Source organism: Brevibacterium yomogidense (assembly GCF_900163715.1).
In the GTDB taxonomy this organism is placed as follows: domain Bacteria; phylum Actinomycetota; class Actinomycetes; order Actinomycetales; family Brevibacteriaceae; genus Brevibacterium; species Brevibacterium yomogidense_A.
Window position 1 is genome coordinate 57,672 of sequence record NZ_FWFF01000014.1, and the last position, 57,671, is coordinate 115,342.

General features: G+C 70.2%; 52 protein-coding genes and 4 tRNA genes (2 of these 56 cut by a window edge). 46 read left to right on the top strand and 10 right to left on the bottom strand.

Annotated elements, in window-relative coordinates; genetic code table 11:
* Positions 1-603, top strand: the 3' portion of a protein-coding gene (gene nadE, locus FM105_RS08185; RefSeq protein ID WP_087007160.1) for an ammonia-dependent NAD(+) synthetase. The gene continues 219 nt to the left of window position 1, outside the view; 603 of the gene's 822 nt are visible here — the last part of the coding sequence; its start codon lies beyond the left edge, outside the window; it ends in the stop codon at positions 601-603.
* A gap of 87 nt (positions 604-690) precedes the next feature.
* Here nadE and FM105_RS08190 read toward each other — a convergent pair whose 3' ends face one another.
* Entirely contained in the window at positions 691-1,380 is a 690-nt protein-coding gene (locus FM105_RS08190) for a hypothetical protein (protein WP_087007162.1), read from the bottom strand.
* A gap of 92 nt (positions 1,381-1,472) precedes the next feature.
* Here FM105_RS08190 and FM105_RS08195 point away from each other — a divergent pair, with 92 nt between their 5' ends.
* The 5 genes from FM105_RS08195 (at position 1,473) to holA (ending at position 8,164) form a co-directional block, all read left to right on the top strand.
* Positions 1,473-2,783 (top strand): UDP-glucose dehydrogenase family protein, encoded by a 1,311-nt coding sequence (locus FM105_RS08195; protein ID WP_087007164.1) that lies wholly within the window; start codon positions 1,473-1,475, stop codon positions 2,781-2,783.
* Positions 2,780-3,724, top strand: coding sequence for a DegV family protein (locus FM105_RS08200; RefSeq protein ID WP_179207123.1), 945 nt, complete (start codon positions 2,780-2,782; stop codon positions 3,722-3,724). Before FM105_RS08195 ends, FM105_RS08200 begins: the two co-directional genes overlap by 4 nt.
* 131 nt (positions 3,725-3,855) lie before the next feature.
* A complete protein-coding gene (locus tag FM105_RS08205; RefSeq protein WP_087007168.1) occupies positions 3,856-4,806 on the top strand; it encodes a helix-hairpin-helix domain-containing protein in 951 nt (316 codons plus the stop codon).
* Complete coding sequence (locus FM105_RS08210) at positions 4,784-7,165, top strand: ComEC/Rec2 family competence protein (RefSeq protein WP_143275850.1); 2,382 nt, start codon at positions 4,784-4,786, stop codon at positions 7,163-7,165. Before FM105_RS08205 ends, FM105_RS08210 begins: the two co-directional genes overlap by 23 nt.
* Before the next feature lie 9 nt (positions 7,166-7,174).
* Entirely contained in the window at positions 7,175-8,164 is a 990-nt protein-coding gene (gene holA, locus FM105_RS08215) for a DNA polymerase III subunit delta (protein WP_087007172.1), read from the top strand.
* A 144-nt stretch (positions 8,165-8,308) separates the two neighbouring features.
* On the opposite strand, the gene rpsT is transcribed toward holA, so the two are convergent.
* The 3 genes from rpsT to FM105_RS08230 all read right to left on the bottom strand — a co-directional run bounded on the left by rpsT (position 8,309) and on the right by FM105_RS08230 (position 10,318).
* Complete coding sequence (gene rpsT, locus FM105_RS08220) at positions 8,309-8,569, bottom strand: 30S ribosomal protein S20 (RefSeq protein WP_087007174.1); 261 nt, start codon at positions 8,567-8,569, stop codon at positions 8,309-8,311.
* Positions 8,570-8,767: 198 nt separating this feature from the next.
* Positions 8,768-9,490, bottom strand: coding sequence for a hypothetical protein (locus FM105_RS08225; protein WP_087007175.1), 723 nt, complete (start codon positions 9,488-9,490; stop codon positions 8,768-8,770).
* A 9-nt stretch (positions 9,491-9,499) separates the two neighbouring features.
* Entirely contained in the window at positions 9,500-10,318 is an 819-nt protein-coding gene (locus FM105_RS08230) for an endonuclease/exonuclease/phosphatase family protein (protein ID WP_087007177.1), read from the bottom strand.
* 131 nt (positions 10,319-10,449) lie between these two features.
* Between FM105_RS08230 and lepA the strand changes: the two genes are divergently transcribed.
* Entirely contained in the window at positions 10,450-12,324 is a 1,875-nt protein-coding gene (lepA, locus tag FM105_RS08235) for a translation elongation factor 4 (protein WP_087007178.1), read from the top strand.
* A gap of 2 nt (positions 12,325-12,326) precedes the next feature.
* On the top strand, positions 12,327-13,562 hold the full coding sequence (gene hemW / locus FM105_RS08240) for a radical SAM family heme chaperone HemW (RefSeq protein WP_087007180.1): 1,236 nt from the start codon (positions 12,327-12,329) through the stop codon (positions 13,560-13,562).
* On the opposite strand, the gene FM105_RS08245 is transcribed toward hemW, so the two are convergent.
* Together FM105_RS08245 and FM105_RS08250 are read right to left on the bottom strand one after the other, a co-directional pair.
* Complete coding sequence (locus tag FM105_RS08245; protein WP_179207124.1) at positions 13,555-14,094, bottom strand: DUF4870 domain-containing protein; 540 nt, start codon at positions 14,092-14,094, stop codon at positions 13,555-13,557. The genes hemW and FM105_RS08245 overlap by 8 nt on opposite strands.
* Before the next feature lie 74 nt (positions 14,095-14,168).
* Complete coding sequence (locus FM105_RS08250) at positions 14,169-15,083, bottom strand: DUF3097 family protein (RefSeq protein ID WP_087007184.1); 915 nt, start codon at positions 15,081-15,083, stop codon at positions 14,169-14,171.
* A 188-nt stretch (positions 15,084-15,271) separates the two neighbouring features.
* Between FM105_RS08250 and hrcA the strand changes: the two genes are divergently transcribed.
* The 9 genes from hrcA to FM105_RS08295 all read left to right on the top strand — a co-directional run bounded on the left by hrcA (position 15,272) and on the right by FM105_RS08295 (position 24,205).
* Positions 15,272-16,282, top strand: coding sequence for a heat-inducible transcriptional repressor HrcA (gene hrcA / locus FM105_RS08255; protein ID WP_087007186.1), 1,011 nt, complete (start codon positions 15,272-15,274; stop codon positions 16,280-16,282).
* A gap of 55 nt (positions 16,283-16,337) precedes the next feature.
* The gene (dnaJ, locus tag FM105_RS08260; protein ID WP_087007188.1) at positions 16,338-17,453 is read left to right on the top strand and encodes a molecular chaperone DnaJ; all 1,116 of its coding nucleotides are present in this window, start codon (positions 16,338-16,340) and stop codon (positions 17,451-17,453) included.
* Entirely contained in the window at positions 17,450-18,310 is an 861-nt protein-coding gene (locus tag FM105_RS08265) for a 16S rRNA (uracil(1498)-N(3))-methyltransferase (RefSeq protein WP_087007190.1), read from the top strand. Before dnaJ ends, FM105_RS08265 begins: the two co-directional genes overlap by 4 nt.
* Positions 18,311-18,389: 79 nt before the next feature.
* On the top strand, positions 18,390-19,412 hold the full coding sequence (locus tag FM105_RS08270; RefSeq protein ID WP_179207125.1) for a PhoH family protein: 1,023 nt from the start codon (positions 18,390-18,392) through the stop codon (positions 19,410-19,412).
* The gene (ybeY, locus tag FM105_RS08275; protein ID WP_087007192.1) at positions 19,409-19,891 is read left to right on the top strand and encodes an rRNA maturation RNase YbeY; all 483 of its coding nucleotides are present in this window, start codon (positions 19,409-19,411) and stop codon (positions 19,889-19,891) included. Before FM105_RS08270 ends, ybeY begins: the two co-directional genes overlap by 4 nt.
* A gap of 1 nt (position 19,892) precedes the next feature.
* Positions 19,893-21,167: a hemolysin family protein gene (locus FM105_RS08280; protein ID WP_256970305.1), complete on the top strand. Its 1,275-nt coding sequence runs from the start codon at positions 19,893-19,895 to the stop codon at positions 21,165-21,167.
* 2 nt (positions 21,168-21,169) lie between these two features.
* Positions 21,170-22,177 (top strand): GTPase Era, encoded by a 1,008-nt coding sequence (era, locus tag FM105_RS08285; RefSeq protein ID WP_087007194.1) that lies wholly within the window; start codon positions 21,170-21,172, stop codon positions 22,175-22,177.
* 109 nt (positions 22,178-22,286) lie between these two features.
* Positions 22,287-23,309 carry a cell division protein ZapE gene (gene zapE / locus FM105_RS08290; protein ID WP_087007422.1) on the top strand — a complete coding sequence of 341 codons (1,023 nt, stop codon included), beginning with the start codon at positions 22,287-22,289 and terminating at the stop codon, positions 23,307-23,309.
* On the top strand, positions 23,306-24,205 hold the full coding sequence (locus tag FM105_RS08295; RefSeq protein WP_087007196.1) for a PPK2 family polyphosphate kinase: 900 nt from the start codon (positions 23,306-23,308) through the stop codon (positions 24,203-24,205). Before zapE ends, FM105_RS08295 begins: the two co-directional genes overlap by 4 nt.
* 19 nt (positions 24,206-24,224) lie before the next feature.
* On the opposite strand, the gene FM105_RS08300 is transcribed toward FM105_RS08295, so the two are convergent.
* Positions 24,225-24,698, bottom strand: a complete 474-nt coding sequence (locus FM105_RS08300) for a TIGR02611 family protein (protein ID WP_256970306.1) — start codon at positions 24,696-24,698, stop codon at positions 24,225-24,227.
* Positions 24,699-24,826: 128 nt separating this feature from the next.
* Here FM105_RS08300 and FM105_RS08305 point away from each other — a divergent pair.
* From FM105_RS08305 to FM105_RS08380, 16 genes are all read left to right on the top strand, one after another.
* A tRNA-Gly gene (locus FM105_RS08305) sits at positions 24,827-24,899 on the top strand.
* Positions 24,900-24,922: 23 nt separating this feature from the next.
* Positions 24,923-24,993 (top strand) — tRNA-Cys (locus FM105_RS08310).
* A 24-nt stretch (positions 24,994-25,017) separates the two neighbouring features.
* Positions 25,018-25,089 (top strand) — tRNA-Val (locus FM105_RS08315).
* 60 nt (positions 25,090-25,149) lie between these two features.
* Positions 25,150-25,221: transfer RNA gene (locus FM105_RS08320), tRNA-Val, on the top strand.
* A 172-nt stretch (positions 25,222-25,393) separates the two neighbouring features.
* Positions 25,394-27,400: a threonine--tRNA ligase gene (gene thrS / locus FM105_RS08325; RefSeq protein WP_087007200.1), complete on the top strand. Its 2,007-nt coding sequence runs from the start codon at positions 25,394-25,396 to the stop codon at positions 27,398-27,400.
* Positions 27,397-28,005, top strand: a complete 609-nt coding sequence (locus FM105_RS08330; RefSeq protein WP_087007202.1) for an HIT family protein — start codon at positions 27,397-27,399, stop codon at positions 28,003-28,005. The genes thrS and FM105_RS08330 overlap by 4 nt, the downstream gene beginning before the upstream one ends.
* Entirely contained in the window at positions 27,998-29,974 is a 1,977-nt protein-coding gene (locus FM105_RS08335) for a S9 family peptidase (RefSeq protein ID WP_087007204.1), read from the top strand. The genes FM105_RS08330 and FM105_RS08335 overlap by 8 nt, the downstream gene beginning before the upstream one ends.
* Positions 29,974-30,594: a phosphatidylinositol phosphate synthase gene (pgsA, locus tag FM105_RS08340; RefSeq protein ID WP_087007206.1), complete on the top strand. Its 621-nt coding sequence runs from the start codon at positions 29,974-29,976 to the stop codon at positions 30,592-30,594. Before FM105_RS08335 ends, pgsA begins: the two co-directional genes overlap by 1 nt.
* A gap of 52 nt (positions 30,595-30,646) precedes the next feature.
* Positions 30,647-31,402, top strand: a complete 756-nt coding sequence (locus FM105_RS08345; RefSeq protein ID WP_087007208.1) for a YebC/PmpR family DNA-binding transcriptional regulator — start codon at positions 30,647-30,649, stop codon at positions 31,400-31,402.
* 3 nt (positions 31,403-31,405) lie between these two features.
* Positions 31,406-32,005, top strand: a complete 600-nt coding sequence (gene ruvC / locus FM105_RS08350) for a crossover junction endodeoxyribonuclease RuvC (RefSeq protein WP_087007210.1) — start codon at positions 31,406-31,408, stop codon at positions 32,003-32,005.
* An 85-nt stretch (positions 32,006-32,090) separates the two neighbouring features.
* On the top strand, positions 32,091-32,687 hold the full coding sequence (gene ruvA, locus FM105_RS08355) for a Holliday junction branch migration protein RuvA (RefSeq protein ID WP_087007212.1): 597 nt from the start codon (positions 32,091-32,093) through the stop codon (positions 32,685-32,687).
* On the top strand, positions 32,684-33,763 hold the full coding sequence (gene ruvB / locus FM105_RS08360; protein ID WP_087007213.1) for a Holliday junction branch migration DNA helicase RuvB: 1,080 nt from the start codon (positions 32,684-32,686) through the stop codon (positions 33,761-33,763). The genes ruvA and ruvB overlap by 4 nt, the downstream gene beginning before the upstream one ends.
* Before the next feature lie 77 nt (positions 33,764-33,840).
* A complete protein-coding gene (gene yajC / locus FM105_RS08365; protein WP_256970307.1) occupies positions 33,841-34,419 on the top strand; it encodes a preprotein translocase subunit YajC in 579 nt (192 codons plus the stop codon).
* A gap of 33 nt (positions 34,420-34,452) precedes the next feature.
* Positions 34,453-36,483, top strand: a complete 2,031-nt coding sequence (gene secD, locus FM105_RS08370; RefSeq protein ID WP_087007217.1) for a protein translocase subunit SecD — start codon at positions 34,453-34,455, stop codon at positions 36,481-36,483.
* Complete coding sequence (gene secF / locus FM105_RS08375; RefSeq protein ID WP_087007219.1) at positions 36,480-37,514, top strand: protein translocase subunit SecF; 1,035 nt, start codon at positions 36,480-36,482, stop codon at positions 37,512-37,514. Before secD ends, secF begins: the two co-directional genes overlap by 4 nt.
* Before the next feature lie 139 nt (positions 37,515-37,653).
* Positions 37,654-39,936, top strand: a complete 2,283-nt coding sequence (locus tag FM105_RS08380) for a RelA/SpoT family protein (RefSeq protein ID WP_087007221.1) — start codon at positions 37,654-37,656, stop codon at positions 39,934-39,936.
* Here the strand turns inward: FM105_RS08380 and FM105_RS08385 are convergent.
* Together FM105_RS08385 and FM105_RS08390 are read right to left on the bottom strand one after the other, a co-directional pair.
* The gene (locus FM105_RS08385) at positions 39,918-40,499 is read right to left on the bottom strand and encodes a hypothetical protein (protein WP_087007223.1); all 582 of its coding nucleotides are present in this window, start codon (positions 40,497-40,499) and stop codon (positions 39,918-39,920) included. The two genes, FM105_RS08380 and FM105_RS08385, sit on opposite strands and share 19 nt — an antisense overlap.
* Positions 40,500-40,668: 169 nt before the next feature.
* Positions 40,669-42,054 carry a DUF349 domain-containing protein gene (locus tag FM105_RS08390; RefSeq protein WP_087007225.1) on the bottom strand — a complete coding sequence of 462 codons (1,386 nt, stop codon included), beginning with the start codon at positions 42,052-42,054 and terminating at the stop codon, positions 40,669-40,671.
* Positions 42,055-42,187: 133 nt separating this feature from the next.
* Here FM105_RS08390 and FM105_RS08395 point away from each other — a divergent pair, with 133 nt between their 5' ends.
* Both FM105_RS08395 and hisS read left to right on the top strand, forming a co-directional pair.
* Positions 42,188-42,859, top strand: coding sequence for an MBL fold metallo-hydrolase (locus tag FM105_RS08395; RefSeq protein ID WP_087007227.1), 672 nt, complete (start codon positions 42,188-42,190; stop codon positions 42,857-42,859).
* A gap of 79 nt (positions 42,860-42,938) precedes the next feature.
* On the top strand, positions 42,939-44,285 hold the full coding sequence (hisS, locus tag FM105_RS08400; protein WP_087007228.1) for a histidine--tRNA ligase: 1,347 nt from the start codon (positions 42,939-42,941) through the stop codon (positions 44,283-44,285).
* 41 nt (positions 44,286-44,326) lie between these two features.
* On the opposite strand, the gene FM105_RS08405 is transcribed toward hisS, so the two are convergent.
* Positions 44,327-44,698: an ArsR/SmtB family transcription factor gene (locus FM105_RS08405; RefSeq protein ID WP_087007230.1), complete on the bottom strand. Its 372-nt coding sequence runs from the start codon at positions 44,696-44,698 to the stop codon at positions 44,327-44,329.
* A gap of 89 nt (positions 44,699-44,787) precedes the next feature.
* Here FM105_RS08405 and aspS point away from each other — a divergent pair, with 89 nt between their 5' ends.
* From aspS to aroB, 11 genes are all read left to right on the top strand, one after another.
* Positions 44,788-46,566 carry an aspartate--tRNA ligase gene (aspS, locus tag FM105_RS08410; RefSeq protein WP_087007232.1) on the top strand — a complete coding sequence of 593 codons (1,779 nt, stop codon included), beginning with the start codon at positions 44,788-44,790 and terminating at the stop codon, positions 46,564-46,566.
* A gap of 67 nt (positions 46,567-46,633) precedes the next feature.
* Complete coding sequence (locus tag FM105_RS08415) at positions 46,634-47,950, top strand: replication-associated recombination protein A (protein WP_256970308.1); 1,317 nt, start codon at positions 46,634-46,636, stop codon at positions 47,948-47,950.
* 208 nt (positions 47,951-48,158) lie between these two features.
* Positions 48,159-48,785, top strand: a complete 627-nt coding sequence (rpsD, locus tag FM105_RS08420; protein WP_087007236.1) for a 30S ribosomal protein S4 — start codon at positions 48,159-48,161, stop codon at positions 48,783-48,785.
* 142 nt (positions 48,786-48,927) lie between these two features.
* A complete protein-coding gene (alaS, locus tag FM105_RS08425; RefSeq protein WP_087007239.1) occupies positions 48,928-51,582 on the top strand; it encodes an alanine--tRNA ligase in 2,655 nt (884 codons plus the stop codon).
* Positions 51,579-52,043 carry a Holliday junction resolvase RuvX gene (gene ruvX, locus FM105_RS08430; RefSeq protein WP_087007241.1) on the top strand — a complete coding sequence of 155 codons (465 nt, stop codon included), beginning with the start codon at positions 51,579-51,581 and terminating at the stop codon, positions 52,041-52,043. Before alaS ends, ruvX begins: the two co-directional genes overlap by 4 nt.
* A 12-nt stretch (positions 52,044-52,055) precedes the next feature.
* On the top strand, positions 52,056-53,198 hold the full coding sequence (gene mltG, locus FM105_RS08435) for an endolytic transglycosylase MltG (protein ID WP_087007243.1): 1,143 nt from the start codon (positions 52,056-52,058) through the stop codon (positions 53,196-53,198).
* The gene (locus FM105_RS08440) at positions 53,191-54,060 is read left to right on the top strand and encodes a shikimate dehydrogenase family protein (protein ID WP_179207126.1); all 870 of its coding nucleotides are present in this window, start codon (positions 53,191-53,193) and stop codon (positions 54,058-54,060) included. The genes mltG and FM105_RS08440 overlap by 8 nt, the downstream gene beginning before the upstream one ends.
* Positions 54,060-54,809: a prepilin peptidase gene (locus FM105_RS08445; RefSeq protein ID WP_087007247.1), complete on the top strand. Its 750-nt coding sequence runs from the start codon at positions 54,060-54,062 to the stop codon at positions 54,807-54,809. Before FM105_RS08440 ends, FM105_RS08445 begins: the two co-directional genes overlap by 1 nt.
* A 10-nt stretch (positions 54,810-54,819) precedes the next feature.
* Positions 54,820-56,004, top strand: coding sequence for a chorismate synthase (aroC, locus tag FM105_RS08450; protein ID WP_087007249.1), 1,185 nt, complete (start codon positions 54,820-54,822; stop codon positions 56,002-56,004).
* A gap of 13 nt (positions 56,005-56,017) precedes the next feature.
* Positions 56,018-56,692 carry a shikimate kinase gene (locus FM105_RS08455; RefSeq protein ID WP_087007251.1) on the top strand — a complete coding sequence of 225 codons (675 nt, stop codon included), beginning with the start codon at positions 56,018-56,020 and terminating at the stop codon, positions 56,690-56,692.
* Positions 56,689-57,671, top strand: the 5' portion of a protein-coding gene (gene aroB, locus FM105_RS08460; protein WP_087007254.1) for a 3-dehydroquinate synthase. The gene runs 136 nt beyond the window's last position; the window shows 983 of its 1,119 coding nt (coding positions 1-983); the start codon lies at positions 56,689-56,691; its stop codon lies beyond the right edge, outside the window. Before FM105_RS08455 ends, aroB begins: the two co-directional genes overlap by 4 nt.

The window sequence follows — 57,671 nt, forward strand, 5'->3', positions numbered from 1 at the left end:
CGGGCACGCTTCTGTGCGCTGCGCCTGCCGTACGGATCACAGCAGGACGCCGCCGACGCGTCGCTCGCACTCGATTTCATCCGGCCGGACGAGATCGTCGACTTCGACGTGCAGCCCGCGACCGACGCCCTGGTCAGGACTCATGACGAGGCCACCGGGCGTCCTCTTGCGGACTTCCACCGCGGCAACGTGAAGGCACGGATGCGCATGATCGCGCAGTACGCGGTCGCGGGCGCGCGAGGGTCCCTGGTGGTGGGCACCGACCACGCGGCCGAGGCGCTGACCGGGTTCTTCACGAAGTTCGGCGACGGTGCCGCGGACCTCGTCCCCCTCGCCGGGCTGACGAAGCGGCAGGGGGCCGCGATGCTGCGTGCTCTCGGCAGCCCCGACCGCCTGTGGGAGAAGGTGCCCACGGCTGATCTGCTCGATGAGTCGCCGGGGGAGACCGACGAGAGCTCACTGGGTGTGAGCTACGCGGAGATCGATGATTTCCTGGAGGGCCGTGACGTGCCCGCGACCGTCACGCGGACTCTCACAGAGAAGTTCTCCGTGTCCGAGCACAAGCGCCGCACCCCTCCGGGACCCGACGACGACTGGTGGTGAGCGACGACCGGTGGCGGGCCTCGACCGGTGGTGGGGCTCGACCGGTGGTGGACCTCGGGAGCGGTCAGTCGTCGGTGATGATCCGGGTCAGTCCTCGAGGAGGCTGCTCACGAGGACGACGCGGGAGAACTCCGACCGCGCCGTGAGGAATGCGTCCGCGTGCTCCTCCCCGGAGCGCTTGGCATCGGCGAAGGACTGCCAGCCGCCCTCACGGGTGTCGCCCGGGACCAGCACGCGCTGACCGTCGAACTGAGCGGTCTCCGTGCGGATCCACTGATCGAGCGCACGAGCTGCGCGATAGAGGGACATGAAGGCGCGATGGACCTGGGGCTCGTCGAACCGCGTGTGCGAATTGTCGGCGAGGAACGCGGTCAGGGGCGCCGTGAGCTCCTCGGGGAAGTCGGTGACCTCCGCCTCGATCCGGAGTCTGCGGACGATCCCGTCGTCCTCCGGGAACGTCGCCTCGATGTCCGCGGCGATCTTCGCGTCCGCCCGTGCGAGCTCCTCCTGCGGGGTCTGGCTCAGCTCGACCGGGATATAGTCGTCGTGAGCGCTGGCGGCCTCGGACACGAGCGCGTCAATGCGATCCTGGAGATGCGTCCACGTGCGCGACCACCCGATGACAGCCCCGAGCACGAGCAGCACGGCGAGCAGGAGCAGCACCCACGCGATCCCGTGGAGCGGCGGGATGAGTGCGCAGACGAGCAGGATCGCCCCCGCGGCGGCCACGACGACGGCGGACGGGGTGTTGACGAGGAAGTCACCGATACGCTTCACTCCCTCAGAGTACCTGCGCGGCCGGTGTCGCCTAAGCTGATGCGCGTACCGCGCGTCGCCTGGATGCGAGCACGACGATGAGAAGGAGCGCCATGACGACTGTGTCCGTGGTGGGTGTGGGATACCTCGGAGCCGTGCACGCGGCATCCATGGCATCGATCGGTCACACGGTGATCGGTGTGGACGTCGATGAGCGGAAGCTCGCGGAGCTGTCGGCGGCGCGCGCGCCGTTCTTCGAGCCCGGACTGCCGGAGCTGCTGGAGCAGACCCAGGACGGCGACCGGCTGTCGTTCACCTCGGACCCGTCCGCAGTCGCGCCGGCCACGGTCCACTTCGTCTGCGTGGGGACACCGCAGCGTGCGGACGGCCTGCACGCGGACCTCACGTACGTGCACGCGGCGGTCGATTCGATCCTCCCGCACATCGGCCCGGGCCATCTGGTCGTCGGCAAGTCGACGGTGCCGGTCGGCACGGCGGCGGAACTCGCGGGGAAGGTGCGCGCGACTGGCGCTGAGCTCGCGTGGAACCCCGAGTTCCTCCGCGAGGGCAAGGCGGTGCAGGACACGCTGCGTCCCGACCGACTGGTGTACGGAGTGCCGGACGGCGAGCCCGGCGAGCGCGCGACGCAGCAGCTCGACGAGGTGTATGCGACGGTCCTGGACCGCGGGACACCTCGCATCGTCGCCGACTACCCGACAGCGGAGCTCGTCAAGACCGCGGCGAATTCGTTCCTGGCGACGAAGATCTCGTTCATCAACGCGATGGCGGAGCTGTGCGAATCCGCCGGAGGCGACGTCACCGTGCTGGCGGACGCGATCGGCATCGACGACCGGATCGGCCGCAAGTTCCTCAACGCGGGCCTGGGCTTCGGCGGCGGCTGCCTGCCGAAGGACATCCGCGCCTTCATCGCCCGGGCCGACGATCTGGGCGCAGGGGAGGCTGTGAGCTTCCTCAAGGAGATCGATGCGATCAACCTCCGTCGTCGTGAGCGGATGGTCGAGCTGGCGCTCGGCGTCTGCGACGGTGACATCGAGGGCGTCCGCATCACGGTGCTCGGCGCCGCCTTCAAGCCCGACAGCGACGACACGCGCGATTCGCCCGCACTGGCCGTCGCCGCGGCGCTGCACGCACAGGGTGCGATCGTCACGGTCACGGATCCGCAGGGGCTTGAGAACGCGCGTCGCCGCGAGCCGGAGCTCACCTACGAGGAGGACCTCACCACCGCGCTCACCGGAGCGGACCTCGTCCTCCTGCTCACCGAGTGGTCGCAGTACCGGGACCTCGACCCCGTCGCCCTGAAGGAGCTCGTGGCGCAGCCGCGTCTGCTCGACGGCCGCAACGTGCTCGATCCCGCCGCATGGCGCGGCGCAGGCTGGACGTACCGCGCACTCGGCCGACCATGAGCGCGGCGGGCGCAGCACCGCACGGACGGCGCCGGCGTCCCGGCGAGGATGACGGCGCGTCGGGAATCGGCCTGATCGTCGATTCGACGGTGCTGCTCACCCCCGACGAGCGCGCGCGCATCTCACACGTGCTCGAGGGGAGGTTCGCGGTCGTGCCGCTGTCCGTGATCGTCGACGACGTCGAGCACGTGGATGGGGAGCTCGCAGCGTCCGCACTCTGCGAGGCGATGGTGGGCGGTGCCCGCGTCAGCACCTCGATGCCGACGGTCCACGCGTTCACGGAAGCGTTCCACCGCCTGCGTGAGCTGGGGTCCGACCACATCATCGTGCTCACCCTGTCGGCGGCGCTGTCGGGCACCCACGGATCCGCGGAGGCGGCCGGAGCGCAGCTCGACGTGCCCGTCACCGTGATCGACACCCGCACGACGTCCGCCGCGGCCGGGGGCGCCGCCCTCGTCATCGTCGACGGCGTCTCCGAGGGCCGGGGCCCGGCCGCGCTGCGCTCCGCGGCGGAGGACTACCTCCGTGACGAGACCTTCGTGGTGTTCTGCCCCGCGACGCTGGAGCATCTGGAGCGCGGCGGTCGGATCGGTCGTGCCGCGTCCCTGCTGGGTCGTGCACTCTCGATCGTCCCCGTGCTCGGCCTGCGCGACGGGCTGGTCGACGCCACCGCGCGGGTGCGGACCGTGCGCAAGGCACACGCACGCATGATCACAGACGCGCTGGCCGCCGCCCGTGCGATGGGGTCCGCCGACGTGACGGTCCTCGTCTCGGAGGGATCGCTGGACGACGCGGACGACGCTGCGCGGGAGGTGCACGCCCGGATGGAGGAGGCCGCGCGTGCAGAGGGCTGGGGAATCAGCGCGGACGTGCTGTCGCCGGTGCTCACCGCGCACGTGGGGCCCGGCGCAGTGGGGATCGTCGTCCGAGGTCGCAGCTGATCCACTGGCGGTCACAGGACACTGACGGCGAGGCGCAACCACGCGTCACACGTGCCGGGGATGTGCGGACCGTCGTCCACCGGTGAGGGAGTGGACTTCCGGGGCACGGTCACGGAGGCGATCGTGGGCGCATGAGCCCATCACCCGCAGAGAGGTTCTCGTCGCTGCTGGCCCGCAGCGGCGAACGGGGCTGGTCACCCGCGGACGACCTCGGCGAGGGCGTGGCTGACCCCGATGACGACTTCGATGGCGATCTCGGTGACGACTGTGAGGAGGACGAACCGGCTGTGACGGGCACCCGCCCGTGGCTGTCGAAGACGGTTCTGCTCTGCCTACTGGGAGCTGTGCTCACGGGCGTCCTGGTGCTCGTCCTGGCTCCGTCGCTGCTGCGAGGTGCCGATCCTCTTGCCTCTGAGGAGTCCGCTGGCTCGTGGGAAGCCGCCCAGGCCGATGCCTCGGAGGCCGATGCGTCGGAGGCAGACGCGTCGGGCGGAGCTCAGACGACCGGGGACGGGACCGCGGCGGCCGCAGGGAGCGGTGCTGAGAGCGATGGCGCGGGTGAGGCCGCATCTGCCGGGCCGATCGTCGTCCACGTCGTCGGTGCGGTGGCCGCTCCCGGTGTCGTCGAGCTGCCACCCGGCGCACGGGTGTCGGACGCCCTCGACGCCGCCGGCGGCGCGTCGGAGCACGCCGATGTGGACGTGCTGAACCTCGCACGCGTGCTCGTCGACGGTGAGCAGATCCGCGTCCCCCGACCGGGGGAGGAGATCGCCCCGGGCGATGCGGGAGGCGCGGACCCCGGCGGTGCCGGGTCCGGGACGGATGCTGCCGGTGCAGGATCGGGCGGTGCTGGGCCTGGTGGAGCTGGGCCTGGTGGTGCAGGCGGGGTCCTGGTCGACCTCAACAGCGCTGACCTCGCGGCACTCGAGACGCTGCCGGGGGTCGGTCCGGTGACAGCGCAGTCGATCCTCGACCACAGGGACGCGATCGGTCGCTTCACCACGGTCGACGAACTGCTCGACGTCAGCGGGATCGGCGACGCCACCCTCAGCAGGATCCGTGACAGCGTCACGGTCGGATGAGGAGCGCTCGACGGCACCGTCCGGACCAGCACGCATGACGACGGCACTGCGCACGTGGGGTTCGTGGTGCGGCAGGATCGTCTTCGAGAGGATCGGGACGGCGCGCGCCATCGCGGCCGCGGCGGGCGCATGGGCGGCGATCGCCGCGGCCGGGCTCCCCATCGTGATCGCGGGCCTGTGCTGCGCTCTGCTGGGCGCTGTGCTCGTGCTCGTGCACCACCCGGCCACCGCCCGGCGCTCCTCACACAGGCGGCGTGCGTCGCGGATGATCGGACCGGTCGTCGGCGGGCTCCTCGCAGCGCTGGGGCTGTCCGTGCTCGTCGCGGGTGCGCACGCGCTCATGCTCGAGGACGCTCCACGTCCGGAGGCCGCGCTCGTCACCGTCGTGACGGACCCGCAGGAGACCCAGTCGGGTCGCTTCCGCAGCGTGGCGACCGGGGAGACGGGCAGGGTGACGGTCGTCTCCGAGCAGCCGCCCCCACCGGCGGGGTCCGTTCTCCGCGTGGAGCTGGACTGGTGGGACGACGACTTGGCGGGGCTCGTGAGTGCCGAGGTGCGCGAAGACCCCGGTGCCCGGTGGCGGATCCGCGCCGATCTGCGCGCGGGACTCGCCGAGGTCTCCGGAGTCGGCACACATGCGGGCGGTGATCTGCTGCCAGGCCTCGTGGTGGGCGACGTCGCGCACATCCACCCAGCGCTCGCAGAAGCGATGCGCACGGTGTCGCTGACCCACCTCACGGCGGTGTCCGGGTCGAACATCCTCATCGTCGCGGGTGTCGTGGTGGCGCTGTGTGCTCGCCTGCGCACTCCCTGGTGGGTCCGCATCCTGCCGGCGGCGGCCGTGACGGCGGGGTACGTGTTCATCGTCGGGCCGGAGCCCAGCGTCATGCGCGCGACCGCGATGGCCTCTCTCGTGGCGGTGGGCATCCTGCGGCCCGCAGGGACACCCACGCTCGCGGTGCTCGCCACTGCGGTGACCGTGCTGCTCATCGGGCGCCCGCATCTGGCGACGGAGATCGGGTTCGGGCTGTCCGTGTGCGCGACAGCGGCTCTCGTCGTCCTGTCGCCGCCGCTCACCCGTGCGCTCACCGACCGCGGGATGCCGCGCCCGGTCGCGGTCGCGCTGGCGGTGCCCGTGGCGGCACAGGCCGGGTGCACGCCGCTGCTCGTCGTCCTCGACCCGACCGTCAGCCCCTGGGCGGTGCTCGCGAACGTCGCAGCCGCGCCGGCGGTCGCACCGGCGACCGTGCTGGGGCTCGCAGGACTCGGGCTCGAAGGCATCGCAGCGGCACTCCCCGACGCGCTCGGCATGCCGCCCCACCTGCTCGCGCGCACGGCTGGAGCGCTCGGTGCGGCGGCGGCGTGGTGGATCACCGTCATCGCCCATGGGTGCGCGTCGCTTCCCGGTGCAGCGCTCGGCTGGCCGACGGGCCCCGGGGGAGTCGTCGTGGCCGCGGGGATGGTCGCGGGTCTTGCGTGCGCACTCCTGGGGCGCCGCCGCGCACGGACCGCGGGCGCACTCGTGGCGGTGTCCTGTCTCCTCGCCGGACTTGCGGTACCGGTCGTGACCGCGACGGGCCGGGGTGCCTGGTCGATCGTCGTGTGCGACGTCGGGCAGGGGAGTGCCGCACTCATCCGGAGCCGGGACGCCCCGCGCGACCATGCCCTGCTCGTGGACACCGGAGACGACCCCGCGCTGCTCGCCGCCTGCATGGAGGGTGCAGGCATCACTCGCCTCACGATCGCCCTGTCGCACTTCGACGCCGATCACGTCGCGGCGCTGCCTGCCGCCGTGGAGGCGGTGGACGAAGCCGTCGTCGTCCATCCGCGCGCACTGGCGGATTCTCCCGAGGCCGCACGCACGCGCGCTGTCGCCACAGTCGCCGCGCCGGCGGCAGCGGGAGAAGAGCTGCCGGCGGCGCTCCTTCCGGCGGGCATCACGGCTCGCGTCCTCTGGCCTCCCGCCGACGGGTCAGCGATCAGTGACGGCAACGCGGCCTCGCTCGTGCTGCTCGTGGAGGTGGACGGACTCAGCATCCTCCTCCCCGGTGACGTGGGGGAGAAGCAGCAGCTGCGCATGGTGCAGGAGCTGACGGCGCACGCTCCCGTCGACGTGCTCCTCGCCCCGCACCACGGCAGCGCTGACACGTCACCCGCATTCTTCCGCGCCTCAGCAGCCCGCGTGGGGGTGGTGTCCGTCGGCGCGGGGAACACCTACGGCCATCCCGCACGCAAGGCGCTTGAGGCGTTCGGCCCGGCGCCGGTGCTGCGCACCGACCTGTGCGGGAGCATCGCGCTGACGGCGGAGCTCACCCTGGTGGGCGGTGCGAGGGACTGCGGTGTCCCCGCCGGACGATAGTCTGGATCCGTGGCAGCGAAGAAGACGACAGTGGCGTGGCACCGAGCGGTTCCGGCCCCCCTGGTGCTCCTGTCCGGCGGCGAGGACGTGCTCCTCCGCAATGCCAGGAGCAGGATCGTGCAGGCGGTGAAGAGGAAGCACACGGACGTCGATCCGGTGCACCTCGACGCCTCGTCCTATGAGGCCGGCTCCCTGTCCGCCGCTGCGGCCCCGTCGCTCTTCTCCGCTCACGGGCTCATCGTCGTGAGCGACCTCGCGACGATGAACGACGACTTCCTCAAGGACGCCCTCGCCTACGTCGAGGATCCGAATCCCGACATGGTCGTGGTGCTCGAGCACAAGGGCGGACAGCGCGGTGCGCGGCTGCTGAAGGCCCTCACGGCGGCGGGTGCACCCGCAGTCGACGTCGGAGTGCTCAAGAGCGAGGCGGATCGTGCGAAGTACGCACAGGACGCGTTCTCCCGGGCCAAGCGCACCCTCACTCAGGACGGCCTCGCGGCACTGATGAACGCGCTGGGCGCGAACCTGTCCGAGCTCGACGCCGGTGTGCGTCAGCTGCTGACGGACACGGAGGGCGCGGTGGACGCCGATGTCGTCGACGCGTACTACGGCGGCAGGATCGAGGCGACGGGCTTCAAGGTCGCAGACGCGGCCTGCACCGGCCGGACCGGGGAGGCGCTCTCGCTGCTGCGCCACGCACTGGCGACGGGAGCGGATCCCGTCCCGATCGTCGCCGCCGTCGCACTCAAGCTGAGGAACCTGGCGAAGGTGGAGGGGCTGTCGGGATCACCGGCGTCGCTCGCGGCCGAGCTGGGGATGGCGCCGTGGCAGGTGGACCGCGCCAGGAGGGAATCGCGCGCGTGGAATCCGGTGGCACTGGGGCGGGCGATCCTCGCCGCAGCAGACGCCGACGCGGCGGTGAAGGGCGGCGGGCGCGATCCGGTGTACGCGGTGGAGTACCTCGTCGCCTACGTGTGCCAACAGTCCCGGGCGCGGTGATCGCCGCCCAGCGCGCGGCACTGCGCGTGCAGTCGACACAGCACGTGCAGTCGACACAGCACGTGCACTCGACACAGCACAAGGGCCGCCTTCCCGGAGGAGGACGGCCCTTGCCCGCGTCGAACGCGCTTCAGTCGATCATGCTCAGAGAGCGTTGACCTTCTTCGCGAGATTCGACTTGCGGTTGGCTGCATTGTTCTTGTGCAGAACACCCTTCGACACAGCCTTGTCCAGCTTGCGCGAGGCATTCTGGAGAGCGGTCTGTGCAGAGGCGGTGTCACCGGCGGCGATCTGCTCGCGCACGGCGCGGATTGCGGTCTTCACTTCGCTGCGGACTTCGCGGTTGCGGAGTCGCGCCTTCTCGTTCGTGAGGTTCCGCTTGATCTGCGACTTGATGTTTGCCAACGTCAACACTCTTTCGTGTCAGTGATCATGGTCGTGAGGGCTCTCATCCGATCTGTGCCGGTCCGGCGGGGAAACACCGGCCGACGATCTTCAGAGGTGACGTCCGCCCGACCTTCGGGTGAGACACACCCAGACGGACGTACAGCAGATGATCGTACAGGATGAGCCGCGATTCGAGCGAACCGCAGCCGGTCGAGATCAGTCCGTGCGGACGGAGTCGACGACGGCGGAGAATCGATCCATCGGCATGACGGCGCCCTCGCGGCGGACGGCGGACGGCTCGATCCGGATGATCCGGTCCAGGCGCACCTCGGAGGGCCTCTTCTGCGAGTCCCACTCGCCCGTGCCGATATTGATGTACGGCGTGCCGTTCTCATCGGTGCGGGTGTCGCCCACTCCGCCGGGGACGTTGTCCTTGCTCGTCAGCATGAGCCCCAGGAGCCACGCGCCGTCGCGGCCGATGAGGAGGATCGGGCGGTCCTTGCCCTGTGAGTGGTCCTCTTCGTAGGGGACCCAGCCCCACACGACCTCGCCGGGATCGGGGCTGCCGTCCAGGTCCGGTGAGTAGACCGGCTTGATCCGACCGCGGAAGTCCCCCGGGTAGCCCCCGGCCGGTCGCTTCGGGAAGCGCTGAGCGGGCTTGGGACGAGCGGCGCGGCGCGAGCGGGCGTGCTCCGCGCGCTGATCGGCTCCGGTCCGACCTCCGCGGGCACCCCCTCCAGTGCGGGCCCGTGGGTCGTCGTTCGGGCTTCCTCCGCGCCGGCTGGAGCGGGTGGGTTCTGAGGAGGACGTGTCGCCGTTCCGAAGCAGCGAGTCGACGGCGCGCAGGGCGGACGTGTCCTTCCCCGACCTGCGCATGTAGCCGATTCCCTGCCGAACGCCGACGCGCACGGCGCGCTGGGCGAGGCTCTTCCAGTTCATGCCGTAAGCCTACTCGTCGGTATCCCATCGCAGGAGCGCCTGGACCGGGAAGTGGTCACTGGGGAACCTCCCGTCGCGCGCGAACGTGTTGGTCCCCGCCGCGGTCGCAGCGAGACCGCCGGAATGGAGGAGCCAGTCGATCCGTCGCCCGCCCCGCCGGACGCCCCGATAGAAGTGGAAGGTGTCGACGTCCGCATCGAGCACCGCAGCCTCGGGTGCGCTCAGTGCGGCGTCCGCGAGAGTTCCGTCCGCCGTGAGCATGCGGTGCAGGTCGTGGTCCTGGTCTGCGTTGAAGTCGCCGGTGACGACGACCTCCCGGTGCTGCGCGAGGGCCTCGCGCGCTCCGTCGAGCAGCATGCGCGCGGCGTGGGGGCGCGCGCGATCCGACCGATGGTCGACGTGGACGTTGAGGAGCCGGAAGCGGCGTCCTCCCACCCTGTCGCGGAAGTCGACGCGGGTGATGGTGCGCGGATGGGACGACCCCCACGACCGCGACCCCGGGACATCGGGGGTCTGCGAGATCCAGCGGACGTCGACCGACTCAGCGTCCAGGCGCCGGGTGTCGAAGATGATCGCGGTGAACTCCCCGTCGTTCCCGCCGGCGCGCCCCTCGCCGACCCACGCGTAGTGAGAGGGCAGGCGTTCCACGAGTCCCTCGAGCTGATCCAGGACGCCCTCCTGCGTCCCGATCACGTGCGGAGCCTCGTCGGAGAGGAGATCGGCCCACAGCGGGAGGCGCTCGGTCCAGGGGTGCCCATCGCGGGCCGGGTACCGGAGGTTCGCCGTCATGACGGACAGGAGTCGACCGCTCGGGCGCAGGAGGCTCATGCGTGCAGGGTAGTCGGAGTCGCGCGCCGCGCGCGTGCGAGCGCACCGCTACTGTCCGCGACGGTTCGCGGGGGGTCGACGATCGTGGGAGAATGAGGCTTTGATTCGAATGAGAGGACGTCGGAAGACACATGGCACCTCAGGTGAGCGATGAGTCGCGGAAGCGGATCGATGTCGCGGCGACCCCGCCGGAACTGCTGCGGAACTTCTGCATCATCGCCCACATCGATCACGGGAAGTCCACGCTGGCGGACAGGATGCTCCAGATCACCGGAGCCGTGCAGCCCCGCAACATGCGGGCGCAGTACCTGGACCGCATGGACATCGAGCGCGAGCGCGGCATCACGATCAAGTCGCAGGCCGTCCGGATGCCGTGGGAGGTGGACGGCACGCCGTACGCCCTCAACATGATCGACACCCCGGGCCACGTCGACTTCACGTACGAGGTCTCACGATCGCTCGCCGCATGCGAAGGTGCACTGCTGCTTGTGGACGCGGCGCAGGGCATCGAGGCGCAGACGCTCGCGAACCTCTACCTCGCCATGGAGAACGACCTCACGATCATCCCGATCCTCAACAAGATCGACCTGCCCTCCGCGCAGCCGGAGAAGTACGCACTGGAGATCGCGAACCTCATCGGCGTCGACCCGGACGACGTCCTCCGGGTGTCCGGCAAGACCGGAGACGGCGTGGAGGACGTGCTCGACCGCATCGTCGAGCAGATCGCCGCGCCCGTCGGCGACGCGGACGCGCCCTCACGCGCGATGATCTTCGATTCCGTCTACGACACCTATCGCGGCGTCGTCACGTACGTGCGCGTCGTCGACGGTCAGTTCTCTCCCCGGGAGAAGGTCGAGATGATGTCGACGGGCACCGCGTACGAACTCCAGGAGATCGGCGTCTCCTCCCCGGAGCCCGTCCCCTCGAAGGGATTGGGCGTCGGTGAGGTCGGGTACCTCATCACCGGCGTCAAGGACGTGCGCCAGTCGAAGGTCGGAGACACGGTCACGAACTCCCGCAGGCCCGCGGAGCAGTCCGTGCCCGGCTACGCGGACCCCATGCCGATGGTGTTCTCCGGTCTGTTCCCGATCGACGGCTCGGACTATCCGGTCCTGCGCGACGCGCTCGACAAGCTCAAGCTCAACGATGCATCCCTCGCGTACGAGCCGGAGACATCGACGGCGCTGGGCTTCGGCTTCCGCTGCGGGTTCCTGGGCCTCCTGCACCTCGAGATCATCCGTGAGCGGCTCGAGCGCGAGTTCGACCTCTCCCTCATCTCCACCGCACCCTCCGTCGTGTATCGGGTCGTCATGGAGGACGGCGCGGAGCACACCGTGACGAACCCGTCCGAATACCCGGAGGGCAAGATCAAAGAGGTCCACGAGCCGATGGTGCGCGGGACGATCCTCACGCCCAGCGACTATGTGGGTGCAGTCATGGAGCTGTGCCAGGGCAAGCGCGGCCAGATGCTCGGGATGGACTACCTGTCCGAGGATCGTGTGGAGCTGCGCTACCGACTGCCGCTGGCGGAGATCGTCTTCGACTTCTTCGACGCGCTCAAGTCGCGGACGAAGGGGTATGCCTCGCTCGACTACCAGGACGACGGCGAGGCGTCGTCGGATCTGGTCAAGGTCGACATCCTGCTGCACGGCGATCACGTCGATGCGTTCTCCGCGATCGTGCACAAGGACAAGGCCTACTCGTACGGGGTGTCGATGGCGGGCAAGCTCCGCGGCCTCATCCCGCGCCAGCAGTTCGAAGTGCCCATCCAGGCCGCCATCGGCTCGCGCATCATCGCGCGCGAGACCATCCGCGCCATCCGCAAGGACGTGCTCTCGAAGTGCTACGGCGGCGACATCAGCCGCAAGCGCAAGCTGCTGGAGAAGCAGAAGGAGGGCAAGAAGCGCATGAAGATGGTGGGCAGCGTCGAAGTCCCGCAGGAAGCCTTCATCGCCGCGCTGTCGTCCGACGACTCCGCGCCGGACAAGAAGTCGGACAAGAAGTAGGAGTGCCTGCTCAGCCCGAAGGGGATGTCCCGCCACTGGACGGCGGGCTGCCGGACGCCGCGCGCGCACGCGCGGGCCGCGACACCTTCAGCGCCTACGTCCACGTCCCGTACTGCCGGGTGCGGTGCGGGTACTGCGACTTCAACACCTACACGGCGGATGAGCTGGGACCGGGTGCCAATCGCGCGGACTACCGCGATCAGCTCTCCCGTGAGATCGCACTCTCCCGTGACGTGGTCGCAGACACGCCGCTCACGGGCCGCGCCTTCGACACGGTCTTCTTCGGCGGCGGCACCCCGACACTCCTGCCGGCGCAGACTCTTGCGGGCGTGCTCGACGACCTCCGTGCGGGGTTCGGGCTCGCCGCAGGCGCTGAGGTGACGACAGAGGCGAACCCGGACAGCGTGGACGCCGCATACCTGCAGACCCTCGCCGATGCGGGCTTCACCCGCGTGTCGTTCGGCATGCAGTCAGCGGTTCCCCACGTGCTGCGCACCCTGGACCGCACGCACGATCCAGCGCGCATCGGCGAAGTGGTCCGGGCGGCGCGGGCCGCCGGGCTGGATGTGAGCCTCGACCTCATCTACGGCACTCCGGGGGAGTCCCTGGCCGACTGGCGCACCAGCCTCGAAGCGGTGCTCGAGCATCAGCCCGATCATGTGTCCGCGTACTCGCTCATCGTCGAACCGGGAACGCGCATGGGCATGCAGGTCCGCCGCGGTGAGCTGCCGATGCCCGACGAGGACGACCTCGCGGAGAAGTATGAGCTCGCAGACGAGCTGCTCGCGGAAGCCGGGCTCCGCTGGTACGAGGTGAGCAACTTCTCGACCGGGGACCGCACGCGGTGCGAGCACAACCTCGCCTACTGGCGGAACGCCGACTGGTGGGGCTACGGACCCGGCGCCCACTCGCACGTGGGCGGAGTGCGCTGGTGGAATGCGAAGCACCCCCGGGCGTGGGCGGATCGCCTGGGCCGGGGCGACTCGCCCGCAGTGGGGCGAGAAGTGCTCGACGACGACACCCGTGCACTCGAGGATCTGATGCTCGCCGCACGCATCGACGGGGAGTTCCCCCTCGACCGCCTGGCGACGTCAGCCCGCCCGCACATCAGCCGGATGCTCGCGGACGGGCTGCTCGCACCGCAGACCCTGGCGCAGAAGAGGATCCACCTCACCCTGCGGGGACGGCTGCTCGCGGACGGGATCGTGCGGATCCTGTCCGATCACCTCCTCACCTGATGATGTCGATGACGAAGGGGATCCGGTACATCTGGCCGTTGTAGGCCTTGACGGCGGCGATGATCTGGAACACCCAGCCGGTGATGACGACGAGCGGCAGCAGGATGAAGCCGATGAGCACGAACATCAGCAGTCCGGAGACGAACCCGGCGATCAGCAGCATGATCTGCAGATTCAGCGACTGCCGCGTGTGCTCGCGGACGAACGGCGAGTCGTCCTTCTTGATGAGGAAGATGATGAGCGGGACGATCGCACTGACCAGCAGCGCACCCAGGTGCGACAGCAGCGCGAGCGTCTTGTCGTCCTGCGACGCCCTCCAGTAGCCCGCGGAGCCGTCTCCGTAGGCGGCGGCCGGGTGGGGCCCGCGCAGGGGCGGAGCGCCGGGTGCGCTGTGCGCACCGGGTCCAGGCTGTGCGCTGTACGCACCGGGTCCAGGCTGTGCGCCGTAGCCGGCAGGACCGAAGCCGTCCGCCCCCGGCTGCGGGCCGTACGCGCTCTGGTCGTCGTGAGGGGATCCGTACGGGGTGCTCATGGGAGCTCCTTCGTGTGGTGAGGTGGATGCTGCCCGGTGTGTGACCGCACGCACCATCCTCTCATCCGCGCGGATCAGTGGCGGTTGACGGTGACGAAGTCGATGAGCTCCTCGACGCGGCCGGACAGCGCCGGCTCGACATCGGCGATCGTGGTGACGGACCGCAGGATCCGCACCCAGGCACGGGCGACGTCGCGGTGATCCGCGTGGTCCCAGCCGATCCGGCGCAGCACGCCCGTCTTCCAGTCCTCGCCTCGGGGGACCTGCGGCCACCCTGCGATGCCGACGACGGAGGGCCTGACCGCCTGCCAGACGTCCACGAAGGGGTGACCGATGACGCGCACGTTGCCCGCCCAGGCGGGGTCCCGCATGACCCTGTCCGCCAGGCGCATCTCCTTGGTGCCCCGGATCATGTGATCGGCGAGGACGCCCACCCGGTGGTCGGCGTCGGGGCCGAACTCCGCGATCTGCTCCGGCAGGTCGTCGAGGCCCCCCAGCGGTTCGACGACGACGCCCTCGATCCGCAGGTCCTCGCCCCAGATGCGCTCGACGAGCTCCGCGTCGTGCTTCCCCTCGACCCAGATCCGCGAACCGCGCGCCACACGGGCGCGGGCTCCGGCCACCGCACGAGACCCGCTCGCGGTCCGTCCCGCCGTGGGTCCGCCGCGCGAGCCGGAGCCGGCGCCGCCGGCACCGCTTCCCGCGCGGGTCTGCTGCGGACGCGGCTCAGGACGGACGATCGAGCATGCCCTGCCCTCGACGAGGTAGCCGGGGCCCAGTGGGAAGGACGCGCGCCTGCCGCGCCGGTCCTCGAGCACCATCGCGATGCCGCCCGGCGCCTTCTCGACGCGGACGACGGCTCCGACGTAGCCGGTCTCCACGACCTCGACGACGAGGCCCGGATCGGCGGGGATCTGGGGAAGTGACGGGCGTCGATGCGTCCGGCCTCCGGACAGCACATCGGGCCCGTAGCGATCATGGAAGGGCATCGGATCAGGCTAGCCAGACGTCGCGGCGGCGGACCGGAGGCGCGCCGGAGCCCGACCGCACGACGTTCCTCACAGGCCTCCCGGTGGAGGACGCGAGCCTCAGCGAGTAGCATTGGCACTCGTACATCTCGAGTGCCAGAGGCGCACGCCCGGAGTCACGCCTGACCCACCGGGGGGAAGGAGGAGCAGTGAACGACGACCGTCGAGCGCGGGTCCTCCGTGCGATCGTCGAGGACTACGTGTCGACCAACGAGCCCGTCGGCTCGAAGGCTCTCGTCGACCGCCACCGGCTGGGCGTCTCATCTGCGACCATCCGCAACGACATGGCGGCGCTGGAGCAGGACGGGCTCATCGCACAGCCGCACACGTCCGCCGGTCGGATCCCCACTGACAAGGGCTACCGGGCGTTCGTTGACCGGATCGACGAGATCAAGCCGCTGTCCGCCGCAGAGAAGCGTGCCGTGGCGCGCGTCCTCGAGCACCCCGTGGATGTCGACGACATCCTCGATCGGACTGTGAGACTCCTCTCACAGCTCACCCACCAGGTCGCCCTGGTGCAGTACCCGCGACTCTCACGGGCCAGCGTCCGCCACATCGAGTTGGTCGACATCGGCCCGTCCCGCCTCCTGGTGGTGCTCATCACCGATGCGGGGCAGGTCGAGCAGCGCCTCGTCGACACCGGCGCTCCGGTGACGGAGGAGGAGGTGGCGCTCCTCAGGTCGCTCTTCCTCTCGGCCCTCTCCGGTGTGCCCGTGGGCGACGTCCCGCGGTACGCGGCGACGATCGATGCCCGCCCCGAGCTGCGAGGCCCGGCGGCCGCCGTCGGATCGGTGCTCGCGGATCTCTCCCGCAGCTTCCGCACGGAGAGGCTCGTCATGGCGGGCACTGCGAACCTGGCCCGCGCCGGTCGCGACCTGGGCGAGCACATGGGACCGCTGCTGGAGGCGTTCGAGGAGCAGGTGGTGCTGCTGCGACTCCTGTCCGCCATGGCCGCGGACGGCCCCGACGTCGCCGTGAGCATCGGCACGGAGAACCCCCTCGACTCCTTCGCCTCGACATCCGTCGTCGCGACCAACTACGTTGCGGAGGGTGTCGAAGCGCGCATGGCGATCGTCGGGCCCACCCGCATGGACTACCCCACGACGATGGCAGCTCTGCGCGCAGTCGCGAAGTACATCTCGACGATCCTGAGCGACTGACCCACCACGACACAATCGACCGCGCCCCTGCGGCGCACTAGGAGAACCGACACCGGTGAGCGATCACTACGAAACCCTGGGCGTGTCTCGCGACGCGAGCGCAGCGGACATCAAGAAGGCCTATCGGAAACTGGCCCGCGAACTCCACCCGGACGTGAATCCGGGCCGCGAGGACGAGTTCAAAGCGGTCTCGCTCGCCTATGACGTGCTCTCCGACGACTCCAAGCGGAGGAACTACGACCTGGGCGGCGGTGACAACGGCCAGGCCGGTGCCGGTGCCGGGTTCGGCGGATTCTCCGACCTGTTCGAGACGTTCTTCGGCGGCGGCGCGGGCGGCGGCCGTCCTCAGCCGGCCTCGCGCACCCGTCGCGGCAAGGACGCGCTCGTGGCCCTGCGCGTCGACCTGCGGACGGCCGCGTTCGGCGGCACCGCGGACGTCGAGGTCGTCTCGGCCGACGTCTGCGGCACGTGCGATGGCAAGGGCACCCGCGAGGGCACCGACGTGCGCACCTGCACCCTGTGCGACGGCCACGGCTCCGTCCAGCAGATGACGCGCACGCTGCTCGGCCAGATGGTGACGAACCAGACCTGTCCCCAGTGCGGCGGATACGGCACCGTCATCGAGGACCCCTGCCAGAGCTGCCACGGCGACGGTCGCGTCAGGGCGGAGGAGACGATCACGGTCAAGGTCCCGGCCGGCGTGCGCGACGGCAACCGCATCCAGCTGTCCGGCCGCGGAGAGGTGGGCCCCGGAGGCGGTCCGCGCGGCGACCTGTACCTCGAGGTGATCGTCGAGGAGCACCCCGTGTTCACGCGGGACGGCTCGGACCTGCGCTGCACGCTCACGATCCCGATGACGGCGGCCGCTCTGGGCGCCACGATCCCGCTCGAGACCTTCGACGGCGAGCAGGGCGTGGACGTGCGCGCCGGTGCGCAGACGGGCGACACGATCCGTCTCAAGGGGCTCGGTGCGCAGCAGCTGCGCCGTGACGGCCGCGGAGACATCTTCGTGACGCTCGCGGTGGAGACGCCCACAGCGCTCACGGCGGAGCAGCGGGAGCTGCTGGAGAAGCTCGCGGAGGCCCGCGACGAGACCGCGCCCACCGGCAGCGCCGGAGAGACGCGCCACGGACCGTTCTCGCGGCTGCGGGAACGCCTGGCCGGTCGATGACCCGCTCGGTCTTCCTCGATCGGGACCTGCCCGAGGCGCACGCCGGGGCCGAGGTCCCGGTCGCCTCCGCCGTCGCGCACCACATCCGGGTGTCCCGGATCGCGGCGGACGAGGAGTTCGACCTCGTCGACGGCGAGGGCCGCAGACTGCGCGTCGTGCTCGCAGCGCAGGCGGAGTCGGACACCGCGCCGGACGCAGCCCATGAGGCGGCCCGATCCGGACGGGGGAGGCGCAGGTCCCGCACAGAGGCGGCCGGACCGCTGGCAGTGCAGGTCATCGCCGTGACCCATGAGTCGATCGGCTCCCCGGAGCTCGTCCTCATCCAGGCACTGGCGAAGGGCGACCGCGACGAGCAGGCGATCGAGTCCGCGACGGAGATCGGAGTGGACCGCGTCGTGCCGTGGGCGGCGGCCCGGTCGATCGCGGACTGGCCCTCCCACAAGGAGCAGAAGCAGACCGCCCGGTGGCAGGCCCTGCTGGACTCCGCGACCCAGCAGTCGCGACGGGCCCAGGCTCCCTGCCTCGAGCCGCTGGTGCGCGGGCGGAAGGTGCTCGCGACCCTCCGCGACGACGACCTCGTGCTCGTGCTGCACGAGGACGCGACCGAGCACCTCGCCGACGTGCTCGACGGGCTCCGCACCGAGTCTGCGGACGAGGGCTTCGGCCGCCTCGTGCTGGTGGTCGGGCCCGAAGGGGGCATCTCGCCGGAGGAGCTCACGGCCTTCCGCGATGCGGGCGCCCGACCCGTCCTCCTGGGCCCGACCGTGCTGCGCGCATCCTCCGCCGGTCCCGCCGGGCTGGCGCTGGCCCAGGTCGCGCTGGGCCGCTGGCGATCGAGCACGTCCCCGCGTCGGTAGAATCGGGACGGGTACCGCGCTCCGCGGTGCCGCGCGATCGGAAGGACACCCCCTGGAACCCACGCCACAGCAGACGACCGTGCGCCTCGCACTGCCCGAGGACCTCGACCTCGTCGCGTTCTTCGGCCCCGCAGAGGCGAACCTCGAGGCGCTCGAACGGCTGGCGCCCGGAGTCGACGTGCACGTGCGCGACCGGGACATGACGCTGCGAGGCGACGAGGACTCCGTCTCCGCACTCGTGCGCACGATCGGTGAGCTCAAGCGGCTGCTGGCGGCCGGGGCGCTCATCGACCCGGACACCGTCGCCCGCGTCGGCGCGTTCGACCCGGATGAGGAGTCCGCCGCGGACGTGCTCGGCGCGAGCATCCTGTCGACGCGGGGGAAGACGGTGCGGCCGAAGACGTTCGGTCAGCACGAGTACGTCCGGGCGATCCGCAACCACACGATCACGTTCGGGCTGGGCCCCGCGGGCACGGGCAAGACCTACCTCGCGATGGCGATGGCGGTGAACGCGCTGCAGCGCCGCGAGGTCTCCCGCATCATCCTGACCCGGCCGGCGGTCGAGGCGGGGGAGCGGCTGGGATTCCTGCCCGGTGGCCTCAACGAGAAGATCGACCCCTACGTGCGACCGCTCTACGATGCGCTGCACGACATGCTGGATCCCGACCGCATTCCGCGCCTCATGGAGTCCGGGATGATCGAGGTGGCTCCGCTGGCCTACATGCGCGGCCGAACGCTCAACGACGCCTTCGTGATCCTGGATGAGGCGCAGAACTCCACCGCAGAGCAGATGAAGATGTTCCTCACCCGTCTGGGCTTCGGCTCACGGATGGTCGTCACCGGGGACACGAGCCAGGTGGACCTGCCGACGGGGACCACCAGTGGACTCCGCGTGGTCCGCGGCATCCTCGACGGCGTGGACGACATCGCATTCGAGACGCTCACGAGCAAGGACGTCGTCCGCCATTCACTCGTGTCCGCGATCGTGGACGCGTATGACCTGTGGTCGGCATCGGAGCAGTCGACGGAGCCTGCCCGCCACCGGCACGGGCGATCGGATCGGAAGGGCGGGCACCGCCCCGCAGGAGGACAGACCCCATGAGCATCGAGATCGTCGACGAATCCGGTGCGGGCATCGACCTCGACGCCGTCACGTCGCTCGCGACCCACGTGTACGAGCAGATGCGGATCCACGCGGAGGCGGACGTCTATGTCCGCTTCGTAGAGACCGGCCCGATGGAGGAGCTGCACCTCGAGTGGATGGACCTCGCGGGTCCCACGGACGTCATGTCGTTCCCCATGGACGAGCTGCGGCCGGGCGACGACGCGGAACCGGGCGTGCTGGGCGACATCGTGGTGTGCTCCGAGGTCGCGGCGCAGCAGGCCCGTGCGGCGGGGCACAGCACGATGGACGAGGTCCTGCTCCTCGTCACCCACGGCCTGCTCCACCTCATGGGCTACGACCACGGGGACGATGCGTCGAAGGCTGAGATGTTCGGCCTGCAGCGCCGCCTCCTGCTGACGTACTTCGCCGCACGCGAACCGGGCCGCACCCGGATCCCAGAGCCCACGGAGGACTGACGTGGCCATCACCGGCTTCTTCGCCGCGGCACTCGCATGCCTCGCGATCGCCGCCGTCTTCGTCGCGGCGGAATCAGCCTTCGCGACCGTCTCCCGGTCCGAGGTCGCGGACGCCGCGGAGGACGGGCGCCGCGGTGCGCGGAAGGTCCTGAAGGTCGTCGGCGACCCGCTCGTCCACACGTATGTGCTGACCTTCACCCGCCAGCTGGCGGAGGCCTCGGCGACCGTCTTCATCGCCTTCGCCTACCTGCAGGTGTTCGACGTGGGCTGGGAGGCCGTCGTCTGCACGGTCATCACGGCCTCGGTCGCGGTGTTCGTCGTCGCGGGGGTCTCCCCACGCACCGTGGCCCGCCACTACCCGCTGCAGACCTCCCTGCTGCTGGGCGGACTGGTCTCCGGACTCCGCGCGGCGCTGGGCCCCGTCGCACTGGTCCTGGTGTGGCTCGGCAACATGCTCACGCCGACCAGGGTGAGCGGAGCCGGGGCGCCCCTGTCGGAGTCCCAGCTGCTCGACTACGTCGATCGCGCGCAGGCCTCGGACGTCATCGAGGACGACGAGCGCGACATGATCGCGAACGTCATCTCGCTGGGGGACACCCGCGTCTGGAAGATCATGGTCCCGCGGACGGACCTCGTGACGGTGCGGGCGGGCACGCTGCTCGACGATGCGATGGTGCTCTTCCTCCGGTCCGGCTTCTCCCGCGTGCCCGTCACCGGTGAGGACATCGACGACGTGCGCGGATTCCTCTACCTCAAGGACATCGCCCGGCAGCTGCACATGCGTCCCGAGCTCAGCCGCGAGGCCATCGACGGGTTCGCCCGCGACGCGCGGTTCGTACCGGACACGAAGCTGGTCGACGATCTGCTCCACGAGATGCAGGCGCGCAACACCCACGTCGCCGTCGTGGTCGACGAGTACGGCGGGACCGCCGGCATCGTCACGATCGAGGACATCGTGGAGGAGATCGTCGGTGAGATCGACGACGAATACGATGTGAGCGACGATGCGATGATCGACGAGGACGGGGCGGCGGTCGTGAGCGCGCGACTGGACATCGACGACCTGGCCGACCTCTTCGACGTCCGCATCGAGGACGAGGACGTCTCCAGCGTCGGCGGACTGCTGCAGAAGCTCGTCGGCAGCGTGCCGATCGCGGGTTCGCAGGCGCAGATCGCAGGACTGAGGCTCGAGGCGCTCACGGGCGAGGGCAGACGACACAGGATCACCCGCGTGCACGTGTGCCGGGTCGAGACGACGAACACGCAGGAGGACTGATCATGGACCAGGACACAGCAGGCGACGGCCCCGACGCAGCGCTGGAGGACAGGATCGCCGCGGCGCTGGGGGACAGCGGCTTCCGCACCGATGTGCCCGAGGGCTACCGGGCGGGGTTCGCGTGCCTCGTCGGACGCCCCAACACCGGCAAGTCGACTCTGACGAACGCCCTCGTGGGCGAGAAGATCGCGATCACCTCCGCGAAGCCGCAGACCACCCGCCACACGGTCCGGGGGATCGTCCACCGCGAGGACCACCAGCTGATCCTCGTCGACACGCCGGGCCTCCACCGGCCGCGGACCCTGCTGGGCGAGAGGCTGAACGACCTCGTGGCAGGCACCCTCGCCGAGGTCGACGTCATCGGCTTCTGCATCCCGGCAGACGAGCTCCCGGGACCAGGGGACCGGTACATCGCGGAGCAGCTCGCCCAGTTCTCCGGCCGCACCCCGGTCGTCGCCCTCGTCACGAAGACCGACCGCGTCTCGAAGGACGAGGTCGGAGCGGCTCTGCTGCGGACCGCGCAGCTGGGCGAGTTCGCGGACGTGGTGCCCGTGTCCGCGAGCTCCGGATTCCAGGTCGACACCGTCGATGCGGTTTTCGCGGGCCACCTGCCGCTGTCGCCGCCCCTCTACCCGGACGGGGACCTGACGGACCAGCCCGAGGCCGTGATGGTCGCTGAGCTGGTCCGCGAGGCCGCGCTGGAGGACGTGCGCGACGAGCTCCCGCATTCGCTCGCCGTGCAGATCGAGGAGATGAACCCGCGTCAGGACCGCCCCGAGGACCGACCGCTCTGGGACGTCCACGTCAACATCTACGTCGAGCGCGACAGCCAGAAGGCCATCATCATCGGCCGCGGGGGGTCACGGCTCAAGCAGATCGGTTCACGGGCGCGGAAGGGGATCGAGGCGCTCCTGGGGACGCCCGTGTACCTGGACCTCCACGTGAAGGTCCTCAAGGACTGGCAGCGCGATCCCAAGTCACTCGGCCGTCTGGGCTTCGACTTCTCCTGAGTGGAGCGGGCCGCAGACGGTCAGGTCCTCAGGCGGGAACGGCACCGTCCGCGTCTCGTATCCCGCGAGTGCCCTGTGCGCTGTCTGGGAATCTGTAGACTTGGCGCTCGTGAGCACCGCCCAGATCATTCATCTCTCAGAAGCCGATCCGCGCATCTCCCCGGACGAGCTGATCGACGGACTCGTGCCGCCGCCGCAGTTCGAGGACGTGTCCTTCGCGAGCTACCGCCCGGATCCCACCCAGCCGTCGCAGTCGGAGGCCCGGGACACGCTGAAGGACTTCGTGTCGTCCGGCGGTGGATCCTCCCGCCTGCTCGGGCGACTGTTCGGGGGAGGGAAGCGCAGCAAGGCGAAGGGCGTCTACCTGGACGGCGGGTACGGAGTCGGCAAGACCCACCTGCTCGCCTCGACGTGGCACGCGAGTGAGAAGCCGGCCACCTTCGGGACGTTCGTCGAGTACACGAACCTCATCGGGGCGCTGGGCTTCGTCCGTGCGCGCGACGAGCTGTCGCAGATGCGCCTCGTCTGCATCGACGAGTTCGAGCTCGACGATCCGGGCGACACGGTCATGATGTCGCGCCTCATGCGCGAACTCACCGATGCGGGCGTCAAGATCGTCGCCACCTCCAACACCCTGCCGGGATCGCTGGGGCAGGGGCGCTTCGCCGCGCAGGACTTCCTGCGCGAGATCCAGGCGCTGTCGGAGCAGTTCACCATCGTCTCGATCGACGGCGACGACTATCGCAGCCGCGGGCTGCCCGAGCCTCCCGCGCCGCAGACTCCCGAAGAGCTGGACGCAGTGCTCGCGGAGGCGACCGGAACGGTGGCCCGGGACGTGTTCGACGTCGCGGTCGAGCACCTGGCGAAGATCCACCCGTCGCGCTACGGGCGGATGCTCGACGGCGTCGACACCATCGTGTGGGACGACGTCAGGACCATCGAGAACGAGGGGGTCGCGCTGCGCTTCGTCGCACTCGTGGACCGGATGTACGACCGCGATGTCACGGTCCATGCGAGCGGCGTCAGGGTGGACGAGGTGTTCACCGACGAGATGATCGCCGGCGGCTACCGCAAGAAGTACCTGCGCTGCCTGTCACGGCTCACAGCGCTCGCGCACAAGGCCCGCGCATGACCCCGGGCGGTGACGCACGCGGTCCGCTCACGGACCCGGCGGGAGTCGCCGCCCTGCTGCGGTACGAACGGGCCCGGGGCTTCGCGGGCGTCGCTCCGGATGCGACGCCCGGCTTCTCGGGGAACAAAGCCGATGGCGTGCGGTCGCAGGACGAGGATGCGGATCTCATCCGCAGCGCGCAGGAGCGCCTCCACGCGCATGCCCTGCGCCCGGACGGGCACAGGCGGGCACTGATCCTCGTGCTGCAGGGCAGGGACGCCTCCGGCAAGGGCGGCATCATCCGTCACCTGTCCGGAGCGGTGGGCCCGCACGGGCTGCAGACATGGGCGTTCGGCGTACCGACGCAGGAGGAGGCCGCGCACCACTTCCTCTGGCGGATCCAGCGCAGGGTCCCCGCGTGGGGCCGCATCGCCGCATTCGACCGCTCGCACTACGAGGACATCCTCGCCGTCCGCATGCACGGACTCGCTCCCCGTGTGGTGTGGGAGGGCCGCTACGACACGATCGTCGACTTCGAGAACGGACTGACGGCCGGCGGCGTCGACGTCGTCAAGGTCATGCTCACGGTCTCGCAGGAGGAGCAGGCGGGGCGGCTGCGCGAGCGGATCACACGGCCGGAGAAGGCCTGGAAGCATGCTGCCTCGGATCTCGCCGATCGTCGCCGCTGGCATGAGTACACGCAGGCGTTCGAGGACGTGCTCGTCCGCACGGACGCAGATGCGGCTCCGTGGTACGTCGTGCCGTCGGATCGCAAGTGGTATGCCCGCTGGGCGGTCGGGCGGATCCTTCTCCACCACCTCGAGGCGATGCGCCTCGAGTGGCCCGCAGCGGACTTCGACCCCGCGACGGCGTTGGCGGGGCTCGACGCGACGACTGCGCTCATCGCCGAGGGCTGAGCGCATCGCCGACGGCTGATCAGCGCAGTCCGGTCCAGACCGGAACCCACTCGCGCGGGACCCACGCGGGCAGACCCAGCCAGAGCAGGACCAGCCACACCGCACCGATGACGAAGGCGCATGTCAGCAGGCCCAGTCCCGCCCCGACCGTCCAGTGGCTCGCGGCTACCCACCGCGTCCATTCCGTGAGCTTCCTCCGCGCGAAGCCCAGGAGCCTGCGTGCGAACGAGAACTCGGAGGCGATGATCGCCACGCCGGTGAGGACGATCAGCCAGCCGGGGCCGGGAAACGGGACGAGGATGAGCCCCAGGATGACGATGGCCGTGCCCAGGAAGCCGACTGTGAAGCGATAGGCCTGTGCGGTGCGGGGGCGCGAGTCGAGGCGCAGGCGCCAGCGCATGTAGCCCAGCCGGCTCCGCCGATACCAGGGCCGCCCCTGCTTGTGGCTGCGCGACAGCCACCCCTCCGGTCGCTCCGGTCGCTTCTGATTCACACTGGGATTCTAAGAGGTCGCACTCTGTGATCAGGGCCACACCCGGCCGATTGGACTTGGTCCCGGACGGCGTGTAGATTTATCTCTCGTTGCCCGGGAAATACGGGGAGCGAAGAGCGGAAGCTCATGCGGATGTGGCTCAGCTGGTAGAGCATCACCTTGCCAAGGTGAGGGTCGCGGGTTCGAATCCCGTCATCCGCTCGGAGACAGGTCAACCGTCTCGCGGTGGAGTGGCCGAGTGGCGAGGCAGCGGCCTGCAAAGCCGTATACGGGGGTTCGAATCCCCTCTCCACCTCAGCCCGGCCCTTCGGCGGGCAGGGCGCGATTGGCGCAGCGGTAGCGCGCTTCCTTCACACGGAAGAGGTCACTGGTTCGATCCCAGTATCGCGCACAGCGGGAGATCCGCACGCATCGGCAGCGATGCACACATTGTGAATAGCCTGTACAACGGGCGCGATTGGCGCAGCGGTAGCGCGCTTCCCTGACACGGAAGAGGTCACTGGTTCGATCCCAGTATCGCGCACAGACGAAGCCGGAGGACGCGGAAGCGACCTCCGGCTTCCTGCATTCACCGGCAGTCGATCAGGCGCTGCTCCTGCGCCACAGGTGGCGATCCACCGGTCCATCCGCGTTAGACTCGCACGTGGCGCGGGACCCGGTACGTCCCGCCACAGCACACATCGAAGGAGCAGACCGTGGCCCAGAGCATCACCCTCGAAGGACAGTCGCACGCGTTCGAGGAGGGGATGACGGCCGCGCAGCTGTTCGAGGGCCGCCGCGACGTCGTCGCAATCCGACTCAACGGAGCGCCCGCCGACCTCGATCGGGAGCTGGTCCCGGGCGATGACGTCGCCCCGATCACCCTCGAGGACCAGGACGGCCTCGACATCCTCCGGCACTCCGCGGGCCACGTCGTCGCGCAGGCGGTCCAGGAGCTGTTCCCCGGCGCCACACTGGGCATCGGGCCGTTCATCACCGACGGCTTCTACTTCGACTTCGGCAATGTGTCGCCCTTCACCCCGGACGATCTCAAGGCCATCGAGAAGCGGGCGAAGCAGATCATCAAGGAGGGGCAGACCTTCCACCGGGTGGTCGTGTCCGAGGAGGACGCGCTCGCACGGATGGCGTCCGAGCCGTTCAAGTCGGAGCTCATCACCACCCGCTTCACGACGGGAGGCGACGAGGAGTCGTCGGTGGAGGTCGCCGCCGGCGACCTCACCGTGTACGAGAACCGCAACCGTCGCGGGGAAGTCGTCTGGCAGGACCTCTGCCGGGGTCCGCACCTGCCCTCCACCAAGCAGATCGGACAGGGCTTCGCCGTCACCCGCGCCTCCGCCGCGTACTGGCGAGGCGACCAGGCCCGCGACTCGCTCCAGCGCGTCTACGGGACCGCCTGGGCGAGCAAGGACGACCTCCGCGCGCACCAGGAGCGCCTGGCGGAGGCGGAGCGCCGCGACCACCGCAGGCTGGGCGTGGAGCTCGACCTCTTCTCGTTCCCGGATGAGCTGGGCTCCGGACTCCCGGTGTTCCACCCCAAGGGCGGCGTCATCAAGCGGGAGATGGAGGACTACGTCCGCACCCGCCACATCGAAGCGGGCTTCGAGTACGTGGGCACCCCGCACATCTCGAAGGAGGAGCTGTTCCACACCTCCGGCCACCTGCCGTACTACGCGGACGGGATGTTCCCCCCGCTGGCGGTCGACGAGGTGCGCGACGCCGACGGCAAGATCGTCAAGCCGGGACACCCCTATCGTCTCAAGGCGATGAACTGCCCCATGCACAACCTGATCTTCAAGGCGAGGGGCAGGTCCTACCGCGAGCTGCCGCTGCGGCTGTTCGAGTTCGGCTCCGTCTACCGCGACGAGCCCTCCGGTGTCATCCACGGACTCACACGCGTGCGGGGCTTCGCGCAGGACGACTCCCACTCCTACGTCACGCAGGAGAGCGCCGCCGACGAGATCCGCCACCTGCTCCAGTTCATCCTCGAGCTGCTGCGCGACTTCGGCCTGGAGGACTTCTTCCTGGAGCTGTCGACCCGTGATGACGGGAAGAAGAAGGACAAGTTCATCGGTTCGGACGAGCAGTGGCAGACCGCGACGGCAGTGCTCGAGGAGGTCGGTCGGGAGACCGGCCTGGAGCTCGTCCCGGATCCGGGCGGCGCCGCGTACTACGGCCCGAAGATCTCCGTGCAGGCGCGCGACGCGATCGGCCGCACGTGGCAGATGTCGACCGTGCAGTACGACTTCAACCAGCCGGAGCGGTTCGACCTGGAGTACCAGGCATCGGACGGCACCCGGAAGCGCCCCGTCATGATCCACTCCGCGAAGTTCGGCTCGATCGAGCGCTTCATGGGCGTCCTCACGGAGCACTACGCGGGAGCGTTCCCGGCATGGCTCGCACCTGTGCAGGTGGTGGGAGTGCCCGTGGCAGACGCCTTCGTCCCCTACCTCGAGGAGATCCGGGGGCGGCTCGCGGCGCGCGGTGTGCGCGTCGAGATCGACGACTCGACGGATCGCATGCCGAAGAAGATCCGCACCGCGACCAAGCAGAAGGTGCCGTTCATCCTGATCGCCGGCGGTGAGGACCAGGAGGCGGGAGCCGTGTCCTTCCGCTTCCGCGACGGAACCCAGCGCAACGGGGTGCCGGTCGACGAGGCGATCGAGACGATCATGACCGCGATCGAGTCCAAGGCGCAGGTATGAGCGCCGGCGACGGAGCAGCGGTGCCCGGCGACGGCCGCGGGCACGGTCCCGGCGACGGTCCCGAACCGGAGGACGCCGCGGACTTCCCCCGGCAGACGGACGGCTTCGAGCGTCTCTGGACGCCCCACCGGATGGTGTACGTCGCGGGCCCCGAGAAGCCGAAGGACGACGGCGACGCCGACTGCCCGTTCTGCGCCGCGCCGGGTCGTGAGGACTCCGACGGACTGATCGCGGCGCGCGGCGAGCACGTCTTCGCCGTCCTCAACCTGTACCCGTACAACCCGGGGCACCTGCTCATCTGCCCCTACCGCCACGTCGCGGACTACACGGATCTGACGGCGGAGGAGACGCACGAGCTCGGCGCCTTCACGCAGGAGGCCATGCGGACGATCCGGCGCGTGTCCGGTCCGGCCGGCTTCAACCTCGGGATGAACCAGGGAGCTGTGGCGGGCGCGGGCATCGCGGCGCATCTGCACCAGCACGTGGTCCCGCGCTTCAGCGGGGATGCGAACTTCCTGCCGATCATCGCCCAGACGAAGGCTCTGCCGCAGGTGCACGACGAGGTCCGCAGGCTCGTGTCAGAGGCATGGGGCGCGGATGCCTGACGCACGCGCACTCGTGAGCTCGCTGCACACGCTGGGCCGTCCCGTGCTCGACGGGGAACAGGTCCGCTTCGAGGTGACGCGCCCGGACGCGGAGACCGACAGCTACACGACCCGCTTCCACGCGGCCGCCCTCGCGCCGGAGCACTCCGCTCCGCGCATGGTCCGGCGCGTGTCCTCCGGCTGGTCCGACCGCGCGTTCACGCGGGCCGGACAGGTCGCCGCCCACCTCAGCGCGCCGCGCGCCCACCCGGCCCAGCTGTGGGTGTCAGCGGCCGACGAGCCGGGTCGCGCCGTGACCGATCTGCCGCTCGGTGCCACGGAGTTCGCGCTCACGCCCGACGGGGCGCAGGCATACATCATCGCGCGCGACCCGGAGCCCGGGCGCTACGGGACCGATCCCGCCGGGAGCGCCGAGGCGGAGCCTCCCCGGCGGATCACGACGCTCACCTATCAGTCGAACGGCGTGGGATACGTCCTCGACCGGCCCGCGCGGCTCGTGCGCGTGCCGCTCAGCGGCGAGACCGCACCGGCACCTGCCGGTGAGATCCCGCTGCCCGACGTCCACGAGGTCCTCCGCCTCGACGGCGATGTGCGTGACGTGCGGGCGGAGCACGGCAGGGTGTCCGTCCTGGGCCCCGCCGAGGCCCCGGGCACCGTGGCCGACCTGCGGACGACCGTGTGGGTCGTCGAGGACGGGACACCGCGCGCGGTCCCCGTGGGCGATCTCAGCGTGCAGGCCCACGTCTGGATCGACGCGCACAGGATCGCGCTGCTCGCGTCCGATGTGGGCCCCGGCCACTCCGACTTCGTCGCGCAGGTGACGGGCCTCCACGTCCACGACACGCGCGATGGCTCCACGCGGCGCCTCACGCCGACCGACCAGGGGGAACTGGGCGGCGATCTGCGGATCGTGGATGGTGAGGCGCTGTGCCTCATGACCGACGACGGCGCCGAGCGCCTCGTGGCGGTGGACCTCTCCGACGGGGTGGAGGCCGCGCAGCGGATCCGCGCGCTGACTCCGGAGACCTGGACGGTGACGGGATTCGACGCGGCAGCCGACGGGACGGCGCTCGTCACCGCGGCCACCCCGCGCAGCTGCGGCGAGGTCTTCCGCCTCGACATGTCGGATCCGCAGTCTGCGCCGCTCCAGCTCACCGAGCTCGACTCGCGCGACTGGTACGCGGCCCATCCGGTCACGGCGGCGACGGCCGGGGGAGAGGTGCACGGATGGTGCGCCATCCCCGTAGGACCGGGGCCCCACCCCGTGGTCCTCTCGATCCACGGCGGCCCGTTCGCGCAGTACACCGCGGCGGCCTTCGACGAGGTGCAGTCGCTGCTCGACGCGGGGGTCGCGGTCGTGTGGTCGAACCCGCGCGGTTCCGCCGGTCGCGGTCGCGCCTGGGGCGAAGCGGTGCGCGGCGACTTCGCATCGCCTGCAGCCGACGACGTGCTCGCCGTCCTCGACGCCGCACTGGCGGGCCATCCCCGGCTCGACACTTCGCGCCTGGGGGTGCAGGGCGGGTCCTACGGCGGGTATCTCACGGCGATGGTGATCGCACGCGACCACCGCTTCGCGGGTGCGATCGTCGAGAGGGGCTTCCTCGATCCGGTCGCCTTCGCCGGCACGAGCGACATCGGCGGGTTCTTCGGCCACGAGTACCTCGGCACGGACGCCGAGTCGGTGGCACGGCAGTCGCCGCTCGCGCAGGTGGGGGACATCCGCACGCCGTGCCTGGTGGTCCACTCCGAGCAGGATCTGCGGTGCCCGCTCGAACAGGCCCAGCAGTTCTATGCGGGGCTGCTGCGCCACGGAGTGGAGGCGGAGATGCTCCTCTTCCCGGGAGAGGACCACGAGCTGTCCCGCAGCGGCCGACCGCTGCATCGCATCAGCCGCTTCGACGCGATCAACGAGTGGTGGCACCGGCGCTTCGGCCTTCCGGCCGGCCACGGTCACGCGCAGGACGGCTGATGCTCAACTCGATCGCGCGCGCCGCCTTCACCCGGCTGTTCACCCCGCCGGCGCGCGGGCTGCTGCGCATCGGGCTGACACCGGACGCCGTGACCGTCATCGGGACGATCGGCGTGTGCATCGGCGCACTCGTCGCGTATCCGCTCGGCCATCTCTTCTGGGGCACCGTCGTCATCACGGTGTTCGTGCTGGCCGACATGCTCGACGGGATCATGGCCAGGCTCTCCGGTGCCCAGTCGGCATGGGGCGCGTTCCTCGACTCGACGCTGGACCGCATCGCGGATTCCGCGGTGTTCGTCGGACTGGCCCTCTGGTTCTTCCTGGGCGCCGACGACCCGCTCACCGCGCTGCTGGCACTCGTGTGCCTGGTGACCGGGTCACTCGTGTCCTACGTCCGTGCACGGGGCGAGGCGCTGGGGGTGCGGGCCGCGGGCGGGATCGCGGAGCGCGCGGACCGGCTGCTCGTCACGCTGGTCGTGACGGGGATCGTGGGCCTGGGCGTGCCCGTCATCGTGCTCACCCTGGCCCTGGGGGTCCTCAGCCTGCTGTGCATCGTCACGGTCGTGCAGCGGATGGCGGCAGTGCGGTCCCAGCTGGGGACGGCGCCGACTGTAGACTGACGTGTCACCAGACACACAGCATGAGAGACGCATCAGATCCGGAGGAGAACACGTGGCAGGCCACTCCAAGTGGGCGACGACCAAGCACAAGAAGGCCGCGATCGACGCGAAGCGCGCCAAGCTCTTCGCCAAGATGATCAAGAACATCGAGGTGGCGGCACGCAACGGCGGCCCCGACCTCGAGGGCAATCCGACGCTGTTCGACGCGGTGCAGCGAGCGAAGAAGCTGTCTGTCCCCAACGACAACATCGATCGTGCGGTCAAGCGCGGCGGCGGCCTGGACGGCGGCGGCGTCGACTACGAGACGATCATGTACGAGGGCTACGGCGCGGGCGGCGTCGCGCTCCTCATCGAGTGCCTCACGGACAACCGCAACCGTGCGGCGTCCGACGTCCGGGTGGCGGTCACCCGGAACAACGGCTCGATGGGAGACCCCGGGTCCGTCGCCTACAACTTCAACCGCAAGGGCGTCGTCACGGTGCTGAAGGAATCGGCGGACGAGGACGCGATCCTCGAGGCCACGCTCGACGCCGGAGCAGAAGAGGTCAAGGACGCGGGCGAGCAGTGGGAGATCATCTCCGAGGCCACCGACCTCGTCGCGGTCCGCACCGCGCTCCAGGAAGCGGGCCTCGACTACGAGTCCGCGGAGGCCGCGTTCGTGCCGCATGTCGAGATGCCCGCGGACGCCGACGCTGCGCGCAAGGTGTTCGGCCTCATCGACGCGCTGGAGGACCTCGACGACGTGCAGAACGTGTACACGAACCTCGACGTGTCGGACGAGGTGCTCGCCGAACTCGACGAGGACTGATCCGTGCGCGTCCTGGGCGTCGACCCCGGGCTCACCCGGCTGGGGCTGGGCGTGGTCGAGTCGGGCCGACCCACCCGGCCGGAGCTCATCGCAGTGGGGGTGGTCCGCACACCGTCGGACGAGTCCGTCGACGTGCGGCTGGGCCGCATCGCGGAATCCTTCGACAGCTGGATCGATGAGCATCGTCCCGACGTCGTCGCGGTGGAGCGCGTCTTCGCGCGCTCCGACGTCTCCACGATCATCGGGACCGCGCAGGCCTCCGGGCTCACGATGGGTCTGGCCGCGCGGCGTGGGATCCCCGTCGCGATGCACACCCCGTCGGAGGTGAAGGCCGCTGTCACCGGCAGCGGACGCGCCGACAAGAAGCAGGTCACGCACATGGTGACCCGCATCCTCCGCCTGGACGCCCCGCCGAAGCCGGCGGACGCCGCGGACGCACTCGCACTCGCGATCACGCACCTGTGGCGCGGGGCGACCGCCGGAGCGTCGACGCCGGGGAAGAACAAGGACGTGCTGTCCCGCCGTGCCGCGGGCAGGCAGGGGTCCGGCCTCACGGCGGCCCAGGAGCAGTGGGCGCGGGCGCTGCGCGCGGCGGACTCGTGAACGCACTGCCGGGTCGCTAGACTGACAATCGCACACGTGTTCGATAGCAGTCCCGCATCGACTGCACCCCAGGAGGAGAGCGCCGTTGATCGCGTACCTGTCCGGCACCGCACGCTCCGCAGCAGCGGACTCAGTCATCATCGTGTCCGGAGGCGTCGGAAGACTCGTCACCGTCACGCCCGCCCATGCAGCGCGATTGCGCGACGGGATGGAGGTCGACCTCCACACGGAGCTCGTCGTCCGTGAGGACTCGCTCACCCTGTACGGCTTCGAGGCCGCAGACGAACGATCCGTGTTCCGCGTGCTCCTCACGGTCTCCGGAGTGGGCCCGAAGCTCGCGATGGCGGTGCTCGCCGTGCTCGGCGCCGACGGTCTGCGGTCTGCCGTCGCCTCCGAGGACCAGGCGGCGCTGACCACCGTTCCCGGGATCGGGAAGAAGGGCGCGGCGCGGATGCTCCTCGAACTCACCGGCAAGCTGCCCGCCGGCGGCATCGGACTGCCGGGAACCGCTGCGGCGCCGGCCGTCGCCCCGGGCGACCAGGTCGTGGACGCGCTCGTCGGACTGGGATGGAAGCAGACGCAGGCGGAGGATGCGGTCTCACAGGCGCGTGAGGCGACGCCGGACGCCGCCGTCCCCGCACTGCTGCGCGATGCTCTGCGGACACTGGGCGGACGCCTGTGACGGACCACTCCTACGAAGTCGACTTCGACGACGACGGACCCACGGGCGCGGAGCAGGAACGGCTGACCCGCAGCGGAGCGGGCGACCCCGAACGCGCGGCGGAGGCCGCGCTGCGTCCGCGCGGACTGGACGACTTCGTCGGTCAGCCGCAGGTCCGCGAACAGCTCTCTCTCGTCCTCGATGCCGCTCTGGCGCGGGGCCGCGCCCCGGATCATGTGCTGCTGTCGGGCCCGCCCGGCCTCGGCAAGACGACGCTCGCGATGATCATCGCGCATGAGATCGACAAGCCGCTCCGGGTCACCTCGGGGCCGGCGATCCAGCATGCGGGCGACCTCGCGGCGATCCTCTCGTCCCTGGAGGAGGGGGAGGTGCTCTTCGTCGACGAGATCCACCGGATGTCGCGTGCGGCGGAGGAGATGCTCTACGTCGCGATGGAGGACTTCCGCGTCGACGTGATAGTCGGGAAGGGCCCGGGGGCCACCGCGATCCCGCTGGATCTGCCGTCCTTCACACTGGTCGGGGCGACGACCCGCTCGGGCCTCCTGCCCGCACCGCTGCGCGACCGCTTCGGCTTCACGGGCCACCTCGACTTCTACTCCACGGAGGACCTGCACCGGGTGCTGGTCCGGTCCGCGGGGAAGCTGGACATCGCCGCGGACTCCGCGGGCCTCCATGAGATCGCATCCCGTTCGCGCGGCACACCGCGCATCGCGAATCGCCTCCTGCGACGCGTGCGCGACTGGGCGCAGGTGCGGGGCGACGGCACGATCCACGAAGATGCCGCGCGCGCCGCGCTGCGCGTCTACGAGGTGGACGAACTGGGGCTCGATCGGCTCGACCGGTCCGTGCTCCAGGCCCTCTGCCATCGGTTCCGGGGAGGTCCCGTCGGCCTCAGCACCCTGGCCGTGTCCGTGGCAGAGGAGGCGGAGACCGTCGAAGAGGTCGCAGAGCCGTTCCTCGTCCGGGAGGGGCTCATCACCCGGACCCCGCGCGGGCGCATCGTGACGGATGCAGGCTGGCGCCACCTCGGCTACGAGCCGCCCGAAGCACCCGTGACGAGCAGTCGAGTGCCCTGATGTGAGAGACTCGTGCGGTCGCACTAGACTGGTATGCGGTCTTCTCGACACCTCTTACGAAAGGCGGCTCCCGCCCCATGGAAATGATCCTGATCCTCGGATTCGGCGCACTGCTCATCTTCTTCATGATGAACTCGCGCAAGAAGCAGCGCCAGCAGCAGGAGAAGCTGTCCTCCGGACTCGTCGCCGGCGCGCGGGTCATGACCACGTTCGGTGTGTTCGGCACGGTCGTCGACGTCCTGCCGGAGGAGAACAAGGTGATCATCGAGGCGGGCCCCGGCACTGTCCTCACCGTCCACCGCCAGGCCATCGGCCAGATCGACGAGCCCGTCGACGCGGGTCTGCACGGCGCCGGCGCGGCGGGCGCGGACTCCGACCGGGTCGATGCGGACCTCGGTGACACGCAGATCCCGGACGATCTCTCCTCCCTCACCCCCGCCGATGGCGACGCCGAGCGCGGCGCGGCGGCGGACCGCAGCGACGCAGAGGCCGAGGCGGATGTCGACCGCCCGGATGTCGACTCTCAGGATGTCGACCGCCAGGCGGACGCGGACGGTGCGCGCGCAGATGCGGCCGACGACTCCTCACGCGAGACCACCGACACCGATCATGCGGACGACGTCGACGACGTGGACTCCGACGGCGACCGCCGCTGATCCGCACACCCTCCCCCTCCCGAAAGCGATAACGTGGCCGCACCCTCGAACAAACCGCGCCCGGTCCTGTCCTTCGTCTGGCTGGGCGTCGTCACCGTGGCACTCATCGTGCTCATCGGCGCCGGCGCGATCTGGTCGAGCGCGACCTGGGCGCCCAAGCTCGCTCTCGACCTCGAGGGCGGCACGTCGATCATCCTGGAGCCCCAGGTCGACGAGGACACTGAGATCTCGCAGGAGCAGCTGGAGCAGGCCGTCGCCATCATCCGCCAGCGCGTCGACTCCACCGGCGTGTCGGAAGCGGAGATCACGACGCAGGGCGACCGCAACATCATCGTCAACCTCCCCGGCAATCCGGACGAGGAGACGCGCAACCTCGTGAGGTCGTCCGCGCAGCTCGCGTTCCGGCGCGTCGCGTTCGTCGGCGCACCCGAGGCCGTCGATCAGCAGCAGCAGGAGGAGCCCGCTCCGGAGGAGACGGAGGATCCCGCCGCTGACTTGAGCGATGAGGATCGTGAGCGACTCGAGGAGCTGCTGGGTGACGAGGGTGCTGCGGAGGGCAGTGCCGAGGACGTGCCCCAGGGCGGCGGCGCAGTCACTCCCGGAGCGCAGACGTCACCGCAGGCGGCGGCTGCCGCTGAGGAGGCCCCCGCTGAGGAGGCCCCCGCTGAGGAGGCTCCGGCCGAAGGAGCCGCGACTGAGGAGGCTCCGGCCGACGGCGAAGCGGGCGGCACCGTTCCGCGCTTCGACCCGCAGGCCGACATGTCGTGGGCGGACGACGAGATCATGACGGAGTTCGCAGAGCTCGACTGCACGGACCCGGAGAATCGCACGGGCGGGACGACAGCCGACGCGGATGAGATGTTCGTGTCTTGCGCCCAGGACGGCAGCGCGAAGTACATCCTGGGACCCGTCGAACTGGACGGCTCCCACGTGGCCGACGCGGACTTCGGCTTCGAGACCTCCTCCACCGGCACCCAGACCAACCGCGTGGCGGTCACGCTCGAGTTCGACAGCGTCGGACGCGAGGTGTTCGGCCAGATCACCACTGCGATCACCGGCCAGCAGCAGCCGTACGACCAGTTCGCGATCGTGCTGGACGGCCTGGTCCTGTCCGCGCCGCAGTCGCAGACGCCCGTGACGGACGGCAACGCGCAGATCACCGGTGACTTCACCATGGAGGAGGGCGAGACACTCGCCAACCAGCTGAAGAACGGCGCACTGCCGATCAGCTTCCAGGTCCAGAGCGAGCAGCAGATCTCGCCGACCCTGGGCTCCGACTATCTGGCGAGCGGCATCCTGGCCGGACTGATCGGCCTGGGACTCGTCGTCGTGTACTCGCTCGTGCAGTACCGCGTGCTCGGCACGGTGACCGTCTCGAGCCTCGCGGTCGCGGGTGTGCTCACGTATCTGCTCCTGCTGCTGGTCACATGGCGGTACGGCTATCGCCTCTCCCTTGCGGGCGTGGCCGGCCTCATCGTCGGCATCGGCGCGGCGGCGGACTCGTTCATCGTGTACTTCGAGCGCATCAGGGACGAGCTGCGCAGCGGTCGCAAGCTGACGTCCGCGGTGGAGATCGGCTGGGACCGGGCGAAGCGGACGATCTTCGCGTCCAAGGCGGTGAACCTGCTCGCCGCGGTGATCCTCTACCTGCTCGCGGTCGGCAGCGTGCGCGGCTTCGCGTTCACCCTGGGCCTCACCGTGATCGTCGACCTGCTCGTGACCGTGCTGTTCACGCACCCGATGATGCAGCTCCTCGCACGAACACGCTTCTTCGGCGACGGCCATCCGATGTCCGGCATGGATCCGCGCCAGCTGGGGGTCACCCAGGCCGCCTACCGCGGTGCGCTCAACATCGACCTCGATCGTGCGAAGCGCGAGGGGACGAAGAAGGGCTCCTTCAAGGAGGCCAAGCGCCGGCAGAAGGACGTCGACAGACGTGAGGAGAGGGCAGGCGCAGGTCTGAGCCTCGCGGAGAGGAAGGCCCGCGCGCAGCGAGACGCGGAGGAATCCGGCGACGCAGTGAGCGCGGTCGGAACCGACGAACAGACAGGAGACGCGCGATGAGGAAGTTCCTGTCGTGGGGCAACGACCTGCACAGCGGGCGCACGTCGATCCCCTTCGTGGGCAGGGCGAAGCTGTGGCTGACCATCGCCGCGGCCCTGGGACTCGTGTCCATCGCCATCCCGCTGATCTTCGGCTTCAACCTGGGCATCGCGTTCAAGGGCGGCTCGGAGTTCAAGGTCGACAACGTGTCCTCCTCGGAGACCCAGGTCGCCGAGCAGGCAGTCACGTCCGTCCTGGGCGATGTGGGAACGAATGTCGTCCCGACGTCGGACACGTCCGTGGACGTGACGACCGAGCAGCTGACCGACCCGCAGATGCAGGAGGTGCGCGACGCGCTCGTGAGCGCCTACTCCATCGATGCGGAGGACGTCACCTCGAACTTCGTCGGCCCGGAGTGGGGACAGGACGTCACGGACAAGATGGTCCGTGCGCTCGTGATCTTCCTGGGTCTCGCGATGATCTTCATGGCGATCTACTTCCGGACGTGGAAGATGTCCCTGGCCGCGATCATCGGCCTCGTCGCCGTCATGGTGGTGACGGTCGGCATCTACTCCGCGACGGGCTTCGAGATCACGCCGGAGGCCATCATCGGCTTCCTCACGGTGCTGAGCTTCTCGCTCTATGACACGGTCGTGGTGTTCGACAAGATCAGGGAGAACACCAAGGACTTCGAGGACAACGTCCACATGAAGTTCTCCGAACTGGTGAACCTGGGCGTCAACCAGACCACCGTGCGCTCGATCAACACATCCGTCATCGCGGTGCTGCCGATCGCGGCGATCCTCTTCATCGGCGTGTTCCTCCTCGGTGCGGGCACGCTGACGGACATCTCTCTGTCCCTGTTCGTGGGCACGATCGTCGCCGCGCTGTCCACACTGTTCGTCGCCTCGCCCCTCTACGGACTGCTGCGCAGCCGTGAGCCCGCGGTGCGCGCGCAGGAGGCGGCGGTCGACGAGCGGCGCCGTGAGAAGAACCTGCCGGACCGCGCGCCCGTGCTGGGCGACGAGGTGCCCGTCAGCGCCGGACTCTGAGCGCCCGTCTCCGGGCAGGTCCCTCTCAGCAGCCGATGCTGACCGCCGATCGCTGAGCCTGTCTGACGGGTTCCGCGCGGATCTGCCCGTACCATGGGCTCACGGCGGGAACGGACCGCCGGACTGAAGGGAGGCCCGCGTGGCACACGTCGACGAGACCGCCGGTTCGAAGCGGCGCGGACTGGGTCGCCTCGCGTTCTGGACCGCTCGCGCCCAGCAGGACCCGGCGCGGCCCAAGGCGCTCGGCCCTCTCCTGCAGGCACTCGAGGTCAATCACCCGCGCAGTGACACGGGTCTCGTCCTGCGCGCGTATCGGGTGGCGGAGCGGGCGCACTCGGGCCAGTCCCGCAAGAGCGGCGATCCCTACATCACCCACCCCGTCGCGGTCGCGACGATCCTGGCGGAGATCGGGATGACGTCGACGACGCTGGCGGCAGCGCTGCTCCACGACACCGTGGAGGACACGGACTACTCGCTCGATCAGCTCCGGGAGGACTTCGGCGAAGAGATCGCCGTCATGGTCGACGGGGTGACCAAGCTCGACAAGATCGAATACGGCGAAGCCGCTCAGTCCGAGACGGTCCGGAAGATGATCGTCGCGATGAGCCGCGACATCCGCGTGCTCGTCATCAAGCTGTCCGACCGTCTGCACAATGCGCGGACCTGGAAGTACGTCCCGGCCTCCTCCAGTGGGAAGAAGGCCAAGGAGACGCTGGAGATCTTCGCCCCGCTCGCACACCGGCTGGGCATGAACACCATCAAGTGGGAGCTCGAGGACCTGTCCTTCCAGGTGCTCTACCCCAAGGTGTACGAGGAGATCGTCCGCCTCGTCGCAGAGCGCGCCCCCGAACGCGAGAAGTACCTCGGGATCGTCTCCAAGGAGCTCGGCGACGAACTCGTCGCGTCGAGCATCGACGGCTCGATCTCCGGACGTCCGAAGCACTACTACTCGATCTACCAGAAGATGGTGGTCCGCGGCCACGAGTTCGCGGACATCTACGACCTCGTGGGCGTGCGGGTCCTCGTGGAGACGGTGCGCGAGTGCTATGCGGTGCTCGGGATCGTCCACGCGCGCTGGTCGCCGGTGGCGGGCCGCTTCAAGGACTACATCGCGATGCCGAAGTTCAACATGTACCAGAGCCTGCACACGACCGTCATCGGACCGTACGGCCGCCCGGTCGAGATCCAAATCCGCACGCGCGAGATGCACCGGCGCGCGGAGTTCGGCGTGGCCGCCCACTGGAAGTACAAGGACCGGGGCGGCGCCAGGGTCGGCGGGCGCACGGCGACGGTGGGGGATACGGGCAGCGTCGACGACGTGGCCTGGCTGCGGCAGCTCCTCGACTGGCAGAAGGAGGTGTCCGACCCGGAGGAGTTCCTGGACGGTCTCCGCTACGAGGTGAACTCCCAGGAGGTCTACGCCTTCACACCGAAGGGCGACATCATGGCGCTGCCCGCAGGTTCCACGACGGTGGACTTCGCGTACGCGGTGCACACCGAGGTGGGCCACCGCACCATGGGGGCTCGTGTGAACGGCCGCCTCGTCGCGCTCGAATCGGAGCTGTCGAACGGCGACGTCGTCGAGGTCTTCACGTCGAAGGACGAGACCGCCGGTCCCAGTCGAGACTGGCTCTCCTTCGTGCAGTCGCCCCGTGCGCGCAGCAAGATCCGGCAGTGGTTCAGCAAGGAGCGCCGTGAGGAGGCGATCGAGAACGGTCGGCAGCAGCTGGCGCGAGCGATGCGTCGCCACCAGCTGTCCGCGGAACGGCTCATGTCCGCGGAAGGCCTCCTCAAGGTCGCGGAGGAGCTGCGGCTGGCAGACGTGTCCGCGGTCTACGCGGCGATCGGCAACGGCACGACGTCCGCAGCGCACGTCGTCGACCTGCTCGCGAAGGCCACGGGGGCGGAGGACGAGCAGCCCGTCGTACTCGGTCCCACGAACCGGACCGGGCGTTCGAGTGGACACCATTCGACGTCCGAGGGAGTGCGGGTCAAGGGGTCGGAGGGACTCCTCATCAAGCTCGCCCGCTGCTGCACACCGGTCCCCGGTGACTCGATCGTGGGATTCGTCACCCGCGGCGCCGGAGTCTCCGTCCACCGTGACGACTGCTCGAACCTCGAGCAGATGCGCACCCAGCCGGAGCGCTTCGTCGAGGTGGAGTGGACCGGTCGGACACGGGGCCTCTACCTCGTGAACATCCAGGTCGAGGCACTCGACCGATCCGGGCTGCTGTCCGACATCACCCGTGTGCTGTCCGAGCTCCACGTGAACATCCTGTCCGCCTCCGTCGCGACGTCGCGGGCGCGCGTGGCGCAGTCGCGCTTCGTCTTCGAGCTGGGCGACGGCACCCATCTGGACAACGTGCTGGCCGCGGTCCGGCGCATCGAGGGCGTCTTCGACGCCTACCGGGTGAGCGTCTGAGCGTCGGCGGCCCCTCGCCGGACTGCGGCGAAGGCGAGCGCACGAGTCCGCGCGATGAACGGCCGTCGCTCGATCGTCTCCAGCCACGCGAGGAATGCGTGGCGGTCCGCATCGGGCACACGGGCGAACGCCGCGCGGGCGGCGCGCAGCGGATCCGCGACCGTGGCCGTCGTGTCCCGGAGGAGGTCGAAGAGGGTCCGCTCCGGCGAGGTCACCCAGGTCCCTGACACATCCACCCGCTCGGACGGCGGCACGTCGCGTTCGTAGACGGTCCAGCCGACACCCGTCGCGCGCATGCGGCGCCGTGCGAGCGTCGTGTACTCATCGAGCGCGGGTGCCCGCCCCGTCGCGGATCCCCACCAGATCCAGTGCGCGGTCCTGTGGGAGAGCGCCAGGCTGGGCCGCGGGGGGTCTCCCAGGGCAGTCGTGCGCAGCAGGGGGTCGGCGACGGTCCCGCGGGGGATCCACACGTCGTGGGTGAGCCGTTGGAGCAGGCCGTCGTATTCGAGTGCGAGCAGCCCTGTGAGGGGGAGCGGCGCATCGAGACGGTGGAACCCGGTCATGGAGCCACTCTGGTGTCACGGGGCCGCTGCCGCAAGGGGATCGGCCGACCTGTGGATGACGGTCACCTCGCAGGTGCGTGGTGTAACCGTCAGTGGCACGACCGCCCGTGGCGCGACCGGCAGCCGTCCGATCCCCACATACCGCCCAGGATCAGGGGGCAGAGCGGGATCAGGCGAGCTCGTCGGCGGTCTGCTGCAGCTGCGCGAACCAGGAGCGGCGGGCCTCCAGCGCTTCCTCGGCCTTCGCGATCTTCCGGGAGTCTCCGGTTCCGCGTGCCTTCTCCACGTCATCCTCGAGCTGTGCGATCGAATCCTCGAGCTGCGCCAGGACGCCGGACGTGCGAGCGCGCGTCTCCGGGTTCGTGCGCTCCCACTCGGACGCCTCGGCATCGGCGAGTGCCTTCTCCACCTCGCGGAGCCCGCCCTCGATCCGCGACAGGTCCGCACGGGGGACCCGTCCGGCGTCCTCCCAGCGGTCCTGGATGTCGCGCAGAGCGCTCTTCGTGGCGGCGATGTCCTTCACCGGCAGCAAAGCACGGGCCTCCTCGAGCAGTGCCTCCTTGACCGTGAGGTTGCCGCGGTACTCCTCATCGATGCGCGCGTTGTCGGCGGTGCGGGCGTCGAAGAAGACGTCCTGGGCGGCACGGAACCGCGCCCACAGGGCGTCGTCGTCGCGGCGGCCTGCACGCGGTGCCGCCTTCCACTCGTCCATGAGATCGCGGTACTTCGCAGCCGTTTCCCGCCAGTCCGTCGATCCGGAGAGCTCCTCAGCCCGGACGATCAGCTTCTCCTTGATCCGCTTGCCCTCGGAGGACCGCGCATCGAGCTGGGCGAAGTGCGCCTTCCGGCCGCGGTCGAAGGTGCTGCGCGCCGCGGAGAACCGTCCCCACAGCTCCTGGTCCTCAGCACGGGGGAGGCGCGGGTACCGGCTCTGGATGCTCTTCCACTCATCGAACAGCTCGCGCATCCGCGCCGCTGACTGCTTCCACTGCGTGCGCTCCGGATCCTGCGCGGCGACGGACTCCGCCTCTGCGACGATCTGCGTGCGCTTGGCGCGACCCTCGTCGAGTCGTTCGGCGCGCTCCGCACGCGCCTGCTCCTGCGCCGCATCGGTCTGCTCGATGAGTGCCGACAGCTGCGCCGTGAGCGCGGCCATGTCGCCCACGGCGGCCAGCTCCGGGACTTCGTCGAGGTGGGTGCGAGCCGAGGTGCGCACCTGCGCGGCGTCCGCGCCGGCGGCCAGACGCTGCTCGAGCAGATCAGCCTGGTCGACCGCATCGATGTAGCGGCCCGCGAAGTACTCGAGTGCCGCCTGGGGCTCCGCGTCCGGATACTGTCCCACCTCGCGTTCGCCGTCTGCGGTGAGGACGAACACCTTCAGCTCGTCGTCGACGCGGCCGTGGGCGGTCGCCGCGGCGACGGCCGCTGCCCGGTCGGCATCGCTGCGGATGGGGGCGGCGGCGGGTGCTGCTGCGGGACGTCGCGCGGGGCCTGGACCCGGGACCGGCCGGGGACCGGGGACGGGTGACGGCTGGTGCGGCGTGGGCTTGCTCATCGTGATCCTCGTGACTGACCTCCGGCCATGCGGCGGAGGGGTGCGGATGGGCCGCCGACACGGGTGCCGACGCTGACCGCACCAGCATATCCGCCGCACCGGCCGAAGACCGTGCCGGTCTAGACTCGTGTGCATGGAGATCACCGGAGTGCGCGCGCAGCTGCTCGACGTCAACTGCTATGCCGTGGCCGCGGGTGACGGCGCCGAGGGCTCGGCCTGCCTGCTCATCGACGCGGGGTACGACTGCGCCGACGACCTCGCAGACGTGCTGTCCGACCGCGGATGGCGGCCCGCAGCGATCCTGCTGACCCACGGTCACGCCGACCACGTGCTCGGCCTGCCGCACCTGCTGGAGCGCTTCGCAGTGCCCGTGCACCTGGGGCGTCCGGACCTGTACCGGCTGGACGATCCGGCCGGCGGCGTGTCAGCACAGTTCGCGCAGGCACTGGCACCGCTCGCCCAGGACTGGGTGAGGCCGGAGGTGCGTGCCGTGGACGACGGCGACGTGCTCGAGGCCGCGGGACTCACGATCACCGCGACGCTGGCGCCGGGGCACACCGAGGGCTCCATGCTGTACGCGATCGACGATCCGAGCCCGGCCGGTGACGGCCCCGCCTCCGTGCTCATGAGCGGCGATGTCCTCTTCGCCGGCAGCATCGGCCGCACGGATCTGCCCGGCGGCGACCCCGCGGCGATGCAGTCGTCTCTCGAGGCACTGCGCGACCGTCCCGACACACCGGTGCTGCCGGGCCACGGACCCGGGACCCGGCTGTCCCACGAACTCACGACGAACCCCTTTTTCTGAGGCGCTCGCAGCCTCTGACACACGCACTCTGACATCCGCAGGGGCGCTCGAGCGTCCCGCCCACCGACCAGGAGTACCCATGGCACGTGCCGCCAGACTGTCCGGCTTCCCCGAATGGCTGCCTTCCGACCGCATCGTCGAAGAGCGGGTCATCGACCTCCTCAAGCATGTCTTCGAGCTCAACGGGTTCGGCGCCATCCACACGCGGGCTATGGAGCCGATCAGCGCTCTTGCCAAGGAGGGCGAGATCGACAAGGAGGTGTTCGCGGTGTCGCGGCTCCACGGTGAGCAGCACGATGCGAAGAACCCCCTGGGACTCCACTTCGACCTCACCGTGCCGTTCGCACGCTACGTCGTCGAGCACGCGGGCCACCTGGCGTTCCCCTTCAAGCGCTACCAGATCCAGCCCGTGTGGCGCGGCGAGCGGCCGCAGGACGGCCGCTTCCGCGAGTTCATCCAGGCGGACATCGACGTGGTGGGGGAGGACTCCCTGCCCGACCACTTCGAGGTCGAGGTGCCCCTCGTCATGGCTGCCGCGTTCGACGCGCTGCGCGAGCTGGGCGTCCCGCCCGTGAGGATCCTCGCGAACGACCGCCGCCTGATCGAAGGGTTCGCACGAGGCGCGGGCCTGGACGACATCCCCGCCGTGCTGCGGAGCATCGACAAGCTCGACAAGATCGGCGAGGACGCCGTGGCCCGCCTGCTGGCCGAGCAGGCGGGAGCCGACACGCGGCAGCAGGAGCTCTGCCTGGCACTCGCACGGATCGAAAGTCCTGATGCGGGGTTCGCCGACGAGGTCGTCGCGCTCGGCGTGAGCCACCCGCTGCTGGATGAGGGGCTCGCGTCGCTGACCCGCATCCTCGAGGCCGCGCACCGTCGCGCCCCGGGGACCGTGTGGGCGCAGCTGAAGATCGCACGTGGGCTCGACTACTACACCGGCGCGGTGTACGAGACGCAGCTGGTCGGCCACGAGGACCTGGGGTCGGTGGCCTCCGGCGGTCGGTACGACGCGCTCGCGTCCAACGGCAAGCGGACCTACCCCGGGGTCGGGATGTCCGTGGGCGTCTCCCGCCTCATGTCCCGCCTGGTCGGAGCGGACCGCATGGTCGCCGCGAGCCGTCCCGTGCCCACCGCGGTGCTCGTGTCGGTCACGGATGAGGACCGGCGGGACGAGTCCGATCGGGTCGCCGAGGTCCTGCGGGCCCGCGGGATCCCCACGGACGTGGCACCGGCGGCGGCGAAGTTCGGCAAGCAGATCCGCTATGCGGATCGTCGGGGGATCCCGTTCGTCTGGTTCGTCGACGGCGAGACGGGGCACGAGGTGAAGGACATCCGCTCCGGCGAGCAGCAGACGGCCGACCCCGAGGTGTGGGCGCCCGCGGCGGAGGACCTGTGGCCGCGCGTCGAGCGGGTGTCAGCGGAGTGAGGTCGCAGCGGCGGTGACGCGACCTCAGAGGTGACAGGACCTCAGCGGCGCGTGCGGCGCTGGGGCCTGAGCTCCGCAGGGTCGGGCGCGAGCGAGCCGTCCGGTGCGATGTGCTCGAAGATCTCCTCGACCATCGCCACGACGTGGGGATCGTCGACCGTGTAGATGATGCGCCGGCCCTCTCTGCGGGAGCCCACCAGCCCTGCCAGGCGGAGCTTCGCCAGGTGCTGCGACACGGCCTGGACACTCACGTCCGCGAGGGTCGCGAGAGATGTCACATCGTGCTCAGCGTCCACGAGGATCCGCACGATGAGGAGCCGGGTCGACGAGGACAGCATGCGGAAAGTCTCCGCCGCGACTTCGACCTGCGCTGACGTGGGCAGCGAGTCCTCGTCCACCGCGTCCGTGTCCATGAGCGCCTCCTGGCTGTCCGTTCCGTGCTCTCCGCTGTGACTATCATGGACCTGCATCCCTCCCCAGACCTATCCGAGGAGTCCTCTTCGTGTTACGCACCCACTCGGCCGGAGCCCTCCGCGCCTCCGACGCCGGAACCACCGTCACTCTCGCAGGATGGGTGGACCGGCGTCGTGACCACGGCGGTGTGGCGTTCATCGACCTGCGCGACTCGACGGGCATCGTCCAGGTCGTCGTCCGCGAGCAGGTCGCGGACCAGCTCCGGAACGAGACCGTCGTGACGGTGAGCGGCACCGTGTCGGTCCGCCCCGCGGGCAACGAGAACACCGGCCTGCCGACAGGCGAGATCGAGGTCATCGACACGGACGTGACGATCCTGTCCCAGTCGGCTGCCCTGCCGTTCCAGGTCTCCGACCACGCGGAGGACGCCGGCCAGGTGGGGGAGGAGACGCGCCTGCGCCACCGGTACCTGGACCTGCGCCGCTCCGGCCCCGCGAAGACGATGCGACTGCGGTCGGACGTCAACAGGGCCGCGCGTGCGGTCCTCGACTCGCACTCGTTCGTCGAAGTCGAGACGCCGACCCTGACCCGCTCCACCCCCGAGGGCGCGCGCGACTTCCTGGTGCCGGCGCGCCTGCGCCCCGGCTCCTGGTACGCACTCCCGCAGTCACCGCAGCTCTTCAAGCAGCTGCTGCAGGTGGGCGGCATCGAGCGCTACTACCAGATCGCGCGCTGCTACCGCGACGAGGACTTCCGCGCGGATCGCCAGCCGGAGTTCACCCAGCTGGACATCGAGGCCTCGTTCGTCGAGCAGGACGACGTGATCCAGCTCGCGGAGGAGATCCTCAGCTCCCTGTGGAAGCTCATCGACGTCGACATCGCAGGGCCGATCCGCCGGATGACGTACCGCGAGGCGATGGCGCGCTACGGCTCCGACAAGCCCGATCTGCGCTTCGACATCGAGCTCGTCGAGCTGACGGAGTACTTCTCCGAGACGCCCTTCCGCGTGTTCCGCGCCCCCTACGTCGGCGCCGTCGTCTATCCCGGCGGCTCCACGCTGCCCCGTCGACAGCTCGACGGGTGGCAGGAGTGGGCGAAGCAGCGCGGTGCGAAGGGCCTCGCGTACGTCCTCGTGCAGCCCGACGGCGAGCTGACCGGACCGGTGGCCAAGAACCTGTCCGAGGAGGAGCGGGCCGGCCTCGCCGCGGCGGCCGGCGCTCAGCCGGGGGACGCGATCTTCTTCGCGGCCTCGGACGCGGCCTCGGCACGAGCGCTGCTGGGTGCCGCGCGCAAGGAGATCGCCGTGCGGGAGCACCTGTTCGACGAGGACGAGTGGTCCTTCGTCTGGATCGTCGACGCGCCGATGTTCGAACCCGCCGCGGATGCCGAGGCGGCCGGCGACGTGGCTGTCGGCAGCAGCGCCTGGACCGCCGTCCACCACGCCTTCACGTCTCCCAAGCCGGAGTTCCTTGAGACCTTCGATAAGGATCCCGGTGAAGCGCTGGCCTACGCATACGACATCGTGTGCAATGGCAACGAGATCGGCGGAGGGTCGATCCGCATCCACTCGCGCGACGTCCAGGAGCGCGTCTTCTCCGTCATGGGCATCAGCCCGGAGGACGCGTCGGAGAAGTTCGGCTTCCTCCTGGAGGCCTTCAAGTACGGGGCGCCGCCGCACGGAGGCATCGCGTTCGGATGGGACCGCATCGTCGCACTCCTGGCGGGTGCCGATTCGATCCGCGACGTCATCGCCTTCCCGAAGTCCGGCGGCGGCTACGACCCGCTCACGGATGCGCCCGCTCCGATCACCCCGCAGCAGCGCGCAGAGGCCGGCGTCGACCACGAGCCGGAGGACGAGGAGGACTGACCTGACTGCAGACCTCTTCAGCGACGCGCCTGACGCCGGGCGGGCACTGGACCCGCTCGCCGTCAGGATGCGTCCCCGCGCCCTCGACGAGGTGGTCGGCCAGGACCACCTCACGTTCCCCGGGTCGCCCCTGCGTCAACTGGTCGAGGCCGGCTCCGACGCGACCACCGGCCCGGCCTCGGTCATGCTGTGGGGTCCGCCCGGAGTCGGCAAGACGACACTGGCCCACGTCATCTCCCACGCGGAGGGGCGCAGCTTCGTCGAGCTGTCGGCCATCACCGCGGGCGTGCGGGACGTGCGCCAGGTCGTCGAGTCGGCGCGCCAGGAGCGGGAGCTCCACGGTCGGACGACCGTCCTCTTCCTCGATGAGATCCATCGGTTCACCAAGGCCCAGCAGGACGCTCTCCTGCCGGCGGTGGAGAACCGGCTCGTGGTGCTCGTCGCGGCGACGACGGAGAACCCCAGCTTCTCCGTCATCGCGCCGCTGCTGTCGCGCTCCCTCCTGCTGACGCTGCGGCCCCTCGACGACGCAGCGATCTCCGGGCTCCTGGAGCGGGCGATCGCCGACCCGCGCGGGCTGGCGGGCGAATTCTCGCTGACCGACGACGCGCGCGACATGATCGTGCGGGTCTCCGGTGCGGATGCGCGCCGCTCGCTCACGATCCTCGAGGCGGCGGCCGGGATCGCCCGCGCCCGCGCTGCGGCAGGGGAGGGGGAGCCGTCCGACGGCGGCCTCACGGTGACGGAGGACGACGTGTCGGAGGCCAGCGCGGAGGCCGTCATCCGCTACGACCGCGACGGTGATCAGCACTACGACGTGGTGTCGGCCTTCATCAAATCGATCAGGGGGTCCGATCCGGACGCCGCGCTGCACTACCTGGCGCGGATGATCGTGGCGGGGGAGGACCCGCGCTTCATCTGCCGCCGCGTGGTGATCTCCGCCTCGGAGGACATCGGCATGGCGGACCCGCACGCCCTCACAGTCGCGGTCTCCGCTCATCAGGCGGTGGAGCGGATCGGAATGCCGGAGGGCCGGATCCCGCTGGCCGAGGCAGTCGTCTACCTCGCGACCGCACCGAAGTCGAACGCGTCGTACAGGGCGCTCGACGCGGCGATCGCGGATGTGAAGCAGGGACGCGCCGGGCAGGTGCCGCTCCACCTGCGGGATGCGCACTATCCCGGAGCGAAGGCGCTGGGGCACGGCGAGGGATACCTCTACTCGCACGACTGGCCGTACGGCGTCTCGCCGCAGAGCTATCTTCCGGAGTCCCTCACGGGCAGCGTGTACTACCGCCCCACACCGAACGGCGCCGAAGCGCGCATGGCGGACCGGCTCGCGTCTCTCGAGGCGCTGCGTCGCGATGGCGGCAACCCGAAGGCGTGACTCTCATGCCTGACCCGCAGGTGTGACCTGCAGACGTGAGCCGCATGCTCCGCGCGTGCTAAGGTGGTGCGTTGCTGTGCCTCATCGAGAGGCGGTCGGGCGGAACCGGACTCGCGGATCCGCCCCTCTTTCCCGTACGGAGGGAAACAGCAGTCCGGCCCCCAGCGGGTCCACTGGCCCGGACGAACGTCACGAAGAAAGGCATTCCATGACTGCTCCCGCACGTCATCGTCGCCAGGTGCGCCTCTCGCGCGCACTCGGCATCCCGCTCACGCCGAAGGCTGAGAAGTACTTCGAGCGCCGCCCGTACCCCCCGGGCGAGCACGGCCGCGCACGCCGCCGCAACGACTCGGACTACTCGGTCCGCCTCAAGGAGAAGCAGCGTCTGCGCGCGCAGTACGGCATCCGCGAGGTCCAGATGCTGAACACGTACAAGGAGGCGAAGCGCCTCCCGGGTCTGACCGGTGAGAACCTCGTCGAGATGCTGGAGATGCGACTCGACGCACTCGTCCTGCGCTCCGGCTTCGCCCGGACGATCGCGCAGGCTCGCCAGTTCGTCGTGCACCGCCACATCATGGTCGACGGACAGCTCGTGGACCGCCCGTCCTTCCGCGTGAAGGAGGGTCAGATGATCCACGTGAAGCCGCGTTCGGCTGAGACCGATCCGTTCCAGGTCGCCGCCGCAGGTGCGCACCGCGACGTGCTCCCCGCCGTCCCGGGCTACCTCAAGGTCGAGCTCGAGGCGCTGCAGTCGACGCTGCTGCGTCGCCCGAAGCGCGTCGAGGTCCCCGTGACCGCCGACGTCCAGCTGGTCGTCGAGCACTACTCGCGCTGATCGGTCTCCAGGGACCCTGAGCGCATGCGGGCCGCCGCACACCACACCGGTGTGCGGCGGCCCGTTCGTTCTCCCCCTCCACTATGCTGTGAGGCGGTTCGTCGACCAGCGGCGAGCGCTCGTACGAAAGGATGCCACCCGGATGAGGACTGCAGAGATCAGGAAGCGCTGGCTGACGTTCTTCGAGGAGAACGGCCACACCGTGGTCCCGTCCGCATCGGTCATCAGCAGCGATCCGTCGATCCTGTTCAACATCGCGGGTATGGTCCAGTTCATCCCGTACCTCACGGGCCGTGAGCCCGCTCCCTTCCCCCGGGCGACGAGCGTCCAGAAGTGCGTGCGCACCCAGGACATCGAAGAGGTCGGCAAGACGACCCGCCACGGCACGTTCTTCCAGATGAACGGCAACTTCTCCTTCGGCGACTACTTCAAGGCCGAGGCGATCCGCTTCGCGTGGCAGCTGCTGACGCACCCGGAGTCGGCCGGAGGACTCGGGTTCGATCCCGATCGCCTCTGGGCCACCGTCCACCGCGACGATGCGGAGACGGTCGACCTGTGGCTGGAGGAGACATCGGTCCCGCGCGAGCGCATCCAGTTCCGCGGCAGCGAGGACAACTTCTGGCACACCGGCCAGCCCGGCCCAGGCGGCTACTGCTCCGAGATCTACTACGACCGCGGCCCCGACTACGGATCCGAGGGGGGACCGGAGGCCGACGAGGACCGGTACATCGAGATCTGGAACCTCGTGTTCATGGAGTTCGAGCTGTCCGCCGTGCGGTCGAAGACCGACTTCGACATCAGGGGCGATCTGCCCGCCAAGAACATCGACACCGGCATGGGTCTGGAGCGCGTCGCGTTCCTCAAGCAGGGCGTCGAGAACATGTACGAGATCGACGAGGTGTTCCCCGTCATCAGTGCTGCGAGCCGCCTCTCAGGGCGGGAGTACGGTGCGCTCGAGGCCGACGACGTCCGCATGCGCGTCGTCGCCGACCACGTGCGCTCGGCGCTCGTCATCATCGGCGATGGCGTCCGGCCGGCCAATGAGGGCCGCGGCTACATCCTCCGCAGGCTCCTGCGCCGCGCTGTGCGCGCGATGCGTCTGCTCGGCGTGACGGAGCCCGTGCTGCCCCACCTGCTCCCGCTCTCGATGGAGGTCATGAAGGACTCCTACCCGGAGCTCGAGACGGACTTCGAGCGGATCTCGCGCGTCGCGTACGCGGAGGAGACCGCGTTCCTGCGGACCCTGGAGTCCGGCACCCAGCTGCTCGCCGGGGCGGTCGACCGGGTGGGCACAGGCGGCGACATCTCCGGGGACATCGCCTTCGCCCTCCACGACACGCACGGCTTCCCGATCGACCTGACTCTCGAGATGGCGGCCGAGCACGGCGTGTCCGTCGACGAAGCAGGCTTCCGCACCCTCATGCAGGAGCAGCGAGAGCGCGCCCGCGCGGACGCGAAGTCGAAGAAGGGCGGCGGTGCCGATCTGAGCGCGTACTCGCAGCTGCTGGACGAGGGCGCATCCGAATTCGTCGGCTACGACGCTCTCACGTCCGACGCGCGGATCCGCGGTCTCGTGTCCGAGGGGGGCGCCGTCGACCGCGCCGCCGCAGGCGACACCCTCGACCTCGTGCTCGACGTCACTCCCTTCTACGCGGAGGCGGGCGGACAGCGCGCTGACCGCGGGATCGTCCACGGCGACGGCTTCACCGCGCGCGTCCTGGACGTCCAGGCCCCCCTCAAGGGTCTCTCCGCACACCGGATCGAGGTCCTCGAGGGTGAGCTCACCCGCGGAGCCGACGTGTTCGCGGAGGTGGATCCGGACCACCGCTTCGCCGCGGCCCAGGCCCACTCCGCGACGCACCTCGTCCACTCCGCGCTGCGCACCGTGCTCGGACCGCACGCGGTCCAGGCGGGCTCGCTCAACCAGCCCGGCTACATGCGGTTCGACTACGCCTACCCCGACGCGCTCACCCCCGCCATGCGCGAGGAGATCGAGGACGCGGCGAACGTGGCCGTCCGCGATGACCTCGCGGTCAGCTACGAGTACCTTCCCCTCGAGGATGCGAAGCGCTCCGGCGCGCTCGCGCTGTTCGGGGAGAAGTACCCCTCCGTGGTGCGCGTCGTCGACATCGGCGGACCGTTCTCCCGGGAACTGTGCGGCGGCACCCACATCGGCCGCACCAGCCAGGTCGGACCGATCTCGCTGCTGTCGGAGGCATCGGTGGGCTCCGGCACCCGGCGCGTGGAGGCCTCGGTCGGTCTCGACGCGTTCCGCGGGCTCGCTCGCGAGCGGACCATCCTCCGGTCGCTGTCGGAGATGCTGAAGGTGCCGGGAACGGATGTCCCCGGCCGTGTCGAGTCCCTGCTCGAGCGTCTCAAGGACGCCGAGCGCAGAATCGCGGAGATGGGTCGCGATCGCGTGCTCGCAGCCTCTGCGGAGGCGGTCGCGTCCGCGCGTGACGTGGCCGGTGTCCGTTACTCCGCGACGGACCTGGGCGACGTCGCGGACGCCGGCGACGTGCGCAGCTTCGTCACCGACGTGCGGAACCGGATCGAGGCGGACGCGGTGGTCGTCGCGGCGGCGGGCACGGTGGGCGGCAAGCCCAGCGTCGTCATCGCGGCGTCTGCGGGAGCCCAGGCGCGCGGACTGCGCGCCGGCGACCTCGTCAAGCGCGCGTGCGGCGAACTGGGCGGCGGTGGCGGCGGGAAGCCGGACCTCGCCCAGGGCGGCGGCCAGGACCCGACCCGCATCCCGCAGGCGCTCGATGCCGTCGCCGCGGCGATCACGGACGCATGACCGGCTTCCGGAGAGGCCGCAGGATCGCTCTGGACGTCGGCAGCGTGCGCGTGGGAGTCGCCTCGTGCGATCCCGACGGGATCCTCGCGACACCGCTCGAGGTCGTCCGGCGCGACGACGACGCGACTGCCGTGTCGCGGATCGCCGCGCTCGTCGCCGAGCAGTCCGCACTGGAGATCGTCGCCGGCCGTCCCCGCTCCCTCGACGGGAGCGACCGCGCCGCGGTCGGGGCGGCGGAGGATTTCCTCCGTGCGGTCGCCGCGGCCGTCGACGTCCCGATCCGACTGGTCGATGAGAGGTTCACCACTGTGCAGGCGCACGGTGTGCTGCAGTCTGCGGGGAGGAATTCCAGACAGCGTCGTGAGATCGTCGACGCAGTCGCGGCCGTCCTGATCCTGCAGGCCGCGCTCGATACCGAGAAGAGCGGCGGCAGCCCTGCGGGCACGCCCCTGGACGAGTAGGAGTACGCCCACATGCACGACGTGGACGACTTGGACATCGACGATCAGCTCACGCGGTCGGAGCTCAAGGCACGCAGGCGGAGACGGATGCTCAGGCGACGGCGGACGACGACCATCGTCGTCGCGGCGCTGCTGGTGCTCGGCATCGGCGGGATCGTCGCCGTGAGCGTCACCACCGGTGCGGTGCAGGAGGTGCTCGGCCGCTCCGACGACTACGAGGGCTCCGGCGGCGAACCCGTCGTCGTCGAGGTGCTGCCGGGCACCTCGACGACACAGATCGCCAACCAGCTCGTCGAGGAGGACGTCATCAAGTCCTCGCGCCCCTTCATCCGAGAGGCGGAGGAGCAGGAGGCGACGTTCCAGGCGCGGACCTATTCGCTGCGCTCGCAGATGAGCTCGGCCGCCGCGGTCGAAGCGATGGTGAACCCCGAATCGGCACCCCAGGTCGTGATCCCGGAGGGCCTCGCACTCGTGGACATCCAGGCCCGGATGGTCGAATCCGGGATGGCGGACGACGACGTGACGGCCGCGATCGAGGAGAAGACGCCGGCCGACTACGGCCTCGACCTCGACGCTCCGAGCCTGGAGGGCTACCTGTTCCCCGCGACCTACGACGTCCGACCGGGGGCGACGGCTGAGGAGGTGGTCCAGGAGATGGTAGATCGGACCGCGCACGAACTGGACGATGCGGGCATCGCCCTGGACGAGGCGCACGAGCTGCTCACCCTTGCGAGCCTCGTGGAGATCGAGTCGCCCGCAGACCCGGAGGTGCGCCGCCAGGTGGCGCGCGTCTTCCTCAATCGCACGGGCGACGATTCGGAGACGAACGGCCTCCTGCAATCGGATGCGACCATCGCCTACATCCACGGCGCGCGGGACGATCTCACGACGACGGCGGAGGAGCGCGAGGACGACAACCCGTACAACACGTACATGCACCCCGGTCTGCCGCCCGGACCGATCAACTCTCCCGGTCGTGAAGCGGTCGACGCCGCGATGGATCCGGCCGACGGGGACTGGCAGTTCTTCGTCGCGGTCGATCCGGACACGGGGGAGACCCGGTTCGCGGAGACCTATGACGAGCACCTCGAGAACGTCGAGGAATACCGGGAATGGCTGCGGAGCCGCAGCGATGGAGGGGCGTCCGATGGGTGAGTTCGCGGTCCTCGGATCGCCGATCGCCCACTCGCTCTCGCCCCAGCTGCACACCGCCGCCGCAGCCGCGATCGGCCTGACCGACTTCCGGTACGGCCGCATCGAGGTCCAGGAGGCGGGGCTGGAGGCCCTCCTCGACTCCCATCCCGCTCTCGTGGGGCTCTCCCTCACGATGCCCCTGAAGCGACGTCTCCTCGAGCTGGCGGGCGCACGCGGCTGGCAGGTGGACGCCGACGCGCTGGCGACGGGTGGCGGCAACACGCTCCTGCGCCCTCCGGAGGGTCCTGTCGATGTGCTCAACACCGACGTGGCCGGCATCGTCGAAGCGATCACGGAGGCGCTCGCAGAACGCGGCGCGGCGGCAGCGCCGTGGTCCGATGCGGCGGATGTCCTGGGCGCGGGGGCCACTGCAGGTTCCGCGCTCGTGGCCGCCGCTCGCCTCGGGATCGCCCACGTGCGCCTCTTCGTCCGCGACCGCACGCGGGCCGGTGACGCGCGCGGGGTCGCAGAATCGCTCGGGCTCACGGCGAGCGTCTGCGATCTGCCCGACTGGGTGCCGGGGGAGCGGGGCCTGACGCTGTCGACCCTGCCGGCGGGAGCGCTCGATGCCGATCGGCTGCCCTATCGTTCCAGCCTGGAGGGCCTCTTCTTCGACGTCGCCTACGCCGCGTCGGCGGCCCCCGTCCACCGCGCGCTCGCGGACCGCGGGGCGATCGTCGTGGACGGCGGTCGGATGCTGCTGCACCAGGCGGTCGAGCAGCACGTGCGGTTCGCCCGCCTCGCAGGTCTGGACGAGTCCCTCGCCGAGCAGGCGCGCCCGACGATCCGCGATGCGATGGACGCAGTGCTCCGGAGCCGCTGATGGCCGGTCTCGCGACGATCGCGGCCGCCGCGGTCGCAGCGGCGACGGTGGCCTGCCTCCTCGTCGCCAGGCTGCCGTGGTTCGTCGCGGACGAGGCGGGGATCCGTCTGCTGCGCCCCGGGGGCGGGCACCGCTGGTTCGACATCGTCCTCGTCGCTGCGGGGACGGCCCTGGCGATCATCGCCCCGGTCGCCGTGGGTCTCCTCACTCCCGTCGCCGAGGCCCCGGCCGGCTCTCAGCTGCTCCCCGCTCTCTGCCTGGGCGTCGCCGTGGGCGCCGCGGCGGGTGCGACACCGTTCCTCCTGTGGATCGATCTGCGCATCCGGAGGCTCCCGGACCGGATCGTGCTCCCGCTCATCGCGCTCACGGCGGCGTGTCTGATCGGCTCATGGGCTGCAGGGGCATCGGGGCCGGTGGTGGACGGCGGGCATCGTCCCCTCACCGCCGTCGTCCTCGGAGTGCTCAGCGGTCTCCTCGTGCTGCTCGTGTCCGTCATCGGCGGTCGCGGTCGCGGACTCGCGATCGGTCTGGGCGACGTGAAGCTCGCCGTGGTGCTGGGGTCGCTCACGGCCCTGGTGGGGACGGGTGCTGTGCTTGCGGCGTTCGTCGTCGCGCAGGTGTGCGCGCTGTGCGAGGCCCTCGTCAGGGTGGCTGTGCTGCGGCAGGGGATGGCGACGCGGATCGCCTACGGCCCACACCTGCTCCTCGGCATGTGGACCGGGCCATTGGTGTACGCCGGACTTCGGTAGACTCCGGAGAATGTTGCGTTGGCTTACTGCAGGCGAGTCCCATGGTGAGGAGCTCGTCGGAATCATCGAGGGCCTCCCCGCCCACATACCGATCACCCGGGACCAGGTGTCCGCGGCACTCGCGCGCAGGCGCCTGGGCTACGGCAGAGGTGCCCGCATGAAGTTCGAGGCGGACGAGATCCGGTTCCTCGGCGGCGTGCGCCACGGTCGCACGATGGGCGGTCCCGTCGCGATCGAGATCGGGAACACCGAATGGCCCAAGTGGGAACGGGTCATGAGTGCGGACCCCGTGGACCCCACAGAGCTCGAGGGGATGGCGCGTGCGGCGAAGCTCACGCGCCCCCGCCCGGGCCACGCGGACTTCGTCGGCATGCAGAAGTACGCATTCGACGAGTCCCGACCGGTCCTGGAGCGCGCCTCCGCCCGTGAGACGGCGACGCGGGTCGCGCTCGGCACCGTCGCCCAGGCGCTGCTGGCCGAGCTCGGCATCCGTCTGGTGTCCCACACCGTCGCGATCGGCCCGGTGGAGGGGGAGCGCGACGCTCCGACCCCCTCGGCCGATGACGTGGAGGCGCTCGACGCGGACCCGATGCGCTGCTTCGACCCCGAACTGTCCGCACGGATGGTGGCCGAGGTCGACGATGCGCGGCGCGCCGGCGACACGCTCGGCGGGGTCGTCGAGGTCGTCGCCGACGGGCTGCCGCCCGGCCTGGGCTCCTTCGTCCACGGCGATCGTCGTCTGGACTCCCGGCTCGCAGGGGCCCTCATGGGGATCCAGGCGATCAAGGGGGTGGAGCTGGGCGACGGTTTCGAGACCACGCGCCGTCGCGGGTCCGCGGCCCACGACGAGATGGTGCCGGCCCCCGGCGGCGTCCGCCGACTGAGCGACCGGTCCGGCGGTGTCGAGGGCGGCATGTCGACGGGCGGACCGCTGCGCGTGCGCGCGGGGATGAAGCCCATCGCCACCGTCCCGCGCGCGCTGCAGACCGTCGACGTCGCCACCGGCGAAGCCTCGAGCGCGCACCATCAGCGCTCCGATGTGTGCGCCGTCCCGGCTGCGGGCGTGGTCGCCGAGGCGATGGTCGCCCTGGTGCTGGCGCAGGCGGTGCTGGAGAAGTTCGGCGGCGATTCCGTCGCGGAGGTGGATCGGAACATCCGCACCTACCGTGATGCGCTGCCGCTGAGCGCGGAATGAGGTGCGGTCAGTGATGGTGCCGGAGGAGGCTCCGCTTCCCCGCCCGGCCCCACCGCTCGACCCTGCTCCGGCCTCCGGCGCCCGGATCGTCCTGATCGGTCCCCCCGCGGCGGGGAAGTCGACCATCGGCCGGCTGCTGGGAGCCCGGCTCGGACTGCCGCTGTACGACACCGACGCCCAGATCGTCGCCGCCCACGGCGCGATCCCGGAGATCTTCGCGGCTCGGGGTGAGCCGCGGTTCCGGGAGATCGAGCGCGAGGTCGTCCGACGGACGCTGCGCCGGCTGCTCGATGAGCCCGCGGTGGTCTCGCTGGGAGGCGGGGCGATCCTCAACAGCGGCACCCGCGCGCAGCTGCGGCACCCCGCGCTCAAGGTCATCGGGATCGAGATCGACGACGAGACCGCGGCACTGCGACTGGGCGGTTCGAGCCGTCCGCTGCTGGCGGGCGACGAGGATCCAGTGGCCCGGTGGCGGGCGATCGTCGACGAGCGCCGATCGCTCTACGACGAGATCGCGACCGCACAGGTGGCCGCCTCGCACGGACCTCCGTCGACGGTCGTCAACCGGATCGTCGATGTACTCACAGGATTGCAGCGGGCGGAGGAGTACGCCCGCTACCAGGACACCCCTCCGCACGAGGGAACCGAACCCGGCCCCGACGGGGCCCACAGGAGGACAGACGCATGACCGAACGCACCACCCTGGACATCACGGGGGAGACGTCCACCTCCATCGTGTTCGGCAGCGGACTCCTGGGAGAGCTCCCCGCACTGCTGGGCGGCCGCACGCACCGCGTGCTCGTCATCCATCCCCGCGCGCTGCGCACCACGGGAGAGGTCGTCCGCGACGAGCTCTCCGAGGCCGGGTTCGAAGCGGTCAGCGCGGAGATCCCCGATGCGGAGGAGGCGAAGCACCTGCAGGTGGCGGGCTTCTGCTGGCAGATCCTCGGACAGTCCGACTTCACGCGCACGGATGCGATCGTGAACGTGGGCGGCGGGGCGGTGACCGACGTCGGCGGCTTCGTCGCGGCCACCTGGCTGCGCGGCATCCAGTACATCAACATCCCGACGACCGTGCTCGGCATGATCGACGCGGCGGTGGGCGGTAAGACGGCGATCAACACCTCGGAGGGGAAGAACCTCGTCGGGGCCTTCCACTCGCCCTCAGCGGTCCTCATCGACACAGACACCCTGCAGACGCTTCCCGAGAACGAACTGTTCACGGGACTCGCGGAGGCGGTGAAGTGCGGCTTCATCGCGGACCCGGCGATCCTCGACCTCATCGAATCCCACCCGCGCGAGGAGCTCGCACGGCACGACTCCCCGGTCCTGCGCGAGGTGATCGAGCGGGCCGTGCGGGTGAAGGCGGCCGTCGTGTCCGAGGACTTCAAGGAGTCCGGACGCCGGGAGATCCTCAACTACGGCCACACCCTCGCCCACGCGATCGAGCGCAATGAGCGCTACCAGTGGCGCCACGGCGCCGCTGTGGGGGCGGGGATGGTGTTCGCCGCAGAGCTGTCCGCGATGCTGCGCAGCCTCGACTCCGCGGTCGTGGACCGTCATCGCAGCGTGCTCTCGAAGCTCGGCCTGCCTGTCGGGTACCGGGGCGACCGCTGGCCCCAGCTGCTCGAGACGATGCGCCGGGACAAGAAGGCCCGCGGGACGAT

What these genes read in the sequence shown, in the direction of transcription:
- FM105_RS08195 (WP_087007164.1), top strand. Translation starts at nt 1,473, where the DNA reads ATGACGACTGTGTCCGTGGTGGGTGTGGGATACCTCGGAGCCGTGCAC.
- FM105_RS08200 (WP_179207123.1), top strand. Translation starts at nt 2,780, where the DNA reads ATGAGCGCGGCGGGCGCAGCACCGCACGGACGGCGCCGGCGTCCCGGC.
- FM105_RS08205 (WP_087007168.1), top strand. Translation starts at nt 3,856, where the DNA reads ATGAGCCCATCACCCGCAGAGAGGTTCTCGTCGCTGCTGGCCCGCAGC.
- FM105_RS08225 (WP_087007175.1), bottom strand. Translation starts at nt 9,490, where the DNA reads ATGAACTGGAAGAGCCTCGCCCAGCGCGCCGTGCGCGTCGGCGTTCGG.
- FM105_RS08230 (WP_087007177.1), bottom strand. Translation starts at nt 10,318, where the DNA reads ATGAGCCTCCTGCGCCCGAGCGGTCGACTCCTGTCCGTCATGACGGCG.
- lepA (WP_087007178.1), top strand. Translation starts at nt 10,450, where the DNA reads ATGGCACCTCAGGTGAGCGATGAGTCGCGGAAGCGGATCGATGTCGCG.
- FM105_RS08245 (WP_179207124.1), bottom strand. Translation starts at nt 14,094, where the DNA reads ATGAGCACCCCGTACGGATCCCCTCACGACGACCAGAGCGCGTACGGC.
- FM105_RS08250 (WP_087007184.1), bottom strand. Translation starts at nt 15,083, where the DNA reads ATGCCCTTCCATGATCGCTACGGGCCCGATGTGCTGTCCGGAGGCCGG.
- FM105_RS08265 (WP_087007190.1), top strand. Translation starts at nt 17,450, where the DNA reads ATGACCCGCTCGGTCTTCCTCGATCGGGACCTGCCCGAGGCGCACGCC.
- ybeY (WP_087007192.1), top strand. Translation starts at nt 19,409, where the DNA reads ATGAGCATCGAGATCGTCGACGAATCCGGTGCGGGCATCGACCTCGAC.
- era (WP_087007194.1), top strand. Translation starts at nt 21,170, where the DNA reads ATGGACCAGGACACAGCAGGCGACGGCCCCGACGCAGCGCTGGAGGAC.
- FM105_RS08295 (WP_087007196.1), top strand. Translation starts at nt 23,306, where the DNA reads ATGACCCCGGGCGGTGACGCACGCGGTCCGCTCACGGACCCGGCGGGA.
- FM105_RS08330 (WP_087007202.1), top strand. Translation starts at nt 27,397, where the DNA reads ATGAGCGCCGGCGACGGAGCAGCGGTGCCCGGCGACGGCCGCGGGCAC.
- FM105_RS08335 (WP_087007204.1), top strand. Translation starts at nt 27,998, where the DNA reads ATGCCTGACGCACGCGCACTCGTGAGCTCGCTGCACACGCTGGGCCGT.
- pgsA (WP_087007206.1), top strand. Translation starts at nt 29,974, where the DNA reads ATGCTCAACTCGATCGCGCGCGCCGCCTTCACCCGGCTGTTCACCCCG.
- yajC (WP_256970307.1), top strand. Translation starts at nt 33,841, where the DNA reads ATGGAAATGATCCTGATCCTCGGATTCGGCGCACTGCTCATCTTCTTC.
- secF (WP_087007219.1), top strand. Translation starts at nt 36,480, where the DNA reads ATGAGGAAGTTCCTGTCGTGGGGCAACGACCTGCACAGCGGGCGCACG.
- FM105_RS08385 (WP_087007223.1), bottom strand. Translation starts at nt 40,499, where the DNA reads ATGACCGGGTTCCACCGTCTCGATGCGCCGCTCCCCCTCACAGGGCTG.
- FM105_RS08390 (WP_087007225.1), bottom strand. Translation starts at nt 42,054, where the DNA reads ATGAGCAAGCCCACGCCGCACCAGCCGTCACCCGTCCCCGGTCCCCGG.
- FM105_RS08395 (WP_087007227.1), top strand. Translation starts at nt 42,188, where the DNA reads ATGGAGATCACCGGAGTGCGCGCGCAGCTGCTCGACGTCAACTGCTAT.
- hisS (WP_087007228.1), top strand. Translation starts at nt 42,939, where the DNA reads ATGGCACGTGCCGCCAGACTGTCCGGCTTCCCCGAATGGCTGCCTTCC.
- FM105_RS08405 (WP_087007230.1), bottom strand. Translation starts at nt 44,698, where the DNA reads ATGGACACGGACGCGGTGGACGAGGACTCGCTGCCCACGTCAGCGCAG.
- FM105_RS08415 (WP_256970308.1), top strand. Translation starts at nt 46,634, where the DNA reads ATGCGTCCCCGCGCCCTCGACGAGGTGGTCGGCCAGGACCACCTCACG.
- rpsD (WP_087007236.1), top strand. Translation starts at nt 48,159, where the DNA reads ATGACTGCTCCCGCACGTCATCGTCGCCAGGTGCGCCTCTCGCGCGCA.
- alaS (WP_087007239.1), top strand. Translation starts at nt 48,928, where the DNA reads ATGAGGACTGCAGAGATCAGGAAGCGCTGGCTGACGTTCTTCGAGGAG.
- ruvX (WP_087007241.1), top strand. Translation starts at nt 51,579, where the DNA reads ATGACCGGCTTCCGGAGAGGCCGCAGGATCGCTCTGGACGTCGGCAGC.
- mltG (WP_087007243.1), top strand. Translation starts at nt 52,056, where the DNA reads ATGCACGACGTGGACGACTTGGACATCGACGATCAGCTCACGCGGTCG.
- FM105_RS08440 (WP_179207126.1), top strand. Translation starts at nt 53,191, where the DNA reads ATGGGTGAGTTCGCGGTCCTCGGATCGCCGATCGCCCACTCGCTCTCG.
- FM105_RS08445 (WP_087007247.1), top strand. Translation starts at nt 54,060, where the DNA reads ATGGCCGGTCTCGCGACGATCGCGGCCGCCGCGGTCGCAGCGGCGACG.
- aroC (WP_087007249.1), top strand. Translation starts at nt 54,820, where the DNA reads ATGTTGCGTTGGCTTACTGCAGGCGAGTCCCATGGTGAGGAGCTCGTC.
- FM105_RS08455 (WP_087007251.1), top strand. Translation starts at nt 56,018, where the DNA reads ATGGTGCCGGAGGAGGCTCCGCTTCCCCGCCCGGCCCCACCGCTCGAC.